This is a genomic window from Gottfriedia acidiceleris, assembly GCF_036421055.1.
Lineage (GTDB): Bacteria > Bacillota > Bacilli > Bacillales > Bacillaceae_G > Gottfriedia > Gottfriedia acidiceleris_C.
Window position 1 is genome coordinate 461,371 of record NZ_JAZGQS010000001.1, and the last position, 57,671, is coordinate 519,041.

Annotated in this window: 62 protein-coding genes and 2 pseudogenes (2 of these 64 only partly in view); 56 read left to right on the forward strand and 8 right to left on the reverse strand. The window is 32.3% G+C overall.

Going from position 1 to position 57,671, the window contains the following annotated elements; all coding sequences use genetic code 11:
* Together ileS and RAH41_RS02180 are read left to right on the forward strand one after the other, a co-directional pair.
* On the forward strand, positions 1-1,934 hold the 3' portion of the coding sequence (gene ileS / locus RAH41_RS02175; RefSeq protein ID WP_419471554.1) for an isoleucine--tRNA ligase. It extends 1,147 nt beyond the left edge of the window; the window shows 1,934 of its 3,081 coding nt (coding positions 1,148-3,081); its start codon lies beyond the left edge, outside the window; the stop codon is at positions 1,932-1,934.
* Between the two features lie 285 nt (positions 1,935-2,219).
* Positions 2,220-2,405 carry a hypothetical protein gene (locus RAH41_RS02180; protein WP_331220282.1) on the forward strand — a complete coding sequence of 62 codons (186 nt, stop codon included), beginning with the start codon at positions 2,220-2,222 and terminating at the stop codon, positions 2,403-2,405.
* An 84-nt stretch (positions 2,406-2,489) separates the two neighbouring features.
* Here the strand turns inward: RAH41_RS02180 and RAH41_RS02185 are convergent, their stop codons facing one another.
* The gene (locus tag RAH41_RS02185; protein ID WP_331220283.1) at positions 2,490-3,092 is read right to left on the reverse strand and encodes a LysE/ArgO family amino acid transporter; all 603 of its coding nucleotides are present in this window, start codon (positions 3,090-3,092) and stop codon (positions 2,490-2,492) included.
* A gap of 98 nt (positions 3,093-3,190) precedes the next feature.
* Between RAH41_RS02185 and RAH41_RS02190 the strand changes: the two genes are divergently transcribed.
* On the forward strand, positions 3,191-4,612 hold the full coding sequence (locus RAH41_RS02190) for a PLP-dependent aminotransferase family protein (RefSeq protein WP_331220284.1): 1,422 nt from the start codon (positions 3,191-3,193) through the stop codon (positions 4,610-4,612).
* Positions 4,613-4,827: 215 nt separating this feature from the next.
* On the opposite strand, the gene RAH41_RS02195 is transcribed toward RAH41_RS02190, so the two are convergent.
* Positions 4,828-6,033 carry a cytochrome P450 gene (locus tag RAH41_RS02195; RefSeq protein WP_331220285.1) on the reverse strand — a complete coding sequence of 402 codons (1,206 nt, stop codon included), beginning with the start codon at positions 6,031-6,033 and terminating at the stop codon, positions 4,828-4,830.
* Positions 6,034-6,293: 260 nt separating this feature from the next.
* On the opposite strand from RAH41_RS02195, the gene RAH41_RS02200 reads away from it, so the two are divergent.
* Together RAH41_RS02200 and RAH41_RS02205 are read left to right on the forward strand one after the other, a co-directional pair.
* Positions 6,294-6,836, forward strand: coding sequence for a GNAT family protein (locus tag RAH41_RS02200; protein ID WP_331220286.1), 543 nt, complete (start codon positions 6,294-6,296; stop codon positions 6,834-6,836).
* Positions 6,837-6,900: 64 nt separating this feature from the next.
* Complete coding sequence (locus tag RAH41_RS02205; protein WP_331220287.1) at positions 6,901-7,557, forward strand: HAD-IA family hydrolase; 657 nt, start codon at positions 6,901-6,903, stop codon at positions 7,555-7,557.
* A 51-nt stretch (positions 7,558-7,608) separates the two neighbouring features.
* Here RAH41_RS02205 and RAH41_RS02210 read toward each other — a convergent pair whose 3' ends face one another.
* Complete coding sequence (locus RAH41_RS02210; protein ID WP_331220288.1) at positions 7,609-9,123, reverse strand: MDR family MFS transporter; 1,515 nt, start codon at positions 9,121-9,123, stop codon at positions 7,609-7,611.
* Between the two features lie 636 nt (positions 9,124-9,759).
* On the opposite strand from RAH41_RS02210, the gene RAH41_RS02215 reads away from it, so the two are divergent.
* The 7 genes from RAH41_RS02215 to RAH41_RS02245 all read left to right on the forward strand — a co-directional run bounded on the left by RAH41_RS02215 (position 9,760) and on the right by RAH41_RS02245 (position 14,007).
* Positions 9,760-10,062, forward strand: a complete 303-nt coding sequence (locus tag RAH41_RS02215) for a hypothetical protein (RefSeq protein ID WP_331220289.1) — start codon at positions 9,760-9,762, stop codon at positions 10,060-10,062.
* Positions 10,063-10,226: 164 nt separating this feature from the next.
* Positions 10,227-10,592: a hypothetical protein gene (locus RAH41_RS02220; RefSeq protein WP_331220290.1), complete on the forward strand. Its 366-nt coding sequence runs from the start codon at positions 10,227-10,229 to the stop codon at positions 10,590-10,592.
* A 243-nt stretch (positions 10,593-10,835) separates the two neighbouring features.
* Positions 10,836-11,294, forward strand: coding sequence for a GNAT family N-acetyltransferase (locus RAH41_RS02225; RefSeq protein WP_331220291.1), 459 nt, complete (start codon positions 10,836-10,838; stop codon positions 11,292-11,294).
* Positions 11,295-11,483: 189 nt separating this feature from the next.
* Positions 11,484-11,948 (forward strand): hypothetical protein, encoded by a 465-nt coding sequence (locus RAH41_RS02230; protein WP_331220293.1) that lies wholly within the window; start codon positions 11,484-11,486, stop codon positions 11,946-11,948.
* Between the two features lie 20 nt (positions 11,949-11,968).
* Positions 11,969-12,280 carry a hypothetical protein gene (locus tag RAH41_RS02235; RefSeq protein ID WP_331220295.1) on the forward strand — a complete coding sequence of 104 codons (312 nt, stop codon included), beginning with the start codon at positions 11,969-11,971 and terminating at the stop codon, positions 12,278-12,280.
* 537 nt (positions 12,281-12,817) lie between these two features.
* A complete protein-coding gene (locus tag RAH41_RS02240; RefSeq protein WP_331220296.1) occupies positions 12,818-13,276 on the forward strand; it encodes a DUF523 domain-containing protein in 459 nt (152 codons plus the stop codon).
* 305 nt (positions 13,277-13,581) lie between these two features.
* The gene (locus tag RAH41_RS02245) at positions 13,582-14,007 is read left to right on the forward strand and encodes a GNAT family N-acetyltransferase (protein WP_331220429.1); all 426 of its coding nucleotides are present in this window, start codon (positions 13,582-13,584) and stop codon (positions 14,005-14,007) included.
* 370 nt (positions 14,008-14,377) lie between these two features.
* Here the strand turns inward: RAH41_RS02245 and RAH41_RS22565 are convergent, their stop codons facing one another.
* Both RAH41_RS22565 and RAH41_RS22570 read right to left on the reverse strand, forming a co-directional pair.
* Entirely contained in the window at positions 14,378-14,590 is a 213-nt protein-coding gene (locus RAH41_RS22565) for a hypothetical protein (RefSeq protein WP_419471555.1), read from the reverse strand.
* A 45-nt stretch (positions 14,591-14,635) separates the two neighbouring features.
* A pseudogene (locus tag RAH41_RS22570) lies at positions 14,636-14,767 on the reverse strand (MerR family DNA-binding transcriptional regulator); the annotation flags it as partial.
* 108 nt (positions 14,768-14,875) lie between these two features.
* Between RAH41_RS22570 and RAH41_RS02255 the strand changes: the two are divergent.
* The 9 genes and pseudogenes from RAH41_RS02255 to RAH41_RS02295 all read left to right on the forward strand — a co-directional run bounded on the left by RAH41_RS02255 (position 14,876) and on the right by RAH41_RS02295 (position 20,858).
* The gene (locus RAH41_RS02255) at positions 14,876-15,250 is read left to right on the forward strand and encodes a carboxymuconolactone decarboxylase family protein (RefSeq protein WP_331220300.1); all 375 of its coding nucleotides are present in this window, start codon (positions 14,876-14,878) and stop codon (positions 15,248-15,250) included.
* Between the two features lie 56 nt (positions 15,251-15,306).
* Positions 15,307-15,531: pseudogene (locus tag RAH41_RS02260) on the forward strand (IS1634 family transposase); the annotation flags it as partial.
* Positions 15,532-15,915: 384 nt separating this feature from the next.
* The gene (gene blaOXA / locus RAH41_RS02265) at positions 15,916-16,731 is read left to right on the forward strand and encodes a class D beta-lactamase (RefSeq protein WP_331220303.1); all 816 of its coding nucleotides are present in this window, start codon (positions 15,916-15,918) and stop codon (positions 16,729-16,731) included.
* 465 nt (positions 16,732-17,196) lie between these two features.
* Positions 17,197-17,805, forward strand: a complete 609-nt coding sequence (locus tag RAH41_RS02270) for a transglutaminase family protein (protein ID WP_331220304.1) — start codon at positions 17,197-17,199, stop codon at positions 17,803-17,805.
* Between the two features lie 205 nt (positions 17,806-18,010).
* Entirely contained in the window at positions 18,011-18,361 is a 351-nt protein-coding gene (locus RAH41_RS02275) for a DoxX family protein (protein WP_331220305.1), read from the forward strand.
* A gap of 367 nt (positions 18,362-18,728) precedes the next feature.
* Positions 18,729-19,274, forward strand: coding sequence for a dihydrofolate reductase family protein (locus RAH41_RS02280; RefSeq protein WP_331220307.1), 546 nt, complete (start codon positions 18,729-18,731; stop codon positions 19,272-19,274).
* Between the two features lie 305 nt (positions 19,275-19,579).
* Entirely contained in the window at positions 19,580-19,810 is a 231-nt protein-coding gene (locus RAH41_RS02285; RefSeq protein WP_331220308.1) for a hypothetical protein, read from the forward strand.
* 504 nt (positions 19,811-20,314) lie between these two features.
* Complete coding sequence (locus tag RAH41_RS02290; RefSeq protein ID WP_331220309.1) at positions 20,315-20,491, forward strand: hypothetical protein; 177 nt, start codon at positions 20,315-20,317, stop codon at positions 20,489-20,491.
* A gap of 166 nt (positions 20,492-20,657) precedes the next feature.
* Positions 20,658-20,858, forward strand: coding sequence for a cold-shock protein (locus RAH41_RS02295; RefSeq protein ID WP_069032402.1), 201 nt, complete (start codon positions 20,658-20,660; stop codon positions 20,856-20,858).
* Between the two features lie 177 nt (positions 20,859-21,035).
* Here RAH41_RS02295 and RAH41_RS02300 read toward each other — a convergent pair whose 3' ends face one another.
* On the reverse strand, positions 21,036-21,200 hold the full coding sequence (locus RAH41_RS02300) for a DUF3934 domain-containing protein (RefSeq protein ID WP_331220312.1): 165 nt from the start codon (positions 21,198-21,200) through the stop codon (positions 21,036-21,038).
* Between the two features lie 300 nt (positions 21,201-21,500).
* On the opposite strand from RAH41_RS02300, the gene RAH41_RS02305 reads away from it, so the two are divergent.
* Both RAH41_RS02305 and RAH41_RS02310 read left to right on the forward strand, forming a co-directional pair.
* The gene (locus tag RAH41_RS02305) at positions 21,501-22,031 is read left to right on the forward strand and encodes a hypothetical protein (protein ID WP_331220313.1); all 531 of its coding nucleotides are present in this window, start codon (positions 21,501-21,503) and stop codon (positions 22,029-22,031) included.
* Between the two features lie 103 nt (positions 22,032-22,134).
* Positions 22,135-22,491 carry a DUF2500 domain-containing protein gene (locus RAH41_RS02310; protein WP_331220314.1) on the forward strand — a complete coding sequence of 119 codons (357 nt, stop codon included), beginning with the start codon at positions 22,135-22,137 and terminating at the stop codon, positions 22,489-22,491.
* 222 nt (positions 22,492-22,713) lie between these two features.
* Here the strand turns inward: RAH41_RS02310 and RAH41_RS02315 are convergent, their stop codons facing one another.
* Positions 22,714-23,637, reverse strand: coding sequence for a DMT family transporter (locus RAH41_RS02315; protein WP_331220316.1), 924 nt, complete (start codon positions 23,635-23,637; stop codon positions 22,714-22,716).
* A 227-nt stretch (positions 23,638-23,864) separates the two neighbouring features.
* Here RAH41_RS02315 and RAH41_RS02320 point away from each other — a divergent pair, with 227 nt between their 5' ends.
* The 21 genes from RAH41_RS02320 to RAH41_RS02420 all read left to right on the forward strand — a co-directional run bounded on the left by RAH41_RS02320 (position 23,865) and on the right by RAH41_RS02420 (position 43,112).
* The gene (locus tag RAH41_RS02320) at positions 23,865-24,350 is read left to right on the forward strand and encodes an Lrp/AsnC family transcriptional regulator (RefSeq protein WP_331220318.1); all 486 of its coding nucleotides are present in this window, start codon (positions 23,865-23,867) and stop codon (positions 24,348-24,350) included.
* Positions 24,351-24,385: 35 nt separating this feature from the next.
* The gene (locus tag RAH41_RS02325) at positions 24,386-24,517 is read left to right on the forward strand and encodes a hypothetical protein (RefSeq protein ID WP_331220320.1); all 132 of its coding nucleotides are present in this window, start codon (positions 24,386-24,388) and stop codon (positions 24,515-24,517) included.
* Between the two features lie 437 nt (positions 24,518-24,954).
* Positions 24,955-26,151 carry a serine protease gene (locus RAH41_RS02330; protein ID WP_331220322.1) on the forward strand — a complete coding sequence of 399 codons (1,197 nt, stop codon included), beginning with the start codon at positions 24,955-24,957 and terminating at the stop codon, positions 26,149-26,151.
* A gap of 522 nt (positions 26,152-26,673) precedes the next feature.
* A complete protein-coding gene (locus RAH41_RS02335) occupies positions 26,674-27,447 on the forward strand; it encodes an SDR family oxidoreductase (protein ID WP_331220323.1) in 774 nt (257 codons plus the stop codon).
* 34 nt (positions 27,448-27,481) lie between these two features.
* Positions 27,482-28,228, forward strand: coding sequence for a 2-phosphosulfolactate phosphatase (locus tag RAH41_RS02340; protein WP_331220324.1), 747 nt, complete (start codon positions 27,482-27,484; stop codon positions 28,226-28,228).
* 60 nt (positions 28,229-28,288) lie between these two features.
* Positions 28,289-29,527, forward strand: a complete 1,239-nt coding sequence (locus tag RAH41_RS02345) for an acyl-CoA dehydrogenase (protein ID WP_331220325.1) — start codon at positions 28,289-28,291, stop codon at positions 29,525-29,527.
* A 33-nt stretch (positions 29,528-29,560) separates the two neighbouring features.
* The gene (locus RAH41_RS02350; RefSeq protein WP_331220327.1) at positions 29,561-30,313 is read left to right on the forward strand and encodes a glucose 1-dehydrogenase; all 753 of its coding nucleotides are present in this window, start codon (positions 29,561-29,563) and stop codon (positions 30,311-30,313) included.
* Between the two features lie 60 nt (positions 30,314-30,373).
* The gene (locus RAH41_RS02355; RefSeq protein WP_331220329.1) at positions 30,374-31,996 is read left to right on the forward strand and encodes a long-chain fatty acid--CoA ligase; all 1,623 of its coding nucleotides are present in this window, start codon (positions 30,374-30,376) and stop codon (positions 31,994-31,996) included.
* 225 nt (positions 31,997-32,221) lie between these two features.
* On the forward strand, positions 32,222-32,791 hold the full coding sequence (locus RAH41_RS02360) for a TetR/AcrR family transcriptional regulator (RefSeq protein WP_331220330.1): 570 nt from the start codon (positions 32,222-32,224) through the stop codon (positions 32,789-32,791).
* A gap of 79 nt (positions 32,792-32,870) precedes the next feature.
* Entirely contained in the window at positions 32,871-33,272 is a 402-nt protein-coding gene (locus tag RAH41_RS02365; RefSeq protein WP_331220331.1) for a thioesterase family protein, read from the forward strand.
* Positions 33,273-33,303: 31 nt separating this feature from the next.
* A complete protein-coding gene (locus tag RAH41_RS02370) occupies positions 33,304-34,371 on the forward strand; it encodes a phosphotransferase family protein (RefSeq protein WP_331220333.1) in 1,068 nt (355 codons plus the stop codon).
* 24 nt (positions 34,372-34,395) lie between these two features.
* Positions 34,396-35,175, forward strand: coding sequence for an enoyl-CoA hydratase (locus RAH41_RS02375; RefSeq protein ID WP_331220334.1), 780 nt, complete (start codon positions 34,396-34,398; stop codon positions 35,173-35,175).
* Positions 35,176-35,196: 21 nt separating this feature from the next.
* The gene (locus tag RAH41_RS02380; protein WP_331220335.1) at positions 35,197-36,177 is read left to right on the forward strand and encodes an NADPH:quinone oxidoreductase family protein; all 981 of its coding nucleotides are present in this window, start codon (positions 35,197-35,199) and stop codon (positions 36,175-36,177) included.
* A 50-nt stretch (positions 36,178-36,227) separates the two neighbouring features.
* Positions 36,228-37,406, forward strand: coding sequence for an acyl-CoA dehydrogenase family protein (locus tag RAH41_RS02385; protein WP_331220336.1), 1,179 nt, complete (start codon positions 36,228-36,230; stop codon positions 37,404-37,406).
* An 18-nt stretch (positions 37,407-37,424) separates the two neighbouring features.
* Positions 37,425-38,183, forward strand: a complete 759-nt coding sequence (gene fabG, locus RAH41_RS02390; protein ID WP_331220337.1) for a 3-oxoacyl-ACP reductase FabG — start codon at positions 37,425-37,427, stop codon at positions 38,181-38,183.
* An 18-nt stretch (positions 38,184-38,201) separates the two neighbouring features.
* Positions 38,202-38,651: a MaoC family dehydratase N-terminal domain-containing protein gene (locus RAH41_RS02395; RefSeq protein WP_331220338.1), complete on the forward strand. Its 450-nt coding sequence runs from the start codon at positions 38,202-38,204 to the stop codon at positions 38,649-38,651.
* Positions 38,648-39,052 carry a MaoC/PaaZ C-terminal domain-containing protein gene (locus RAH41_RS02400; protein ID WP_331220340.1) on the forward strand — a complete coding sequence of 135 codons (405 nt, stop codon included), beginning with the start codon at positions 38,648-38,650 and terminating at the stop codon, positions 39,050-39,052. The genes RAH41_RS02395 and RAH41_RS02400 overlap by 4 nt, the downstream gene beginning before the upstream one ends.
* A 142-nt stretch (positions 39,053-39,194) precedes the next feature.
* The gene (locus RAH41_RS02405; RefSeq protein WP_331220341.1) at positions 39,195-40,157 is read left to right on the forward strand and encodes a hypothetical protein; all 963 of its coding nucleotides are present in this window, start codon (positions 39,195-39,197) and stop codon (positions 40,155-40,157) included.
* 400 nt (positions 40,158-40,557) lie between these two features.
* Positions 40,558-41,622: an undecaprenyldiphospho-muramoylpentapeptide beta-N-acetylglucosaminyltransferase gene (locus RAH41_RS02410; RefSeq protein ID WP_331220342.1), complete on the forward strand. Its 1,065-nt coding sequence runs from the start codon at positions 40,558-40,560 to the stop codon at positions 41,620-41,622.
* A 101-nt stretch (positions 41,623-41,723) separates the two neighbouring features.
* Positions 41,724-42,545 carry a GNAT family N-acetyltransferase gene (locus RAH41_RS02415; protein ID WP_331220343.1) on the forward strand — a complete coding sequence of 274 codons (822 nt, stop codon included), beginning with the start codon at positions 41,724-41,726 and terminating at the stop codon, positions 42,543-42,545.
* A gap of 117 nt (positions 42,546-42,662) precedes the next feature.
* Positions 42,663-43,112, forward strand: coding sequence for a dCTP deaminase domain-containing protein (locus tag RAH41_RS02420; RefSeq protein WP_069032426.1), 450 nt, complete (start codon positions 42,663-42,665; stop codon positions 43,110-43,112).
* A 52-nt stretch (positions 43,113-43,164) separates the two neighbouring features.
* Here RAH41_RS02420 and RAH41_RS02425 read toward each other — a convergent pair whose 3' ends face one another.
* Complete coding sequence (locus RAH41_RS02425; RefSeq protein WP_331220344.1) at positions 43,165-44,565, reverse strand: peptide MFS transporter; 1,401 nt, start codon at positions 44,563-44,565, stop codon at positions 43,165-43,167.
* Between the two features lie 687 nt (positions 44,566-45,252).
* Between RAH41_RS02425 and rsgA the strand changes: the two genes are divergently transcribed.
* The 12 genes from rsgA to RAH41_RS02485 all read left to right on the forward strand — a co-directional run.
* Complete coding sequence (gene rsgA, locus RAH41_RS02430; protein WP_331220345.1) at positions 45,253-46,299, forward strand: ribosome small subunit-dependent GTPase A; 1,047 nt, start codon at positions 45,253-45,255, stop codon at positions 46,297-46,299.
* Between the two features lie 321 nt (positions 46,300-46,620).
* On the forward strand, positions 46,621-47,358 hold the full coding sequence (gene liaF / locus RAH41_RS02435) for a cell wall-active antibiotics response protein LiaF (protein ID WP_331220346.1): 738 nt from the start codon (positions 46,621-46,623) through the stop codon (positions 47,356-47,358).
* The gene (locus RAH41_RS02440; protein WP_331220348.1) at positions 47,355-48,371 is read left to right on the forward strand and encodes a sensor histidine kinase; all 1,017 of its coding nucleotides are present in this window, start codon (positions 47,355-47,357) and stop codon (positions 48,369-48,371) included. Before liaF ends, RAH41_RS02440 begins: the two co-directional genes overlap by 4 nt.
* An 11-nt stretch (positions 48,372-48,382) precedes the next feature.
* Entirely contained in the window at positions 48,383-49,021 is a 639-nt protein-coding gene (locus tag RAH41_RS02445; protein ID WP_331220349.1) for a response regulator transcription factor, read from the forward strand.
* 139 nt (positions 49,022-49,160) lie between these two features.
* On the forward strand, positions 49,161-52,358 hold the full coding sequence (locus tag RAH41_RS02450) for an SNF2 helicase associated domain-containing protein (protein ID WP_331220350.1): 3,198 nt from the start codon (positions 49,161-49,163) through the stop codon (positions 52,356-52,358).
* A 169-nt stretch (positions 52,359-52,527) separates the two neighbouring features.
* Positions 52,528-53,892 (forward strand): 4-aminobutyrate--2-oxoglutarate transaminase, encoded by a 1,365-nt coding sequence (gene gabT / locus RAH41_RS02455; protein ID WP_331220351.1) that lies wholly within the window; start codon positions 52,528-52,530, stop codon positions 53,890-53,892.
* A gap of 1 nt (position 53,893) precedes the next feature.
* Positions 53,894-55,318, forward strand: a complete 1,425-nt coding sequence (locus RAH41_RS02460; protein ID WP_331220353.1) for an aldehyde dehydrogenase family protein — start codon at positions 53,894-53,896, stop codon at positions 55,316-55,318.
* Positions 55,319-55,528: 210 nt separating this feature from the next.
* Entirely contained in the window at positions 55,529-55,840 is a 312-nt protein-coding gene (locus tag RAH41_RS02465) for a hypothetical protein (protein ID WP_331220354.1), read from the forward strand.
* Positions 55,841-56,102: 262 nt separating this feature from the next.
* Positions 56,103-56,312 (forward strand): hypothetical protein, encoded by a 210-nt coding sequence (locus RAH41_RS02470; RefSeq protein ID WP_331220356.1) that lies wholly within the window; start codon positions 56,103-56,105, stop codon positions 56,310-56,312.
* Between the two features lie 92 nt (positions 56,313-56,404).
* Positions 56,405-56,686, forward strand: a complete 282-nt coding sequence (locus RAH41_RS02475; protein WP_331220357.1) for a hypothetical protein — start codon at positions 56,405-56,407, stop codon at positions 56,684-56,686.
* Between the two features lie 482 nt (positions 56,687-57,168).
* The gene (locus RAH41_RS02480; RefSeq protein ID WP_331220358.1) at positions 57,169-57,414 is read left to right on the forward strand and encodes a cytoplasmic protein; all 246 of its coding nucleotides are present in this window, start codon (positions 57,169-57,171) and stop codon (positions 57,412-57,414) included.
* A 243-nt stretch (positions 57,415-57,657) separates the two neighbouring features.
* On the forward strand, positions 57,658-57,671 hold the start of the coding sequence (locus RAH41_RS02485) for a DUF4304 domain-containing protein (RefSeq protein ID WP_331220359.1). 724 nt of this gene lie beyond the right edge of the window; 14 of the gene's 738 nt are visible here — the first part of the coding sequence; it begins with the start codon at positions 57,658-57,660; its stop codon lies off the right edge, out of view.

A 57,671-nucleotide genomic window follows, 5' to 3' on the forward strand; every position in this document is an offset into this window, starting at 1 on the left:
GGCGTTGTGATTCACCTTTACTCTATTATGCAAATGAAAGTTGGTTTATTAAAACGACCGCATTAAAGGATGAGTTTATTAAAAATAATGAAGAAGTAACATGGCATCCTGATCATATAAAATATGGTCGATTCGGTAATTTTTTAGAACAAATGGTGGATTGGAATATTAGCCGAAAAAGATATTGGGGCACTCCATTAAATGTTTGGGAATGCGATTCATGTAATCATCAATTAGCACCAAAAAGTATAACTGAATTATGTAATCATTCAGTTGGAGAAATAGACAAATCAATTGAATTGCACAAACCTTTTGTTGATGAAGTTACTCTTAACTGTCCGAATTGTAAAGGGAAGATGAAAAGAACACCTGAAGTAATTGATGTTTGGTTCGATAGCGGTTCGATGCCATTTGCCCAGTATCACTATCCTTTTGAAAATAAAGAGAAATTTACAAAACAATTTCCAGCTGATGTTGTCATTGAAGGGATTGATCAAACAAGAGGCTGGTTCTATAGTTTACTTGCCGTATCTACTTTATTTACCGGGAAAGTACCATATAAACGAGTATTATCTCTTGGCCATGTATTAGATGAAAATGGACAAAAAATGTCTAAAAGTAAAGGTAATGCACTTGATCCAGTAGAATTAATTCAAAAATATGGTGCTGATTCATTACGATGGGCTTTATTAGTAGACAGTGCGCCTTGGAACCCGAAGCGTTTTTCTGAAAGAGTCGTTCAAGAGGCCAAATCAAAACTCATCGATACACTGGACAATGTGTATAGTTTTTACAGTTTATATGCAAATTTAGATGGATTTAATGCAACAAAACAATATGAGTATCAATCAAGTACGTTGGATAAATGGATCATTTCTCGTTTGCATAGTACAGTCAAAAATGTAACTAAGAATTTGGAAGAATATCAATTTACAAATGCTGCAAGAGACATCGCTAAATTAGTAGATGAAGTAAGCAACTGGTATGTAAGGAGATCAAGAGAACGATTCTGGTCAAATGGAATGAATAAAGAGAAGGCAGCGGCTTACTATACACTGTTTGAAGTATTAACAAAAGTAAGTCAATTATTAGCACCATTTACACCATTTTTAGCGGAAGATGTTTATTTTAATTTAACAAAACAAAGCGTCCATTTATCTGATTTTCCAGTTTGCGATGAAACATTTATCGACGTTCAGCTTGAAAGGGAAATGGATGCAGTTCTAAAAGTTGTGGAACTTGGAAGAAGTATTCGAAATGCAAATTCATTAAAAATTAAACAGCCACTAGCTAGTTTAACTTTAGTTAGTAATAATGAAGAGATTAATTGGGATTCATATAAAGAAATTGTTTTAGATGAGTTAAACGTAAAAAATTTCCAACAAGTAAACAACGAAAATGAGTTTTCAATCTTAAAAATGAAATTAGATTTTAAAAATTCAGGAGCAAAATTTGGAAAACTGTCAAATTTAGTTAATAAATCACTTCAAACATTAACAAATGAAGAAGCAAAAAGAGTGATAGAGAGAGGGTTTGTTAATGTGGTAATTGAAACAGGAGAAACTGTTAAAGTCGACACACAAGATATTTTAGTTGAAAAAAGCGCAAGAGAAGGTTTTGCCTCAGCGACGAATGGCGAATATACAGTAACCCTCGACACATTACTAACAGAAGAACTTATCCAAGAAGGTACTGTAAGAGAATTAATTAGGTCTATTCAAGAATACCGAAAAGAATTGGATCTACCAATTAATATGCGCGTAGACATATGTATAACGGCTAATTCAGAGTTTATTGAAATCATTGAAAAGTTTAAAGGAATGCTTGAGGAAAACTTATTAATGAGAAATCTAGTTGTGAAAAATCAAGTGAATGGAAAAGAAATTAAAGTTGGTGATTATCAGTCAGAAATTGAATTAGTTACTTCTAATTAATTAAATAGTGAAAGTGAAAAGACAGACTAATAACAATATTTTGGTCTGTCTTTTTTTTTTGCAATAATACAAATGAATTTTAGTTAGTTTATCAGAGTTTTATTGATTATTAAAAGAAGGATATGTAGAAACAAACAACAAACTAATATTATAACACTCATTAAATGCTAGAATAGGTTGCAATATGTACATCTTACTTTTACTTACTTGTATTAATTTTTTGAAAGAAGGTTTATTAGAATAGCTGTTGAATTAATTACTATAGAATGATTTAAGGGGGATTAAATGATTTCTAAAAAGAGCATTTACGTCTATTTAATCTATGCATTATCTTTTGCGATATCGTATTTTTTAGTTAGAGTATTATTCTTTCATGGCGAAATTAACTCAGCATTTGCAGGTTCGATTGGCGGTGGATTTATCGGGTTTTTACTTTCTATTATTTTTGCTAAACCGATTGAAAAAAGATAAATTTAAAAACTGTTCTTCAATTACTCTGCTTATATTGAACTATTAATAAAGGATGATCATTATTTAATCATCCTCTAGTATACATTAAATTAATCCAATTAAAAGATAAATGGCAGTTCCCCAAATAAACAAGGCGGAGAATTTGTTGAATATTTTCATTATACCGCCTGTACTGTCTACCTTCTTCATGATTGAGCCCGCGAACGTTAATCCTAAAAACCAAATCCAAGATACTGCAATACATGCGATCGTAAAGAAAATTTGTTCCTTTCCGACATATTTTAATGCACTTGTTCCAATTACACCTACTGTATCTAAGATTGCATGGGGGTTTAATAAGGATACTGATAAAGCAAAAATGATTTGCTGTCTGCTAGGTAATGCACTATTGGATTCATTTGCCGCAGGTTTAGATTTCCAAATGACATACCCCATGTAAACTAAAAATAAAATACCAACAATCATTAGGCTAATTCTGAGCCATTCAAATTGGAGAACAATTGTGGAAAGTCCAAAAACAGCTAAAAGAATTAAAAAAGTATCACACACTGCAGCAGTAAAAGTTGCTGGAAGCGCTCGAATTAGTTTTGGCTGTGTAGCACCTTGTGAAAAAACAAATACATTCTGTACCCCTAAAGGTAAAATAAGTCCGAATGCTAAGACTAGACCATGAATAATAGCCTCCATCTAATCAACTCCCTTTCAATTACTATTGTACTATGATAAAACTAAAAGAAAACAACCAATTGGATGGTTTTATATCCACCCAATTTAGGGGGAGTTAGATGAAATGGAAACCAAATCGTGATTCTCATTTGACTTTACAAGAGCAAATTGTAGATTGGATCAAATCTCGTATTGAACGAGGTGACTGGTCTGTTGGCACAAAGATTCCAACTCAACGGCAACTAGCAACGCAATTTCATGTGAATCGCAGTACTGTACAACTTGCACTTGATGAATTAAGGGCAGATGGTTTAATCGATTCAAAAACCGGTTCAGGTGTATTTGTGGCTAACAATTCTTGGAACGTACTTTTGAGCAAAAATCAACCAAATTGGCAGAGACATATTGATTCAAGTATTCATAAACCAAATTACCATACGATTCAACTCATAAATGAATATGAGCAAATGGATCATATCATACGTCTTGGAACTGGTGAATTATCACCTGACTTACTACCAACTAAACAAATAGAAAATTCGATAAGAAAAATTTCACTTGATTCCAAAGCGATTGGCTATTCATCTCCTCAAGGAAGTGAAAAACTACGAGGAATTTTATGTAATTATTTAAAAAAACGTGGTATTGAGTCAGCACCAGCGAACATTTTAATTGTTTCGGGTGCACTTCAAGCACTTCAATTAATTGCAGTTGGATTATTGGAGGAAGGATCCAGTATATTTCAAGAACAATTTTCGTATTTAAATTCAGTACATCCCTTTCAATCGAATGGTATGCGAATGATTTCAGTTTCAAAAGAACATCAATTAAAAGATAATTTGCGGGCACATAAAGGGAAGAGGCAATCTTTATTCTACTGTGTACCAACACTAAACAATCCAACGGGCTATAATTGGTCTTTGGAAGAAAAGCAAAATCTATATAATATATGCAAAGAGCTAAAAATTCCAATTATTGAAGATGATGTGTATCACGAATTGCTTTTTGAATCGTCTTCACCAGCTATAAAATCATTTGATAATTCAGGACAAGTGCTATATATAGGAAGCGTATCCAAAACACTTAGTCCTGGGTTAAGAATTGGTTGGGTTGTTGCACCTTCACCTGTAATTGAACGATTAGCTGATATTAAAATGCAAACGGATTATGGTTCGAGTGCCTTTTCGCAAGAAATTGTATCACACTGGATCTCAAGCGGTTTATACGAAAAACATCTTGTTAACCTTCGTGAACAATTGCAAAGAAGAGCTAATTACGTAGAAGAAATTTTAAAAAAGGAATTTAAAAAAATAGCTTCATGGAAAAAGTCTGAAGGTGGTTTCTATATATGGCTTAGGTTTCATAATCCAATCGTAAATAAGACTTTATTTTTAAAATTACTTAAAGAAAATATATTGATCAATCCAGGTTATATTTACGAACCAAGAGATTTACACCATATCCGTCTTTCTTATGCCTATGCTTCATTTGAAGATTTAAAAAAGGGATTAAATATTTTACTACAAATGAGCCAACTGTGATTTTATTTTGAACTTTATTTCATTGCTATCTTTTAATAATGGATCATACTAATGGAAAGTAGTGTCGTATTAAGAAACGAATTTTGAACAGTAAAAAAGAGCACCGAAATCTCGATGCTCTTTTTTATGTTATCTATTGTATTAAGTTCATTACTTCAACCTAGTAAATTAACATTTAATTTCTATCAAGAAAAGTACCCAATTTGCTAGAAACTTCACTGTATACTTGCCTGTATCTTTAAGCTTTCAAACCCTCGAAATGCAACATTTTTACGGCGAGTTGGTTCCTCAATTAGAACTGGATTAACTAAATGTCTAATCAGTTTTTCAATTGCAATTTGACCTTCTAATCTAGCTAGAGGGGCACCTAAGCAGAAGTGGGGGCCAGATGAAAAGGATAAATGTTTAATATTTTTTCGAGTAATATCAAAAGTTTCAGGATTAATGGTGACTGTTGGATCGTAATTGGCTCCCCCTAATGAAACCATAAAATGATCGCCTTTTTTAATCGAATTTCCAGCAAACTCAAAGTCTTCTCTAGCCCATCTAGATGTAAAAATAACAGGTGATTCATATCTTAATATTTCTTCAATAGCAGAAGGAATTAACTTTAAATTATTTTTTAAAAGCTCAAATGCTTTAGGATGTTTTAATAATAAATAATATCCATTTGTGATTAAATTAACAGTCGTTTCATGACCAGCTATTAATAAAAGAAGACAGCTTGCAATCATTTCATCTTCACTTAATTTATCGCCAGATTCCTCTGCTAAAATTAAATGACTGATTAAATCCTCCTTAGGTTCTATTCTTCTTAAAGATATAAGGTTTTTGAAATAAGTAGAAGCATCAAGAATATCCTTTGATACTAATTCTAAATCCTCCATAGTCGTATTAAAATCAATAAATTTAATAAATGCATCAGACCAATTGTGAAATAAATCCCGATCTTCTTTAGGAACACCTAATAGGTCAGTTATAACAAAGACAGGTAGTAAATATGAAAAATCACGTATTAGTTCGTGCGTAAATTTTCCCTTCATATTTGCTATTAAATAATCAGCAATTTCATTTACTGAAGTTCGTAAATTTTCAACCATTCTTGGAGAAAATGCTTTGTTCACAAGATTTCTTAATCTTGTATGATCTGGGGCATCTCGAAATAACATCATTTTGCGATTTATTGCAATTGCAGGCATAACACTTTCAGGTATTTGTTCTGGTGGTGTGACTTTAGTTGCTTCTTTTATAAAACGGGGATCTTTTAGCATTATTTCTGCTTCTCTATAGCCTGTTACTAGCCATCCAGTTCTCTGAAACAGCTCTGTATAAAGAATAGGACTTATTTTTCTTGCGTTATTAAAATACGAATATGGGTCTTTGTAAAAATGCTCTGGATTCACACTTAATTGATTGTTCATGTAACTGTTCTCCCTTATGAATGAACTTTAGTCTATTTATTTCTATTTCTGTGAAAATGGATTATTACCAAATTTTGGATACAGTTAAAAAAGGATACTTTTTTACAGAATGATTTTCATGAGAAATAGGGTATAAATGAATAAGAATTAAATCAAATAAATTTTAAGAAAATTAAATCATCATTTATGGTAAAATAAGGTACTTCAAATAAAAAACTGAGTTTTATGCGATTAATCAACGTCAAGAAAGGGGTAACATAATGGATTTTCCAATTTTAGAAACAGAAAGATTATCTTTAGTACAAATTACACAAAAAAATGTTGATGAAATTTTTTCTATCTTTTCAAATTTAGAGGTAATTAAATACTATGGAATGGATCCCTTTACTGAAAAAGAACAAGCAGTTAAAATGATAGATTCCTTTCAAACTAGATTTGAAAACGAACAAGGAATGCGTTTTGGAATCGTTGAAAAAGAATCAAAAAAATTAATCGGGACAATTGGCTTAAATAATTTAGTCTTACACGCTAGAAGAACTGAAATTGGATATGACCTATTACCTGAATATTGGAGAAAAGGATATATGTCAGAAGCAATTGGAGAAATTACAGCATATTGCTTTAATAAACTAGGACTATATCGAATTGGAGCTATTATTTTTCCAGATAATATAGCCTCATCTACTTTAGTTGAGAAGCTAGGTTTTCAAAAAGAAGGATTACTGAGAGGTTATTTAGTTCAAGGGAATGAGTCTCATGATTTAAATTTATTTTCTCTCATTAAACCTGATTGGGAAAAATAAAAATATGAAACTGACATTACCATAATATAGTAAAATTGTTTAATTTAGGAAAAGGAGAAATGGAATGATTCAAGCTGTAATATTTGATTTTGATGGTCTAATTGTCGATACGGAGTCTGTCTGGTTCGAAGCATATAAGGAAGTACTACAACGGTATGAAGTAGAGTTAACTCTTCAAAAGTTTTCAGAAGTGGTAGGAACAAGTGATGAAATTTTATTTGATTTTATCAATTCAAATTTAAAAGAACCAATTGATAAGGAACTAATTGAACAAATGGCTAAAGTTTTAGTTGATGAGAAACTACTTGAGCCGGCATTAAGAGAAAGCGTAGAAGACTATTTAATTTCAGCAAAAAATGCGGGATTACAAATAGCTTTAGCTTCAAGTTCATCAAGAGAATGGGTAGAAAGCTTCTTAAAAAAATTAAATATTTATGAATACTTTTCTGTCATTAAGACGAAAGATGATGTAAAGAAAGTTAAGCCAGATCCGGAGCTATATATAAAAGCAATTGAGGAAATTGGGGTTCAAGCATCAGAAGCGATTGCATTTGAAGATTCATTGAATGGATTAATCGCTGCAACAAAAGCGGGATTACATTGTGTAATTGTTCCGAATCAAGTTACCTCACATTTAGAGTTTGAGAATCATAGTTTAAGATTATCATCTATGTCAGAAAAATCTTTAGAAGATGTCATTAAACATATAACAAACAAGTAATATCGATTAAAAAAAGTAAAACCATTCCAAAAAATTGGAATGGTTTTTTAATTAAATAGAATTTACTTCTTTTACTTCACTTGCTTCATCTTTCTTTATTAAAATTTCCTTTTTCAGACCCCAACAAATGAAAAATGTTAAAATGGCAAGTACGAAAGATACCCAATATAAATCCTGGAATGCGTGAGTAAAGACTGTTTTTACTTTTTCAAGTAAATTAGGATCAAGATTAGATGGAATCATTCCATTTTGTATATTTTTTAATTGTAGTAATTGATCCACAGTAAGACTTCCAGCTAGTGATTTCATCCCCAATGTAATTTTAGAGGCTAATAGAGAACCAAATAAACTAAATCCTATCGTCATACCAATGGATTGAAATAACATGACGGCAGATTGAGCAATCCCTACATTTTCCTTTTCAACTGATTCTTGAACAATTAATGCATTGTTAAATAGAGCACCGAATCCAAGTCCTAGAACAATGAAATAAATAACGAATGTAAAAATTGAAGTGTGAGCCGTAATACCTGTCAGTAAATAGAATCCGATCATAGGAATAATAAATGAAACGCCGTAAATATTTCGATAAGAGAATTTATTCATTACTCGACCAGCAACTACACTTGCACCCATTGCACCAACCATAATTGGTAAATTTAAATAGCCAGATTCAGTAGGTGTTAAACCGAGTACATTTTGCGAGAAGAAAGGGAAAGATGAAAGTGAGCCCATTATCGCAAGAACAAATACAAATACAAGAGCCGAAATGACAACAAAGTTTCTATTTTTAAATAAGTGTAAGGGGATAATTGGTTCCTTAACTTTTGACTCTACAAAAATAAATAATCCAAGTAAAAAAGTTCCTAAAATTAGTAAACCGATTATTTTAGGGTCACTCCATGCATATCCTTCTGTTTGATGTAGCACAGGAGTAAGCAGATAACTGATTAACGTGGTAACTAGTAAAATCCCACCAAACCAGTCGATATTGATTTTTTTGTCTACTTTCGTTTCGTTTAATCCTATCGCTAATAAAATTGCAGCTAAAACGCCAACTGGAATATTTACTAAGAAGATCCAGTGCCATGAAATATGCTGTACAAAATATCCTCCAATGAGCGGTCCAAGTAGTTGGGGTATAAACATGACAGCTCCGAAAATACCTTGTAGCTTAGCACGCTGTTCAACTGGGAAACTGTCTCCGAAAATGACCATCGCAAGTGGCATTAACCCACCGGCACCAATCCCTTGAATTCCACGACCAATTAAAAGGACTTCCATAGAATGAGCTGTACCACTAATAATTGAGCCAGCCATAAATAATCCCATACTAAATAAATATATTTTTTTTCGACCATATAAATCCGCAAGTTTACCGAGTATTGCCATAAAGGAAGTCATCGAAAGCATGTAAACCCCACCAACCCAACCGTAAAGCGCTAAACCGCCTAAATCTCTAATAATTGTTGGCATAGCTGTAGCAACAACAGTTTCATCTAGCTCTGAAAAGATGACTCCAATCATTAGTCCTATTAATATAAGAGTCTTGTTATTTTCTTTCATCCTTTACCTCCCTATGACCTTTCAATATTATTCAATTGATTCATTGAATACATTAAAAAGAAGAACATTTAATTTTTAAAAGCTAATTAAAGATGAAATTCAAATTTCAAGTAAAAAACTCATTCTTTCATTATTATTCTTTACTTCGTATAAAATTCCTTTAGGTAGTAATTGTAATTCTTATCTTTTGGATTGATTGAATTATATAAATATTGTGAAGGCTCCGTTCTTATCCATCATATGGTAGATTAATTGAATAAATAATCTTTACTAACTGAGATTAATTACTTTAAGATGTGATGAACTTCACAAAGAATAACCCGATTGACGTGTGTTTCGAAGCAAAAGATAATTAACTCATTAGTATTGAACTAGGAGATAATGGGGGACAAAGTGTATGGATTTAGTCGTAACAATTTGCTTGATAATGATAGTAATTTTATTAAGGCAAATTTTAAATGAGTTGAGAAAATGAAGAAATTATTATAGTTTAACCCACGCATTTTTTAGGGTTACACAATCTGAGCTAGTTCTTAATCAAATCCTTTTTAGCAATTAAAGAGAAAGTTTAAAAAATTTTCATTATGAAACGATCGCATGGATTCGTTAAAAAACAAGATTCCGAGGAGATGCAAAATGAAAGTATTGCTTGAATTAATAAGAATTGTATTTATATTCCTATTGTTAGGAGTCATATTAAGCACATTGTTACGAAACTTATACTTATTGATGGGTGTAAATTTAGAAAAATTTGGATGGATGGGTACAGTTGCGATTTTTTCTCTGTTATTTGTTATCTATAGAAATAAACTTCAATTTAGTGGTTGGTACACTGGAAAAACGAGAGTTAAGCTTTCTAAAAAGGTAACTACTTTCCTTTTATCTGTTTCGTTATTATTTATCATTTCACTACCAATCCTAAGTTACTTATTCAACTAAAGCATTACGGTAGGTGAGGATCCTGAGTCGCTAAATGTGGCTCATTTTTTATTCAACCTAATGTGGCAGTTTAGTTAAACAAGAATACAACATTAGTGCCTAGAGAAGGAAATATCATTTAATGCGAGAATTAACATATTATGGTAATGAAGGAGAGGTTTACTTTGAGAAAAATTTACTTTTTGATGTTGGTTGCCATGTTAATATTGGTTGGTTGCTCAAATCATACTCTTCATTTTAAAGGTGAAAGCGATCATTGGAAAGGCAATTACACAACAAATGTAGATGCTACTAGAGAAGATGGTCAGTTTGAATTTGTATTCAAAGATGGTAAACAAATGAAAAAAAATTTAGAAATCACTGTCAATGGAAGTACTGGTGTTAGTAAACGAACAGACGGTGAAAGTGATGAAACCGTCATTAAAATGAATACCTCTTGTTCGGGCTGTGCAGTTACAAAAGATTCAGATGTTTTTAAAGTAACCATTAAATGGAATGGAAATGAAGAATCTTTTGAGTTAAAAAAATAAAACTACATAATGCAATAGTTCAAGATTACGAGTCACAAAAAGGGCTCGTTTTTTTATTGAAATAATGGTAGTTTTCATAAAAAATACATATTAAAACTTTCAGTATCACTAGATAAGATTAGCATATAAAAAAATCCAACTAAAAAAATAATTTACCAAACACTAGTTTTTGAACGTTTTGTTTATGATAAAATATAAAAATATTTTATATTTTTAATAAATTGTATTTTTGGAGGCAAAAAAATGATATATCCATATGAAGATAAGTATTTACCGGGAGTTTTGGAAGTGTTTAAATTAAATGTACCTGATAGTTTTGACCCGTCAGAAATTAAAGACCTTAAAGAATATCTAATAAATAATGGTTCTACTTACTTTGTCTATATTGAAAATGAAAGTATACTCGGAGCTTGTGGTTATCATTTTCCAGAGATCAACTTAGGTGGAATTTCTTGGATTTTCACAGACCCTAAATATAAAGGTAAAAAAATTGGATCGAAGCTTGTTAATCATTGTATAGATGAAATTCAAAAGAATAGTAGTATAACAAAAATAGAGGTACGCACATCACAATTTGCAAATGTATTCTTTGAAAAAATGGGATTTACGACACAGTTAGTAAAACAAGATTATTGGGCAAAAGGATATGATTTATATGCCATGACTATGCCTGTTTTAATAAATAACATAACACTTGAATAGAGTTGCCAAAATTAGACTTATTTAATTTATAAATGATACTTCAACTAAAGCAAGGGTAGCTTTAGTTCAATAAGAAATATACAACAACAAAAAAGCATTGTTCAAACACAATGTTTTTTTATTTTCTAATACTAATTAGCATTGCAGTTATTAATTTAACGGGATGTAGTATCACAAATATATTTACAAATGGCAAAGAAGAAAAGCGACGTCGAATCTTCATTTAACAAAAATGTATTAAAGAAAAAAGGATACCCAGATGGCTATCATTTGGTACTATCTCGTGAGAAAAAAGAAGTTGCTCTTACAATTAGACCCTATTCGAAGAAAAATTATAATTATTTAAAAGGCGACTTACAAAAGAATATGGAAATGACATTAAAAAAGAAGCATGCTAGCGATTATCATGCAAAAGTTCTTGCATATTGGAAACCTTCCAATCTTACAGAAGAACAAAACAAAGCTGAATTAATTTTAGATCAAGTATCTAAGGAAATGGAAGGATTATATAGTGTAGGTGTTTCAACTGGCTATTCAGTTTCTGCCACTGTGGACGGATCCTTGATTACAGATTATCCTTTTTTAATCGAAACAATGAAGAAATCACAAATCCAATCGAAATTAATAAATATCAAAAAGAGTTTGTTCAACTAGCACATAAAAAAGGGTTTGACATGAAAAAAAGTATCCCAATTTATTTTTCAAGCCATTTAACTGGGAATTGGGTTAAAAAAGTCATTCCATCAATCGATTTAGGTTTGAAAGAAATGAAGGAATTACACGTCAAATCTACAACAATTTATGATGCTAAACAAGCAATTATTGTTAATATTTCATTAAATAGTTCAGATAAAAAGGCGAAAGAAATTGCTAGGCAGATTGAAACGTTAATAAACGAGTTTTTTCAAAATAAACAAATAAAAAAAGCATTCTCTGGCCCGCATAACGTAATTGTACAAAGCAGTGATAATAAAAAAATAAATTAAATAACATTCAATGCTATTTGAATTATTAAAGAAAAGGATTGCTGTAAAAACGTCAGTCCCTTTCTTTATGCATTTATCAGAAGTTAATTAAACTGGGCATATTATAGTAAATTAGCCAAGAACAATTGATATAATTTAATTTATAAGCAACTTCATTACGGAGGAATCTAATTGGAAATCTTAATTACTGTAATTTTCCTAGTTTTACTTTTTTCATTTTTAAATGAAAGAAATCTGTACTTTATTTTTTAGTCCGTTTAATTGGGAATTATTTACACAAAAATGTCCACTTTTCTATACCTCTTGTCGAGCGAATGCCTGAAGTGTTTAAAGTTTGGTTTGGGGGATTATTATTTTTTAATTTGTGTTGTGGTTATTCAATTAAGGGGTGGAGAGAATTTACTAAACAAAAAAATAAATGAAATAAAATAATATCCACAATCTTCAACTAACGCAATGAATTAGTTCAAACCAATCAATTGCGTAGTTAAAGAGGAATTTAATAAACCGTTTTTTATTCTCAAGGAGGGATTGTAAATGATTTTGGTGAGTTCTTGTTTAGCAGGGTTAGAGGTAAGATATAACGGCACGCATTGTTTAAATAATAAAATAAGTAAACTAGTAGAAGAAAATAAAGCTATTACAATATGTCCAGAATTACTAGGAGGATTTTCAACACCCAGAGAGCCTGCTGAAATAATAGGTGGAAACGGAGAAGATGTACTGGATGGAAAGGCGAAAGTAGTTGATAAATCAGGCAAAGATGTTACCCTACTTTACATAAGGGGAGCATATGCTACACTCGAAAAAGCTAAAGAAATGAAAGCGACTGTAGTAGTACTTAAGGAGAATAGCCCATCCTGCGGAAGTTCAAAGATTTACAATGGCGATTTTATTGGTAAAAAAATTGATGGGATGGGAGTTACTTCTGCTTTACTTACAAAAAATGGATTCAAGGTAATATCAGAAGAAAAATTCGCTGAAACCTTCCTATAATTCTTCTACAAATTAATTCATTTCTCTACTAATATTAGAATTTTTTAGAGGGTTAAGCAATGATTCAGTTACTGAGTAAGGAACTCAGAGCCGAATCTAATAAGTGGCTACCATGCTTTTTTTATATAAAACTTATTTAAACTAATGCATTGTTTAGTTTAACAACAAGATCGGCTGTTTAGTCGATTTTTTTATTCAACATAATGGCAGGTTAGTGCAAGAAGAAGGATTGTCAGTTATACAATTTTATCGCATAAATATGTTTTATTTTGTATATTTATTTCATCAGGGAGGGATTAATTTTGGTGATTAAATTTGCAGAAATATCGGACGCACCAAAAATTCATGATTTATTGTTCAAGGCATTTATGGAATATAAAGATGAAGTGCCACCATCAAGTGTATTAGAGGAGACCGTTGAATCAATAACATCTGCTTTAATAGAAGATGAAAAAAGTTTAATTGCTTTTGTTGATAATGAGTCAGTGGGTATGGTTCGTTTTAGATTGAAAGAAGAAGGACTTTATTTTTATAGACTTTCAGTTATTCCAGAAAGACAAGGTCAAGGAATTGCAAAAAAATTATTGGCATCGTTAGAAGAATATGCACATAAAAATGAAATTTCTACTATTCTTTGTAAGGTGCGAATGACTGTGCCTAAAAATATACAACTATATAGTTCGATAGGATATAGAATTTATGATGAGGAATACATAAGCCAAACGGTATAAATATTCAAGTAGTTTCTATGCAGAAGAAGTTATAGTTCTTAAACTAATGCAGTGCGATTCTTCAATAACGAAGGATCGTTTTTCTTTTTCAAGTAAATGGTTGGGATTGCTGATGCGCTTTAGATTTATAATCAAATATCTCCTTCAATTTATGAATGTGAAAAAGTGGATATTATTTGGTCTGAAGATTCAATGAAGTCAATATTTATTGTTGATGGCGAATGTTGGGGTATGTTTGATCTAAAATCTAAGAGAAAGCTTAATGCCCCCATGCATGGCATAAACCAATCCTTTTCTATTTGATTTCGGCATCAAAATTGTACCAAGGATTTCTGGTTTATGCTTTTTTATCTCTATAAATATGATCGTATCAAGTGTTCAAAGAGATTTTTGTACTTACTTGGTCATTAATATTTTCATCTAACATCTGATGATAAATCTTAATCTTATTCTCAACAAATTGAATATGTTCACTAATCTCGCGTTCCTTTTGCTGAAGCTCTTCAAGCTGATCAGCCAACAGAAGCAATCTCTGTGAAGCGGTTGAGTTGCCTTGATACCTTAATTTTGTATACTCGCGCATATTCTTGATAGACATCCCCGTATTCTTTAAACGATGAATAAAATCTATCCAAGAAAAATCTTCCTCGGAATAGACTCGGCGGTTTGCAGAATCTCTGTTGGGGAAAATTAATTTTTCTTTTTCATAATAACGCAACGTATCAATGGACAGACCTGATAAATTTAGAAAACTGACCAATCGAAAATATTTCCACAGAATCTCCTACTTTCCTATTGACCTTGAGTATACTCTAGGATGTATCTTTTTTTCAAGGCAAAGCTGCCAACTAAGAAAAGAGGTCAGAAAATGGAAAAGAAATTAATTTTAAACACAGAAAATAAAAATCAGAAAGTTATTCTTGGTAAAAAAGGTTTTGAAGAGATTTTAGCTTTTGGTGGTATTTATGAAGATATAAAAGAGTATCTCCTAGCAGTTCCAGGTAGTATCTATGATAGACCTGGATTAGAGCTAAAATATAAAGAAATGGTTTCTATTGCAAGCTTATTGACCCAAGGTGCTTCTGATGAGTTACTGAAATCTCACATCCAAGGAGGTTTAAACGCTGGCTTAACAACAAAAGAAATCGTTGAAATATTTATCCAATGCATTCCATATATTGGATTTCCACGGGTCATAACAGCGACTCGCGCATCTTTGAGCGTTCTAAAAAATGAAGAATAGTGCTAAATAAAATCAAAGGTACAAGAATATCGTACAATAGATAATTTATTGTTCTAAGGATTGGACTTGAACGCATTGTCATTGTCGCGGACAAAGCAATGAACAGTAAGAAGAATATTTCTGAAACGCTAGAAAATGGTGATGGATGGTTGCTTTTTCAAAAACATCAAGGACGCAGAGGAGCACCGAAAGACATTCAGAACTTTCTTCTAGAGCCTAGTCACTGGGAATACAACGAAACGCTAACTTTCGCTAAGAAATCAATTCTTCGCTCAATAAAAAGAATTACGAGTACAAGATGAACATTTAGGACCTAACACTAAGTAAGTCGATATTAATGGAAACGATACTTCGTAGAATGGGGAAATAGTGGTCAATTGGATAATAATCATGTGAACTCATTACTGATGGTTTACTTTTTTGGAACAAAGGTGGAACGCATATAGAAATAGATAGTATGAGGTTAACGGAAGAAAAAATGTTAGAAATTGCAAGGTCAATGAAATAATCTTATATAACTAACGCATACGTTAGTTCAATATGAAATTTAAAACAGATAAAATTAAATTAAAAAGCTGTATCTGATGATGAAAAGTTTTTTTATTGAATTTTCTGAAATCTAATTATAAAATAAACCTGTTAAATAAATTAATGAGGTGTCTGAAATGAAAAAATTGATATACCTTTCCATTTTTTTATTATTTACAGGGATAATAGGTGTTACAGTTCAAGCTCAAACACCAAGTAAAGAATCTCCTTTAAAAGAAAAATTTAACTTAAAAAAATTAGATGTCGGTGAATTTTTCTCAAATCATAATGGAACGTTTATATTACGTGAAGTTAAAACTGGAAAAACCTTTGTCTATAATCAGGAAAGAGCTAACACTAGACAAACCCCAGAATCTACATTTAAGGTTCCAAATGCATTAATTGGTTTACAGGTCAACGCTGTTCGTGATGAGTATGATGTAAAACGATGGGACGGCGTCAAACGTGAATTTGATACATGGAACCGTGACCATACCCTTGGTTCGGCTATGCGCGAATCAGCTATTTGGTATTACCAGGCAATGGCTAGGGATATTGGCGAGCAACGCATGAATGAATGGGTACAAAAAATCTCGTATGGAAACGAAGATATTAGTGGAGGAATCGACCATTTCTGGTTAAGTAGCTCTTTGAAAATCAGTCCGCTTGAACAAGTTGATTTTATGGAAAAGTTGTATAAAGAAGAGCTTCCTTTTGATAGACCTATAATGAAAACTGTTAAACGAATGATGATCCAGCTGGAAGGGGACCACGAAATAGTTTACGGAAAAACAGGGACAAGATTGTCTGATTTAGGATTAGGATGGTTTGTTGGGTTTATAAAAGTGGACAATCATTCTTATGTTTTTGTAACTAACATTGATGGTACGGGTACAAAAGCTAAAAACATCACATTAGATATCTTAAAGAAGTACCAGTTAATTACTGAGTAAAAAGGTCATCAGGGATTGATATCAATATAAAAAAGCAAATTAAGCAATAAGTTTTCTGTTGTTCGGCAATCGGACGCAATTGGTAAAAAAGAAGCTAAATTAAGCCATAATATACAAGAATTCATTTATTCTAGTTTATTATGGCTTGTACTTTATCCGAAAAATAATTGGAATTATCTTGATATTCCCTATTTGAATAACTAATTTTCTTTATTAAAAACCCTGTAAGTTAACCTCTAATGCTTAACGTGTAGAGCTTTTTTCATAGTAGTACAATAAAAAAAGATGCAGTAGCAACCTGCTTGTTATTCAACTAACGCAGAGTCTTCAATAACGAAGGATGGTTTTTCTTATTCAAGTAAATTCAGGTTAACACAATAAGAAATCCTTTAATTCAACTAATGAAAAATGTATAATAATGTTTATATATACATATTTATGCAGTTTATAGAGGGGAGAAGATTTATGATTCTGTTTTGTGAGTCGGAAAAACTAGATGACTATTTAATCGAATTAACCGAAATAAATTATTCTAATCCAATTATAAAAAAGAAAGCAATTGAGCTTTTTAATCCATCTCAAACGGAAATTGAAAAAGCAAAAATAGCTTTTGAATTTGTTCGTGATGAAATTTCTCATTCTTGGGATATTCAATCGAAGCGAGTTACTTGTAATGCTTCGGAAGTATTAGACTTTAAAGAGGGAATTTGCTATGCAAAATCACACCTGTTAGCGTCTTTATTGCGTTCACAGGGAATACCAACAGGTTTTTGTTATCAAAGATTGATGTTATTTGATACTCCAGAAAAAGGGTATTGTATTCACGCTTTAAATGCCATATTCCTTAAATCACTTAATAAATGGATTAGGGTTGATGCTCGTGGAAATAAAGAGGGAATTGATGCCCAATTTTCAATTGAAGAAGAAAAATTAGCTTTTCCCATTAATGAAGAACTTGATGAAAAGGATTATCCAGTTATCTATGCTAAGCCTCATCCCAAAATTGTGGCTGTTTTAGAAGAAAATACAAACGGATTAGAAATGTATGAACATCACTTGTTAGAGAGTTTGTAGTTTTTTCACTAACGAGCATAAGAGTTGAAGAGTGAGCTGCTGCTTTGGTGGCTTTTTTCTTGTTCAACTAAAGGATGCAGGTTAGTAGAAATTTTAACTTCATAATGATTCTATTAATGATTGAACATTGTATGGAATATATATCCATATAATCGTTGGGATGAGAATACCTCTAAATAAGATCAATAAAAAGGAGTGAGGATAAATGATAACTATTGTCATGCAAGTAATTTTAGCGTTTTTTATTTTAGTAGGAGGATTCATAAAACTTTTACGTATGCCGTTTCAGGTTGAACATTGGAGGCATTATCAATATCCATTATGGTTCATGTCTGTAATTGGATTGATTGAAATTATTGGAGCAATAGGTATGATTAGTGGTATCTGGATTAGTTACTTAACTATTGGATCAAGTGTATTATTTGTACTTCTCATGTTAGGAGCCATACATTCTCATATTTTTCGAGCACATCAATCAATTGTAATGATTATTCCTGCGACGATCTGTTTAATACTATCTATTGTACTGATTATTAAGAACCTAACCTTTGCTTAAACTTGTTCGCAATTTTGGGGAAGTTTAATAAAAGAACTTACAGTTTAATTTCCTATTATAATATTACGTTAATTCCTCCTGTATAGTCAGAGGGGCTTTTGGTGCGGTGCTTCAAAAATGACAGTGTCGCTTTTTATTTTATCGAGAATTAGTAAAGATTGTGAGACTTTACACTTAAACTAACGTATGCGATAGTTTAATAAAACTTAGGAACAAATAATCAACACCTATTTAATTTGGCAATATGTTCTCTCCACTTGTCGAAACTTTTTGGAAGGTACACTTTAATATTTAAAGAAGTATTAATTGTTAGAATTTACCATTTTCTAACAATCATAGTATATCAATCCAAATAAAGGAGAACAAAATGAGAAAAGTAATCGTATCGATGTACCTGTCTTTGGATGGTGTCATGGAGGAACCATCTTGGACCATGCCATATTACAATGAAGAAGTGGCAAAGTTTCAAAGTGATTTATTATTTGCAAGCGAAATTCTTCTATTAGGGCGAGTGACTTATCAAGGATTTGCTGCAGCCTGGCCATCCATGACAGATAAAGATGGTTTTGCTGACAAAATGAACAGTATGCCAAAGGTCGTCGCTTCTACTACTTTGGAAGAAGCTGAATGGAACGCTAGCCTAATTAAAGATAATATTGCAGAAGAAGTATTAAAATTAAAGCAAGAACCTGGTCAGAACATCTTAATCTACGGTAGTGGTGAGCTTATTCAAACGTTGATGCAACAAGAACTTATCGATGAATATCACTTGATGGTGCATCCTGTGGTTCTGGGAAGCGGAAAGCGTCTCTTCAGTGAAGGAATCGATAAAAAGGGTTTTAAACTTGTAGAAACAAAGAATACCAGTTCGGGGGTCGTTATTCTTTCCTACCAACTCGAGGGAAAAGAATAGCTAACTAGATGAACAATAAAGTCCGTCAGAATTAGCTCTGATGGACTTTTTTAAAATTTAAACATGCAGGATTTGTCATACTTATTTATATATGTACTATAAGCATTAATTTTTTAGGTGATTGAAAAAGTTCAACTCTATCTATAGTATTGAAATATTCTTTATACAACTATCGCATTTCTTTAGTTGAACAACACAATCGACTGAAAAGTCAATTTTTTTATTCAAGTAAATGGCATGATAGTTGCATAAGAAAATGCGATGCTATAATTAATTTAAAAGGGGTAGAGGAAGGAGAATAATATATGACACAGAAATTAAAAGTAGCTTTAGTCGAAGAAATATTAAGTAAACACATAGAGTTGGAGGATATGAAACTTGGACTTTATGGTACAGAAATTAAGTATCAAGGTTCTTATACAATTGTTGACCGTATAGAAGGTTTAGAGGTTAGACTGTATGTCCAAGAAGAAGATGGCGGTATGTCAAACTATATTAAAATACCACTTCAAGACCTACTTCCATATTTAAGTTGATTTACCTAATAATAATTTCCGTAGTTCGTCAAAAATCAAAATAAACTCTAATTTGGTCATTTTAAGTAATCAATATTTTTATAAAACTAACGCATGAATAGATAAACTTGAAATGGAGTATCACTTACTTAGTTGCGACTCGTCACATTGTAAATCGTACGGAGGAAAAATTCGAATGCTTAAAATTTTAAGAGTGATATTTTTATTGATCGTATTAATACTATCTATTTTTGGGTTAATAACTCATAAGACCAGATCCTAGGAGCAAGATCATTAGTACTTGAACAAAAAGAGTCTAGCAATGCATAACGTATATCATTTTGGTTAGATTGTATTACTGAGAAAATGCAAGGATTTTGGGCAGATAAACAAACATAATAATAGGAATCAATAAAGATAAACGACACCTATTTTACTTCTGGAAGATTAATACATCATCGGCTTTTTTGTATTTATGTAGAAGGTAGTTTTAATCTAGAAAGAGTTTGATAAGGAGTGTGACAAATGGATAATTTTAGTTTACTCATTACGTTAGTACAATTGATCATTCTAATTGTAGTAGTATATATCATGATTATGATTATTAAAAAAGTAAGATTATTTGCAACAAAAAATTTGTTTATTTCAAATAAAAAAATTGAAGAATTAGAGAAAAGAATAAGTGATTTAGAGAAAAAATAGGGATACTCTCTTAAAACATTATAGCAATAGGAAGTTATACGACTTTTAATTAGCCATATTACTTAGTTATTTCATTTATTTTTTGACGGAAATTTGATAATACATAACTATATTGTTAAAATTGGGCTATTACAATGTGTGTAAGCCACACTGGGAGGTTACAAAAATGGAACATGGTAAAGTAAAATGGTTTAATGCAGAAAAAGGTTTTGGATTTATTGAGCGTGAAAATGGTGATGATGTATTCGTACATTTCTCAGCAATTCAAACCGATGGATTTAAATCATTAGATGAAGGTCAAGCTGTTACGTTTGAAGTAGAACAAGGTCAACGTGGACCACAAGCAACTAATGTTAAAAAGGCTTAGTTGAAAAAAGAGTCGGAATCTATAAAGTAGAAACCGACTTTTTTTATGTTTTTTAAATATAAAAACCCCTATACCAAAAAGAATAAGGGGACTATCTAACGTGGATCTTGGTAAAGAAAAAAATTTAAATGATTATAGTTCATTTAAACTGAAGAAACAATTAATTATCGAAAATAATTAGTCGTTTGAACGATTAGTTGTTTTGGAATTTCCCTTATTTTTAGTACCTTTGCTAACATATGGCTTCGCGTTCTTTGCTTTTTTTGCACTAGCTTGCCACCTATTCCAACCCTTCTTATCTGTTCCTCTACCTGTACCGCCCTTAGCTTTAGCTTTACTCATATAAACACCTCATAGTTATTATACACTAAGTTCTATACAGTTTTTCAGTAATTTCCAATTAACTTGTAAGTAAAAAAAGAATTGAGAAATAAATATATTCAAACAGAGTCAGTTTTATCTATCTTTATTTTAATTGAACGATAGGCTATAAAGTCGGTTTTTATAGAGATAAATGACATATTAGTTGGATAAGGATTATGTGAAATTCATTGTAAAAAAGGACCAAATTCCCCAAATACAAAAACTTATATAGTTGATACAATTAAAGGAACATTAAAAAATGGAGGAAAAGGTTTCAACATGAAAATTACGAAAAAAGTATTTGTCAGAAATTTAATAGTCATTTTTTCAATGATTATTATAATCGGATTGGGAATTTTTGTTTATGGTAAAACGTATTCATCATATCCAATAACTAAAACGAATGAAACTAAAGTAGAAAAAATAAATTCTTCTTTAATAATTGTAAGATCAGATTTAAATGAGCTAGAAAAAAAAGTAGGAAATGAAAATGAGAAAAATAAAGTAATTGAATTGGAACAAAAAACGATGGAAGATATCGAGAAACTAGATGAAGTATTAGAGAATTTTAAATTTAAAAAAACGCCTGATAAGGGGCTTTTATTATGGATTATTTGTGCAACTTCATCTAAAGATGCCTATTTAATGGATTTGATGAGTTATGGTAGCGGTGATACTAAAGGAAATGAATTTTCTAAAAGTACAATCGATCATCTAAATGATAGTCTTAAAGAAATGAAAAATAAACATAAAGAAGCTTATAGATACTTTAAGCGAAATCATTACATAGAAGGGTTTTACAATCAATAAGAAAATCATTTAAAAATATAAATATTTACAATTAAGATATTTTAACAACTAGTTCATAGCTAGTTCACAGCATAAAAATGGAAATGATTCTAGGAGGGGTAAAATGTTTGAAGGCGAAGATTTTATATTTACGTTCGGTCCAATATTCATTGGTATCACTTTTGTAATTGTTATATCCATTGTAGTATTCTCAATCATAAAAGGAGTTACACAATGGAATAAAAATAATAATTCACCTAAATTAAATGTAAAAGCCAAAGCGATAACGAAAAGAACAGCAGTACATGGTGGTGGGGAACATTCTTCTTATAGTAATTATTTTGTAACGTTTGAAGTAGAAAGTGGAGATCGGATAGAATTCCAGGTAAAAGATACTGAATACGGAATGATTGTTGAAGGTGATCTTGGAGAACTTACTTTTCAAGGCACAAGATTTCAAGGTTTTATTAGAAACAGATAACTTCAAAGTGCTTTATTAATTTTATCTGGCCTCGTTGGCAACTTATTATATAGTACCTACTGAACTAACACTACATTAATTGAACAAAAATAGCAGCCATAGGCTGCTATTTTATTAAATTAATAACTACGTCTATTTTAAATTACTTAACTAGTTGATTAACAAGATTTTTAAATCGTAATAAAAGGAGTACTTTGGGAATGATTTTAACTTAATCAGACTTTATGCTGGAGATTTCATTGCTTTCTTTACAATCCGTTTGTTTTTTGACATTCCATTAGTTTTAAAGTAAGTAAACAAGAAACTACCTAGTATAACGATTATGCTCCCAAGTCCTTGAACCCAAGTCATATTTTCATCTAATAAGAAAAACGCTAAAATGGCTGTGAAAATTGGATTGAAGTTTAGGAAAATACCTGCTGAAGTTGCGCCGATTTTTTGGACACCAATATTCCAAAAGAGCATACATAAGACAGTCGAAATAATACCAGTATATAAAATTGAGACAATAAATGAGCCATTTATTTTTTCAAGCGTAAAATTTGTGAGATTAAAAGGGATAATTACAACGAGTCCAATTATACCTGAGTAAAGTGTAGATAGCATTGGTGAAATAAGCCTTGTTGCCCATCTACTACAAACCGAATAGATTCCCCAAATGCATACAGCAATGACCATCCATAAATCACCTAAATTCAATTTCATTGAGAATAGTAGATTCATATCTCCTTTTGAAAGAACAAGAATAACTCCAAAGAACGAAATAACCATAGAAAATATTTGTAAAAAGTTCATTCTTTCTTTTAAAAAGAAAGATGAAAATACAGCAATGGAGATTGTATTAAGGGTTGAAATTAATCCAACGTTCGTTGCAGATGTCTTTTCCAATGCCATAAATTGAAAAAGATTAAATAGAACAACACCTGTTACTCCCATCATGAAAAGTGGAAGAATAGCTTTACGTGGAGGTAAAATCTTCTTTTCTTTCCACCATACTATCGGTAATAATACGATAATTGCAATTCCCCATCTGAGAGTCGTCAAGGTCATTGGAGAAGCATGACCAACAAGGGATTTTCCAACGACAAAATTTCCTCCCCATAAAAAACTTGTTAATAATAATAACAGTATATAAAAGATTGGCATATCTAACCCCCCAGTTCACTGTCCTTAAGGTTGAAAAAAGTTTACACAGTGATTTCTTACTATTTTTAAAATAGTTTAACATAATTGTTTATTTTACCGTAGATTATTTTGTATAATGTTATAAATACAAAATAATATTAATTAAATGCATTGTTATAAAGAATATAATTCATTTTATATGTTGGATCCAATGCATTTTCCGAATAATTGAAAGGGAGTAGATAATAGTGGAATACCAAGGAAATAAAGTGTTAGATGAAGTAGATCTTAAAATTTTAGATAAACTACAAAAGGAAAGTCAAATAAGTAATACGGAACTAGCGCGACACGTGAATTTGTCACCACCAGCTACACATGCAAGAGTTAAACGATTAGAAAATGAAGGATACATCGATCGGCAAGTTGCGATCTTAAATCAAGAAAAGCTAGGATTTGACTTACTTTGTTTTATTTTTATCAATACCAATATCCATCAAGCTGATAAATTAGAAGTGTTAGAGAAAGAATTAAAATCTATGCCTCAAGTTTTAGAGTGTCACTTACTAACTGGAGAGTACGACTATCTATTAAAAGTTGCGAACAGAGAACGAAAGGAATTAGAGAACTTTATTCGGAAGTTAAATCAACTAGGAATTACAAGAATTCAAACAAGTTTAGCTTTAAGAGAAATAAAAAATTCTACTGTATTGCCGTTATGTGAAAATGGAAAATAATATATTTTATAAACCTTAGACCATTAGGGGATGTATTGTATGAAGTAGAGGAAATTCAAAAACGAACAGGGTTAGATGATGTAGACGGTGGTTATTCAAGTGAACTTACTCATATAAAAATTAGATCTGAGTTTTACTATCCTAAATCAGCAATTGATAAATGTTAATAAAGGTAGATTTCATAACATCCATTAATTTTGTAAATATAATAGTTGAATTATCGTATCCTTACAAAGGAAGAAATTATTAATGATTAGCGAAGTAATTTTCAAAAATTAAATCTTTTTTTAATTTAATTACCATACAATAGTAGGAGGAGTATAAGCTGCATCAATGCGGCTTTTTCTATTTGCATTAAAGAGATAGAAAATAAAATCACTAATTCGTTTATTTATGGCGTGAATCCAATGGGAAAACATGATTTATTTCTTTAGTGCAAATATGAGTAAGGGTGTTATATCATTTTTTTGCTTGAAGTGTATTTACTTCCTATTGGGAGATGATCGTAAGCAAAACAAATGAAAGGATGTTTTGAATGAAAAAAAAAGCATTCGTCACCATTCCATTTTGTATTGTACTTTCGATCTTAATTGCTACATCGTTTGTGCTAACTTCAAAGAAACCACCTGTCCCTTACATCCTAAAACCTCAACAATTAGCTGAAACGACAAAGCCAGCGGTTGTTCGAATTGTTGATTATGCAATTGTGAAATGGACGATTACTTTAGATGATAAACGCGTAACGAGTGTCTTGAAGAAATGGGATTATAAAACTGAACTGGACGGTTTTGGTTCTGGCGCTATCATTAATTCGGACGGCTATATTGTAACAAATGCTCATGTTCTCATTTATTCTCATCAATTGTCCGATCATGATATTGTTTCTGATGCATTTACAATTCTTGTGGATGATGTTGCAACGGAAAATAATTGGACGCACAAATATACGGATGCGTATTTGAAACAGTATACTAGTTACGAAATCGTCCAAAAAGGCGTCGACGTCTACTTACCGACTGTAGATAATCCTATAAGTGCAGTCGTCAAAAGGTATCAACAACCTACCGATCATGGCAAAGATATAGCCCTTTTAAAAATCGGTGGCTCCAATTATCCTACGATTCCCCTTGGAAACAGTGATTCCATTCAAGATCAAGACAATATTTGGGTGATTGGTTACCCAGCTGCGGCAGATTCTGAATTGCTATCCATGCATAGTTATGTAATCCCCACGATGAATAAAGGGCAAATTTCAGCGATCTCAAAAACTACATTAGCAGGTAGCCCGGTCCTTCAAATCAATGCCGCATCGACTCATGGAAATAGTGGTGGACCCATCATCAACAACAAAGGACAATTGATTGGTTTACTCACCTTCCGAGGAGATACGGTGAATGATCAAGAAGTGCAAGGATTTCATTTTGCGGTACCTGTAAACACGTTGAAAAAAGTTGTCAATAAAGCAGATGTATTTGAAACAAAAAGCCAAACAGATAAATTGTTCAAAGAAGGGTTAACGTTCTACTGTGCTGGCTATTACAAAGATGCACTGTCAAAATTTGAAGCAGTCCAACAAATCTATCCGAATCATCCAGAAGTAAAACGGTACATTCATGAATCGAAACAAAAAATGAGCTCGAGCAAAACACTTTGGACTGATTACAAAACGAGTTTTTACATTCAAGATATTGTCGCAAGTATATTAATCCTCATCCTTCTTCTTTACACTTTTAGTAATAACAACAAACCAACATCAATTACCAAAACTAGTCCATCATCAAAAGATAATGGTACCGACTAAAAGTGCTCCAAAATTAGCGTTGTAAACATCATAAATAATGAATAGTTTATTTGAATAGTGCTTCATAATGAATAAAACGGCTCCATTTTGTTTATCGTAGGTTGCAATTGGAACTAATAAGAGGGATCTAAAATCCTACCCAAACCAATTGTAGAGCTACAAACAAAAGGAGCCGTATAAATGAAGAATGGACAATAACATATTAGTTTAAACATTTCAAAAGTTTTTTGTAATTGGATTTACCTTGAAATAGAGGATTTAAAAAATGTGAATTTCAATAAATGGATCGTAATCAAAACGAAAATAGTAAGCAAATAATCTAGTAAATATGAATATGGATAAAAAGTAACATAAAAAATTTAAATTAAACTTAATATTGAATATTCAGAAATTTTCTTGTATTATCAAATTAACAAACATACCGACTGGTTAGTATCTAAACGTTTGTTTAAAAATGAAGCGAAAGTTTTGAGCAAAGATTTGAGCTTTATAAAATAAATACTAATTTTAGGAGGATTTGAAATGCACGTAAAAGAGTTATTTGATTTAACTGGGAAAGTAGCAATCGTAACTGGTGGCGGACGAGGTCTAGGTGAACAAATTGCGAAAGGATTCGCTGAAGCAGGTGCAAATGTTGTACTTTGTTCTCGAAATGTGGAAGCGTGCCAGGAAATTAGTGAAGAATTGAAAAATTTAGGTGTAGAATCTTTTGCATTGAAGTGTGATGTAACAAACAAAGAGGATGTGCAAAGAATTGTTAACGAAACGAAAGAAAAATTTGGCCGAATTGATATTTTAGTAAACAATAGTGGCGCTTCTTGGGGAGCACCAGCTGAAGAAATGCCATTAGAGGCATGGAATAAAGTAATGAATGTTAATGTTACCGGCACGTTTTTAATGTCTCAAGCAGTAGGGAAAATCATGTTAGCACAAAAATCCGGAAAAATTATTAATATTGCTTCGATTGCTGGTTTAGTGGGAACGAATCCAAACGTAATGAATGCTGTTGGTTATAGTGCAAGTAAAGGTGCAGTAATCAGTTTTACAAAAGATTTAGCTGCGAAATGGGGTTCAAGTGGCATTTATGTAAATGCATTAGCTCCTGGATTTTTCCCGACAAAAATGTCAAAAGATGTTATTTCCCACGGAACAGATGAAATATTAGAATCTATACCACTTAAGAAATTTGGAAATGAAGACGAGTTAAAAGGTGCAGCTTTATTTTTAGCAGCGCCAGCTTCGAACTATGTAACTGGGTCAGTACTAGTTGTTGATGGTGGAACATCGATCGTTTAATGTTTAAACATCTAATCAAAAAGGAGTTTTGTAAATGGGCAAACTTCATCTTTTGATGAAAAAAGAAGAAATTGATGATCAAAAACTTAACGATGAAAAGATAGTAGTCGTTTTTGATGTATTGCTAGCTACTTCAACGATTACAGCGGCATTAGCCTTTGGTGCTAAAGAGGTTATACCTGTAATGAATGGACAAGAGGCAATTCTTTTCACAAATAAAAATTTGGACAAAGACTATCTATTAATAGGTGAATATGAAGGGAATACAATTGAAGGTTTTCTATCCCCTAACCCACTAACGTTAAAGAAAATTGTTTCTGATCAGTCAGTCGTTTTATCAACAACGAATGGAACAGTGGCTTTAAAAAATTCTCAAAAAGCAAAAAGAGTATACGCTGCATCGATTTTGAATGCAAATGCAGTTGCAAATCACTTAAAACAATCCTACAGAGATGAGTCTGTTCTATTAATCTGTTCGGGGTCGTCAGGACAATTTAATATGGAGGACTTTTATGGAGCAGGTTATTTTATTGATTGCTTAGTAGATCAATCATGTCCTTTCGATTTATCCGATGCAGCTAAGTCTGCCCATTATTTTTACTTAGGATTGAAAGAAAAATGTAATGAGATTTTAGCTGAATCGACTGTTGGTAAAATGTTAATTCGTTATGGCTTTGAAGAGGAATTAAAATTTGTTTCTAGTAAAAGTATTTTTAATGTTGTACCAATATTTGCAGATGGTAGCGTAATGAATGTTAATTGTTCAAAGGAAACTATTTGAATATTGCTCTATTAAACAATGGAACTTGTTTAACAAAAACTAGTTGAAAGGGATGATTGAATGGATTTTTTATATTCGCAAAAAAGTAAAGAGCTTCAATTAAAATTAACAAAATTTATGGAAACTTATGTTTATCCTAATGAGCGAATATATGAGCAACAGCTAAATGCACAAGATACTCGGTGGAGTGATGTACCTCCGATTATGGAAGAATTAAAACAAAAAGCAAAACAAGTAGGTTTATGGAATTTATTTTTACCTGAAAGTGACCTAGGAGCAGGATTAACGAATTTAGAATACGCTCCATTATGCGAAATTATGGGCCGATCTATGATTGGACCGGAAGTGTTTAATTGTAGTGCACCAGATACTGGGAATATGGAAGTTTTAGAAAGATATGGTACGAAAGAGCAGAAGGAAAATTGGTTGGTACCACTTTTAAATGGTGAAATTCGCTCATGCTTTTCAATGACAGAGCCTGAGGTCGCTTCCTCTGATGCAACAAATATTGAAGCGAGTATTAAAAGAGAAGGTGATTATTATATCATCAATGGTCGAAAATGGTGGTCATCAGGAGCGGGGGATCCTAGATGTAAAATTGCTATATTTATGGGAAAAACGAACCCCGATGCACCTAAGTATGAACAGCAATCTATGATTCTAGTCCCGCTAAATACACCTGGCGTAAAAATTGAAAGGGTATTACCAGTATTCGGTTATGATCATGCGCCGCATGGACATGCAGAAATTACGTTTACTAATGTAAAAGTTCCTGCAAGCAATATTTTATGGGGAGAAGGGAAAGGATTTGCGATTGCACAAGGTAGACTTGGTCCAGGACGAATTCACCATTGTATGAGATTAATTGGTGCTGCCGAACGGGCACTCGAAGAAATGTGTAAGCGTGTTCAAAATCGAGCTGCATTTGGTAAGCCGATTGCAAATCAAGGCGTGGTTCAAGAGTGGATTGCTAATTCAAGAATAGAAATAGAGCAAGCTAGATTACTAACCTTAAAGGCTGCATATATGATGGACACTGTTGGTAATAAAGAGGCGAAAGCAGAAATTGCAATGATAAAAGTTGTCGCGCCTTCAATGGCTTTACGAGTAATTGATCGAGCTATTCAAGCTTTTGGAGCTGCAGGTGTATCTGATGATTATACATTAGCTGCTCAATGGGCAAATGCCAGAACATTAAGATTAGCTGATGGTCCAGATGAAGTACATCGAGCGCAGTTAGCAAGATTAGAATTAAAAAAACATGCTTCAGAAAATAAATTCTCAACCATAAAAAGTTAATTCAAATTAATTACAGATTGAGAGTGGGTCGAAATGAGACTAAAAGATAAAGTCGCAGTTATTACAGGCGGAGGTAGTGGGATCGGGCGTGCAACTGCTATCCGCTTCGCAAAAGAGGGAGCAAAAATTGTCATTGCAGACATTAATGAAGATACTAGTGAAGAAACGCTAGGTTTCATAAAAGAACAAAATCTAGGAGCTATTTTCATTAAAACGAATGTCGCCGAAAGCAAGAGCATTCAAAATTTGATGAAGCGAGCTGTTGAACATTTTGGTAGAATTGATATTTTGTTTAATAATGCTGGAATAGGGAACTCCGAAGTAAGAAGTGTGGACTTAGCAGAGGAGGAGTGGGATCAGGTAATGGATATTAATCTAAAAAGTGTATTTTTAGGTATAAAATATGCAATTCCTGAGCTGAAAAAATCTGGCAATGGTGTGATTATAAATACAGCTAGTTTACTAGGATTAAAAGGAAGGAAATATGTAAGTGCTTACAATGCTTCTAAAGGTGGAGTAGTCTTATTAACTCAAAATGCAGCATTGGAGTACGGAAAATATAATATTCGAGTAAATGCAATTGCTCCAGGAATAATCGATACAAATATTATTAAGGAATGGAAAAATGATGAAAGAAAGTGGCCGATTTTATCCCGTTCAAATGCACTTGGTAGAATAGGGACCCCTGATGAAGTCGCATCTGCTGCACTATTTTTAGCATCTGATGAAGCATCGTTCGTGACTGGAGCAACGTTATCAGTTGATGGTGGAGGATTAATATTCTAATTTATTAGATTTGAAAAGTTGTTTAAAACAATATTCATAATCAGAAATGGAGAGTTATGTATGTCAACTAATAAAGTTTGGTTAGCTCACTATCCTGAATATATTGCAAAAGAACTATCAATTCCGACAAAATCAATACCAGAAATGTTTAACGAAACAGCAGAAAACTATCCTAATCATTCTTGTCTATCATTTTATGGTAAAAAAAATACTTATAAAGAAGTACAGTCGGCAGTAAAGAAATTTGCTTCTGCTTTACAAAAAAATGGCGTTCAAAAAGGTGACCGTGTAGCAATCATGCTTCCAAATTGTCCACAATATGTTATTTCGTATTATGGCATTCTAACTGTAGGTGGTATCGTAACCCAAATCAATCCAATGTCTGTTGAAAGGGAACTAAAGGAATTATTAAATGACTCAGGAACTGAAACAATCGTTGTATTAAACAGTTTGTACCCTACAGTAAAACCGTTAATTGAAGAAACAAATTTACGGAAAATTATAGTAGTAAATTTAACAGGTACAGAAGAAAGTTATGAAGAAGCTATATCATTTGGCTGCTTTTTGCAAAGTGGAAATCTAGATTTAAAGCCAGTTACCATTGATTCTCATGATGATGTTGCAATACTTCAATATACTGGTGGAACAACTGGCCGTTCAAAAGGAGTCATGCTAACCCACCGAAATTTATACGCAAATATTATGCAGCAAGGAGAATTTTTTAAAGGCGCATTCAATCCTGGTTATGAGCGGGTCTTATCGATCATACCGTTTTTCCATGTTTATGGAATGACCGTATGTATTAATTTAAGTGTTTTTATGGCAAACGAAATGATCATCCTTCCACGTTTTGACATTGAAGAAGTTTTAACTACGATAAAAAATGAACAACCTACGTTATTTCCAGGGGTTCCAACAATGTATATTGCTTTAATAAATCATCCTGATTCAAAAAAATATGGGATTGATGCAATTAAGCTTTGTAATAGTGGCAGTGCACCTATGCCAGTAGAACTCATGAAGCAATTCGAAAAAAAGACAGGTGCTACTATTTTAGAAGGCTATGGATTATCTGAAGCATCCCCAACTACACATAGTAATCCTGCATTTGCAGCAAGAAAGCCTGGTACTGTAGGAATTCCTTATCCATCTACTGATTCAAAAATCGTTGACTTAGCTAGCGGATTAGAGGAAGTTCCAGTAGGTGAAATTGGAGAATTAATAATAAAGGGACCTCAAGTGATGAAAGGTTATTGGAATTTGCCAGAAGAAACGGCAAATACAATTAGAGATGGATGGCTATATACTGGTGATATTGCGAGCGTCGATGAGGATGGATATGTCTCAATTTTAGATCGAAAAAAGGATATGATTATAGCAAGTGGTTTTAATGTCTATCCACGTGAAATCGAAGAAGTAATTTATGAGCATCCATCCGTAAAAGAGGCTGTTGTAATAGGTGTACCCGACTCTTATAGAGGCGAAACAGTTAAAGCAGTGATTGTACTTAAAGAAGATAATCATATTACCCTAGAAGAAATAAATGAATACTGCAAAAATCATTTAGCGACATATAAAGTTCCACGAATAATCGAATTCCGTAGTGAACTACCTAAAACGAATGTTGGCAAAATATTAAGAAGGGCAATTAGAGAAGAAGAAAGTGCTATCTATCAAGAGTAATGGAAAGAAAAATCTCCTGTGGGATATGTGGGAAGACTTCAGACCCCTAAAAGGAACGAACGAGATGAAGAGGCTCAGGGAATCTCGCCCCACAAAAAAGCGAGCATCCTGCAGTGGTCATCAACCACACATACTTATTTATAAACAGTAATAAATTAGAATGATAAAACCATCCTTGTACTATGATATAATTCAATTGAATTTTTAAGATTGCGAGGACATCTAATGAAACAAAAAATAAAGGAACACTCTATACAGCTATTTGATAAAAAAGGATTTACAAGTACATCCATCCAAGATATCGTCGAATCGATCGGAGTGACAAAAGGAACTTTTTACTACTATTATACAAGCAAAGAACAACTTCTTATGGAAATTCACCTTCAATTTATTGATGAAGTATTAAATGAGCAGGAAGAAGTTATTAATGATTCAAATAAAAGCTTTTCAGATAAGCTATTTGAAGTCATTTATTTAAGCTTAATGGACATTAAAAAACAAGGTCCAAGTGCAAAGGTATTTTATCGTGAAATGAGACATTTAAATCCTGAAAGTTTAACAGAAATTAAGGCAAAAAGGGATTTATACAGATTTAATATTGAAAAACTTCTTAATGAAGGAATTAAAAATGGTGATTTACGATCAGATTTAGACGTTCCAATCGTTTCATTCGGTATTTTAGGTGTTATGAACTGGAGTTATGAATGGTATAACGCAGAAGGACAAAAAAATGCATTTGAAATAGCGAAGACATTCCAAGAAATGATCTTAAAAGGGATTAAAGTAGGAGAGTAATTGATTGTCTCCTTCTTCTTTACATACCAACTAGTTAGTATTGGTAAATGCAAAATAATTAATAAAGGTAGGTTGTTTTATGGAAAAATTCACCGTTACCCCTAGATTTTGTGAAACCGATGCATTAGGTCATATAAACAACACTAGTTACTTTATTTATTTAGAAGAAGCGCGAATTAAATTCTTCCAATCGCTTGGCTATTCTATGAATCTAGATGATTGGAAGTTTATTCTAGCTTCTACAAAATGTGATTTTGTGAATCAAGGTCACTTTAATCAAAATTTATCAGTATCGACTTATATTTCAAAAATAGGAAATAAAAGCTTTCATCTCGAACATGACATTTGTTGTGAAGAGACAAATCGAATGATTGCTAAAGGTAATGCGATTATCGTATTTTTTAATTTTAAAGAACAGCATAGTGAAGTACTGCCTGAGTTATTTAGAGAACAGCTAGAAAGACATTTAGTTGTAAAATAAACTGAATTTTCAAAAGTTAAGGAGGGGGAATATGGCTGAAAAGGTAGAATTGGAAACGATTTTAGTTCGCAAAGGTGAAGAGTTAAATCCTCATGTTTTACATAAATTTTTAGCAAAAAATATTGATAATCTTCCAGATGGAGAATTAACGATTCGTCAGTTCTCAGCGGGTCATTCAAACTTAACCTATCTACTAAAAATTAAGGAATGGGAAGTTGTGTTAAGACGACCGCCACTTGGCCCAGTTGCTCCAAAAGCACACGATATGAAAAGAGAATTTCGTATTTTATCAGAAATACATCCACACTTTTCGGCTGCACCTAAGCCAATTTTATTTTCTGAAAATGAAGAAATTGTAGGTAGTCCATTTTTTATAATGGAAAGAAAAAATGGTGAAGTATTTGACTCATCATTTCCTCCACATTTAAACGTAACAATTGAAGATCGTAAAAGATTATCTACTGTAATGGTAAATAAGCTGGTTGAGTTACACTCCATTGATTATAAAAAAACAAACCTCCTAGAAATAACAAAACCGGAGAATTTTATGGAAAGACAGGTTAACGGCTGGATTGCACGTTATAACAGGGCAAAGACTAATGAAATTGCCGAGGTTGATTATCTAATGAGTTGGTTAATCAATAATGTACCAAAAAATCATCACTCATCTATCATTCATTATGATTTTAAATTGAATAATTCGATGTTTAGTCATGATTTAAAAGAAATGATTGGACTATTTGATTGGGAAATGGCAACAATTGGTGATCCATTAGCTGATTTAGGTGTCGCATTATGCTATTGGATTCAAAATAATGATCCAGATTTATTAAAATTTGGATTGGGTAAACCACCTGTTACGATTCAAGAAGGATTTATTACAAGAAATCAATTTATTGAGGCATATGCAAAGAAAAGTGGCAGAGATTTATCAAACATTCATTATTACATGGCTTTCGCCTATTTTAAATTAGCAGTAATTGTTCAACAAATCTTTTATCGATATAAAGCTGGACAAACAACTGATGAACGTTTTGCAAAGTTTGACCAATTTGCAGAAAATTTGATTAGGATTGCCAACGAAATAGCAGTTAAGTAGATTCATATAAAAGGGGTGTATTAAATGAGTAAACAGCATTTATTAGAAGAAGTTAATGAGCGAATTTTAACTTTAACGTTAAATAGGCCCGAAAGTCTAAATTCTTTTAGTTATGAAATGTTAAATGGTATAACTGAAGCGCTTAATCATGCAAAACTGGATCCGGAAATTAAAGCAATTGTACTAAACGGTGCAGGTCGTTCATTTTCAACAGGTGGAGATGTAAAAACAATGGGAAACGTCACTCCAAATGCAGTATATGAACATATAGGAATCTTAAATACAGTTATTAAAACGATTCGTGAAATCGAAAAGCCTGTAATTGCTTCAGTTCATGGATTTGCAGCTGGTGCTGGTTTTAACTTGGCTTTAGCATGCGATTTAATCATAGCAGCAGACAATAGTAAATTTGCATTAAGCTTCTCTCAAGTAGGATTAATCTCAGATGGAGGCGGTTCATATTTTCTACCAAGATTAATCGGTCCATATTTAGCAAAGCAGTTTTTCTTTACTGCAGAGCCAGTTTCTGCCGAAAGAATGTATCAGCTAGGTATGATTAACACACTCGTGCCACCTGAAAATTTAGCTGAAGAAACAGTAAAATTAGCAAATATTGTAGCGGCAGGACCTGGAAAAGCAAATGGAATGATGAAAAAATTAATTAATCAATCTTTTACATCAACATTAGATGAAATGCTAGAACTTGAAAGAATTACCCAACCATTAATGGTAGTAACTGAAGACCATCTGGAAGGTGTTGCTGCATTTAAAGAAAAAAGAAAAGCGATTTTTACTGGTAAATAAAAAACTGAAAGGAAGTTTACGATGCAATCAATTCAATTTAAACAATTTGGTGGTCCTGAGGTATTAGAAAAGGTCGAGCTTGAAAGACCCGTTCCAAAGGGGAAAGAAGTATTAATTGAAGTGCATGCAGCTGGTGTTAATTATGCTGATACAGCCCGAAGAGAAAATCAATATGTAGTCAAAACTACTTTGCCATATGTACCTGGTGCTGAGGTTGCTGGAGTGGTAGTGGAAATTGGAGATGAGGTTACTTCAGTAAAAATTGGTGATCGAGTTGTTTCAATGTTGGAATGTGGTGGATACTCTGATTTTGCCTTGACAGATGAGCGTTCGATTATTCCGTTACCGAGCGAAATGGATTTTAAAATAGCCGCTGCATTACCCGTCCAAGGATTAAGTGCTTACCATATTTTAAAAACAATGGGAATGTTAGAACCAGGAGAAACTGTCTTAGTTCATGCGGCAGCAGGTGGTCTAGGTACGTTAGCAGTGCAATTAGCGAAGCTTTTTGGAGCCGGTAAAGTAATTGCTACAGCAAGTACAGTCGAAAAATTACAGCTAGCAAAAGAGATGGGCGCAGACGTTTTAATCAATTATACAGAAGAAGGCTGGCATCAAAAAGTACTTGAAGCTACAAACGGAAAAGGTGTAGATGTTGCCTTAGAAATGGCAGGTGGCGATGTTTTTTATAAAACGTTAGATTGCTTAGCTTATTTTGGAAGATTAGTTATTTATGGTGTAGCAAGTGGCCAGCAAAGTAAGTTCTACCCATCTTCTTTAATGGCTAAAAATCAATCAGTAATTGGGTTTTTCTTACCTCCTCTTTTGAGAAAAAAGGCATTAATTAAACAAAGCTTAGAAGAGTTATTTACTTATTTAGCTGAAGGGAAATTAACGATCACGATTGGAGAAGTATTTCCATTAAGTGAAGCAGCAAACGTCCATACGATCTTGCAATCAAGAAAAACGGTTGGAAAAGTGATTTTAGAGCCAAGAAAATAATGAATTTTTGATAGGAATAACTTTGATCAGATGAAATGGGGGAAATTTAAATGCATTTACGCCTGACTGACGAACAAAAAATGATCCAAAAAACAATTCGAAAATTTGTTGAAAAAGAATTAATCCCTTTAGAAAATGAAGTACTTAGAAATGAGCGTGAAGGTAGACAAAGCTTAGATCCAGCACTTGAAAAGGAACTTCAATTAAAAGCAAAAAAAGCTGGTTTCTGGGGAATTAATACACCAACTGAATATGGTGGTGCTGATTTAGGCCAAATGATGTTAGCAATTATTTATATGGAAATTTCAAAAACATTCGTTCCTTTTAAATTTGGTGGTTATGCGGATAATATTTTATTTTATTGTAACGAAGAGCAAAAAAAGAAATACCTTATTCCTACAATTAATGGTGAGAAAAAATCATGTTTTGCCATGACAGAACCTAATGCTGGCTCTGATACTCAAAACATTAAAATGACTGCTAAAAAGGATGGGAATGAGTGGGTTTTAAACGGTGAGAAAACATTTATTACAGGTGGAAACGAAGCGGATTTTGTAATGGTTATTGCAATTACGGATAAAGAAAGACATCAAAAAACTGGTGGAAGGGATGGTGTAACTTGTTTTATCGTTGACCGGGATATGGGTTGGAAATCTGAATTTATTCATACGATGGGTGAATGGGGACCAGCTGGTTTAGTATTTGATAATGTCCGTGTGCCTGAAGAAAATATTTTAGGTGAATTAAATGGTGGATATAATTTAGGACTTGAATGGATCGGCTTTGCAAGATGGATTGTAGGGGCCACTGCAGTTGGAGCTGCTGAACGTTTATTACAAATGGCCATTGACTATTCCAAAGAAAGGGAAACATTCGGAAAACCAATCGCCGAACGACAGGCAATACAATGGCAAATAGCGGATTCTGCTGTTGAAATAGAAGCAGCCAAATGGCTTGTATTAAATGCAGCATATACACTCGATCAAGGTGAAGACAATAGACATCTAGCATCAATGGCGAAACTATATGGTTCGAATATGGGAAATCGAGTTGTTGATCGCGTACTTCAAATTCATGGTGGAATCGGATATACAAAAGAACTTCCTATTGAAAGATGGTACCGTGAAGCAAGATTATGGAGAATATACGACGGAACTGATGAAATCCAACGCTTAATCATTTCACGCAATTTACTAAAAGGACATGTTAAATTAGGACAATACGTTTAAAAGATGGGAGAGAGGAATATGGCTGGTAGATTTGAAGGTAGAGTAGCCTTTGTAACAGGTGGTAGTCGAGGAATCGGAAAAGGAATTGTCGAATTATTTGCAAAAGAAGGAGCAAAAGTAGCCATTATTGATGTAAATGAAGAAGCACTATCACAAATTGCTGCTGAATTTAAGCAATATGAAATCTACACTAAAATTGCAAACGTTACTAACTCCAATGAAGTTGAATCTGCTATGAAAGAGGTATATGATACATTTGGTTCAATAGATATTGTAGTCAATAATGCTGGTGTTATTCGCGATAATTTATTATTTAAAATGACAGATTCGGATTGGGATACTGTTATGGATGTGCACTTGAAAGGATCATTTAATGTTGTACGTGCTGCACAAGGCTATATGGTTAAACAAAAATATGGTAGAATTATTAATATTTCTTCAACATCTGCACTTGGGAACCGTGGCCAATCAAACTATGCAACTGCAAAGGCCGGTTTACAAGGTCTAACGAAAACACTTGCAATAGAACTTGGTAAATATGGAATCACATCTAACGCTGTGGCACCAGGGTTTATCGAAACTGAAATGACAAAGGAAACAGCAAATCGTATCGGTATTACTTTCGAACAACTTGTTGAGGCAAGTTTAAGCCAAATCCCAGCTGGAAGAACAGGTAAACCTGAGGATATTGCAAATGCAGTTGCATTCTTTGCTGATGAAAAGTCTTCTTATGTAAATGGGCAAGTTTTATATGTTGCAGGTGGACCAAAAGCTTAAAAAAATGAGGTGTATTAAATGTTTAAATCGTTTATTGGTAAACGCTCTAAACCAGTAAAAAATACTGTAGAACGTGGTGCTGTGAAAAAATTTGCTGAAGCAATTGGTGATTTGCATCCAATTTATGTTGACGAGGAGTACGGAAGACAAACTAGATATGGACAAAATATTGCTCCGACAACATTTCCAAGAGTCTTTGACTATGGGAAAATAGAGAATTTTAACCTACCTAATGTTGGCCTAATTCATGGTGAGCAAACATTTGACTATAAAAGGCCACTTTTAGTTGGTGAAACCATAAATTGTTTCACAGAAATTAAGGATTATTATGAAAAACGTGGTGGTCATGGGTTTATGGGGTTTCTAGTACTTTCAGATAACGGAGAAGATCAAGAAGGCAATATTATATTTACTGCAAAATCGGTTGTTATTATAACTGATGAGGTTAGGAAGGTGCTAACGGTATGACGTTATTATTAGATTTACAAATTGGCGATTCGTTGAAACCAGTCATACTTAAACCTGTATCTCGAATTGATTTAATAAAATACGCTGGAGCATCAGGTGATTACAATCCTATTCATACAATTGATGAAGAAGCAAAAAAAGCTGGTTTGCCCGGGATTATTGCACATGGCATGTGGACAATGGGGAATTTAGCAAAGCTTTTTTCAGATTATTTAGAAGTCGGATTTATTGAAAATTACTCCATAAGATTTAAGAATATGGTATTTCTAAATGATGTTATCACATTAAATTCTTCACTTGATAAGGCTGATGAAAACATACTACATTTTAAAGTGAATGCAAAAAATCAGAACGATGTAACGGTTATTACTGGTAAAATTTTATTTAAATTATATGAATAATACTAAATCTAATTGGGACTTCTAAAAGGAGTCCCTTTTGTATTTTACAAATTTCAACTTAGATTAATGTTAATTTTACATTAAATAGGATTTGGAAACAGAGGATTTACACATAATAGTAAAAAACGAAATAGGTGAGAAAATGGATCTTTCATTTGATAAATTATTAGAGCAATTTGATTTGAAAAAAAATGAACACCAAAAAAATTTGCATAAGGTTAACAAAAGAATAGATGAAATTGAGTCTCATATGGAAGAAATTAAAAAGCAATTACATAATTTTGACCATCAAATTATTAAGATAGAAAAAGAAATAAAAACTACACTATCAATGATTAGCAGTGAAAATGAATCAAGCTCACACCACGATCTAGATCATAATAAAAAACATCACGAGCATCATGAACAGAAAGAGCAGAACAGACATCAAAAGCACCACGAAGGTCATGAACGCCATCCTGACCACCATAATTGGGCTGAAAATCTAATACATAATGTAGAGGAATTTTCAGCAAGTATATTTGAGCCTAAACACGAAAGTCATCATGAACAGAAAAAACATCATGAGGTTGAACACCATCAAAAACAAGATCATCAAGAACATCATGAGGTTGAACACCATCAAAAACAAGATCATCAAGAACATCATGAGGTTGAACACCATCAAAAACAAGATCATCAAGACCATCATGAAGTTGAACACCATCAAAAACAAGATCATCAAGAACATGAACATTTCGAGGAAAAACAACATAACTCAAGAGTAGCTAATAGGAAAAAGTATAATAATAATATAGAAAATTTAAACCAGTATTCTGCAAGTACTTTGGATGAAAGTCAATCGAGCGGCATAATAACTGGATTAACGAGTTTTAATGAAAAAAATTATTCGGAATTATCATCTGATTTTATAAATCATAATGAAAATTATAATGAAAATCATCACCAACATAACGATTATGGTAAAGTCACAAATGAAAAGAAAACATCAGAACAATTATTAGAAACGGATTTTTCTGATTTATCAATTGATGATTGGGAGGACTCTACTACGAACTTATCAATGTCGGAATGGTTTGAAGTTGACCCTAATGATAAAAGATAAAATCAATTGATCTAATTAATTGATGTTGGTGCGAAGTCGCTATCCATTCAAATAAATGAGCCAGACTGAGTCTTGAGATGCAAGAACATATCTGAAAATCAAATTTTAGTACATTGTCTACACACTAAAATGCATTACTTCCAAAAAGAGAAGTAATGCATTTTTGCTTTTTAGAGGAAATACTCTCTGATTTGGTGAATTTATGAAGAGAATACTTTAGCTAGTTATGCATTTTTTAACTATGAAGCTTCATAAAGATATAAAATTGAGATTAAATAGTAGAGATAATATAGTGGGGGCGATAATGTTATTCCAGGAGGTTATTTTGGTCGTTGTATGGGCTTTGTAAAAAATTGTGATCAAGTTAATTAGTCAAAAAAGAAAATAGATAGGAGTTTATATGTCTAAGAAAACAATAGTATTTACCGGTGGTGGCTCTGCGGGGCATGTAACACCAAATATCGCTATTATAAATGAGTTAAATAAAAATGATTGGGATATCCATTATATTGGGTCTAAAAAAGGTATTGAAAAGGAACTAATAAATAAAATTGAATTACCTTATTACGGGATTTCAAGTGGAAAATTAAGACGATATATAGATTTTGAAAATATTATTGATCTGTTTCGCGTCATAAAAGGTTGTCTAGACGCAAGAAAAGTTTTAAAAAAAATAAAGCCGAGTTTAGTTTTTTCAAAGGGTGGCTTTGTTTCAGTACCAGTAATCATTGCAGCTAGCACATTAAAAATTCCAATTTTTATACATGAAAGTGATATGACACCAGGACTTGCAAATAAAATTTCCCAGCGATTTGCTACAAAAATTTTCACATCATTTGAAGAAGCAAAAAATTATTTTCCAAAAAATAAAACAACAGTAATTGGTTCACCTATAAGAAAAGAACTATTAAATGGCTCAAGGGAAAAAGGCTTAGAATTCCTTAATTTTAAAAACTATATTCCAATAATAACTATTATGGGTGGAAGTTTAGGAGCAAAGAAAATCAATGAAACTGTTAGAGGATCATTACAGGAACTGACGAAAAAGTATCAGATTGTCCACTTATGTGGTAAAGGGAATGTTGATGAAAGTTTAAAAAAGATTGATGGATATAAGCAATTTGAATATGTTCATGATGAGCTAGCAGACGTATTGGCCGCATCTCAAATGATAATCACAAGAGGTGGCTCGAATGCAATATTTGAATTTTTAGCGCTACATAAACCAATGTTAATCATCCCACTTACGAAAAATCAAAGTAGGGGAGACCAAATATTAAATGCAAATTCTTTTAAAGAAAAAGGTTTTGCACTAATGATGGAAGAAGAAGATTTAACGAATAAATCTCTTCAAGAATCAATAGAAGAACTTCAAATTAAAAGAGACTTATTCATTACAAAAATGAAATCATCAAATCAAAGTAAAGCACTTGATCTACTTCTTGATGAAATAAATAAAAATTGATTGGATTAAAGCATTCTTCTAAATAAAGGAAGAAATGCTTTTTTGTTGAATACCTCTAAAGGGACTAAGAGAATTAATGTAAGAAGAAGGTGGAAAATTTGATGACAGAAAAACAATTAAACGAAATTAACATTTTACAAGATACATGCGAAAAATTTGATGAAATAACATTAAAGTTAAACTGGGAAATGTTAAGGAATCGAAGAAAAGATGTAAAAGAAGATTTCTTTTACTATGAAGATAATCAATTAGTAGGATTTTTAGCAACATACTATTTTGGAGAAAAAGTTGAAATCTGCGGCATGGTTCATCCAGATTATCGAAGAAAAGGAATCTTTTCAAGTTTGTTAAATGAAGCTTTGAATTCAATAGCACAAACCAGTACCATTTTATTAAATGCTCCTGAAGCTTCAGCATCGGCGAAAGAATTTATTCGAAATCAAAAAAATTGTACCTATTCTTTTTCTGAATATCAAATGGTTTGGAAAAACCAAGAGGTAAATGAAATTACACCAATCGTTAAATTCACGAAAGCAAAGCAATTAGATTTCGCATTTATTTCGAATTTAGATGTTGTATGTTTTGGATTTGAAAATAGCGATGCAGAGAAGTACAATCAACGCATCTTAAATGAACCAGATCGTGATTTATATATAATAGAAGTAAATGATAAAAAAATAGGTAAAATGAGTTTACTTCGTGAAAATAATGAGAGTTGGATTTATGGATTTGCAATACTTCCAGAATACCAAGGTAGGGGATATGGAAAAAATGCATTACTTCAAACCATTCAAAAAGAAAACGAGATTGGAAACGAAATTCATTTAGAAGTTGCTCTTGAAAATAGTAACGCGAAAAAGTTATATATCGATTGTGGATTTAGGCAATATAACACTCAAGATTATTATAAAATCTACCAATAATTAGTAAGGGGCAGTCTGTTTTTTTAGATAGCCTCTTTTTTACGTATTAATAATTTTATCATTATGAAAATATCTATGTTACACTAGAAATGGATTAATTGGTAAAGGGTGAAAGTTTTGGAAAAAATAAGAGGTTTTGAAGTAGCAAAGGGATTTGAAAATTGTGGTGTGAATCTTCCGAAAAGAGCAACGACTCATGCAGCTGGTTATGATATTGAATGTATTGAAGAAACAATTATCAATCCAAACGAAATCAAACTTGTTGGTACAGGATTAAAAGCGTATATGCAAAAAGACGAATTTTTAGCATTATTTGTACGCTCGTCTACACCGTTAAAGAAAGGTTTAATGAAGGGAAATGGGGTAGGTGTTATTGATTCTGATTACTACAGCAACCCTTCAAACGATGGCCATATCATGATGCAATTAATAAATGTATCAAAGGAGCCAGTTATCATTCAAAAAGGTGAGAGAATTGGACAAGCTGTTTTTCAAAAGTTCTTATTAGCTGACGATGATTTCGCAGGAGAAGAACGAGTAAGTGGATTTGGAAGTACTGGCAAATAATATGCAGAAATTAAAAAGAACTCGAGCAAATCGAGTTCTTTTTGTTTTGTAATTAGTCTAACATTTTTGCAAGTTTTGGTGATAAAGCAAGTAGTACTAAACCTAAACCAACTGCTAATCCGCCGATGTAAAGGTAAATTTCAAGCATACCTAATGTTGCAGTCATTGCAGCTAATTTACCAGCAAGAAGGTTAGCAAAGAAACTTGATGATAACCATACACCCATTAATAATGATGCAAGTTTAACTGGTGCATAACGAGATACTGCAGATAATCCTACTGGTGATAATACTAATTCACCGATTGTATGGAAGAAATAAGTTAAGATCATAAACATCATATTAGCTTTTACAGTAATATGATTTGGATCAGAACCAGTTTTTAAAACTGCGATAATAGTAAATGTAAATCCGATACCTAGCAAGATAATACCCATTGCCATTTTTGCAGGTACACTAATGTTTTTATTTTTTTGAGCTAGTTTAATCCAAATTGTAGATAAAACTGGAGCAAAAAGGATAATAAATAATGGGTTTACAGATTGGAACCATGTTGATGGAACATTAAATGATCCAATTGATAAATCAATAAAACGATCTGTGTATAATGTTAATGAAGAACCAGCTTGTTCGAATCCAGCCCAGAAAAATACTACGAATGCTGCAAGAATAAAAATAACAGTCGTACGTTGTTTTTCTTTTTTAGTTAAAGGAATGCTTTTATCAACAGCGTTGTTAGATTCTTTTAATGCTTTCACATTAGGTTTAGTACCTAAATCACCTAAATATTTTTTAGCTAAAATATTGAAAATGATTTGACCAATAATCATACCAATTGCAGCTGCTAGGAAACCGAATCGGTAACCATATAAATCATCAGCTTTTCCAGCTCCATTAGCATTGAAAAATAATGATTGTGCAATATAACCAGTTACAAGTGGAGCAAATAAAGCACCTAAGTTAATACCCATATAGAAAATTGTAAAAGCACCATCACGACGTGGGTCATCTTTTTCGTATAATTCACCAACAAGTGTTGAGATATTTGGTTTGAAAAATCCATTACCAATAATTAATAAAATTAATCCAATATATAAACCAGTTGTTGAGTTTATTCCAAATAATGTAATATTACCAATTGCCATAATTATACCACCAAGGGTAATAGCAAATCGTTTCGCAATAAAGTTATCAGTTAACCAACCACCAATGATTGGAGTGAAATATACAAGTCCAGTAAACAATCCATAAAGTTGTAGTGCCCAAGCATCTTTAAATCCAAGTCCACCTTGAACTACTGAAGTTGTTAAATAAAGAACTAAAAGTGCACGCATTCCATAATAACTAAAGCGCTCCCAAGCCTCTGTTGCAAATAGTAAGTAAAGGCCAGGTGGGTGTTTCGTTTTTTGATTTTGCTCGTTTGATGAAACGTTTTGTTTTGCTGCTACGCTCATTCAAAATTCCTCCCTCATAAGTGCTATTCTGTGTAATATTCTGTATGAATATTTATTGTCGTCAATTCATATACTATTCTGTCAATTTACTGTAAAAAATAATTTCCGAATTCAACAAATTTCGACAATTTAGGTTAAAAAAAAATTCTAACTTTTTTCATCAGAACAATCTACTAAATTTATATCTAGATCCTCTAAAAATAACTTAGGACCAATTTACTATTTTAGTATAACACACAACAGCGTATTTCTGTAAAGTTTTTTATATTGTCAGACAAATCTTGAAACACTGATTTTATTTTTAAATTAGTATTTTAAGACTTAGTCGATTGACCTGTATTAGTACAGTCTAATCAAAAAGACCTATATCTAAATAATAATAAATTTTTGAAATATTTCAAGGGTTTTTATAATTTTTTACTTTAATATTAAAAAAGTTTAATAAAACAAAAGAATGAGAATTGTCAAAAAATGTCGAAATATAATATAGAATGTTTTGTCCTTTTTTAATATTCAATTAATTCATATGGACGATTTTCTAAAATTTGGATATACTAAAAGTACTATATATGAAACGGAGTGATGAATATGGGAAAGTTAATTAATTTAGTTCAGAAGAAGGTAAATAGTAGAGGACAAAAAATGGAGTAAATCTTCATTATTGTCCTTATATAATTGGAGGACAAAATGAATTTAAAACAATTAGGTTGGAACGAAGTGTTCGGAGAAAAAGATCAAAATACTGTAGTTGCAAGAGTCATATCTGAGCAAAGACAAATTTATAAATTGCATGATGGAGAAAATGAACTAACTGGTGAAGTTTCTGGGAAATTTCAATTCCAAGCAAAAGTAAAAAGTGATTATCCTTCAGTTGGAGATTGGGTTGTAATTGAACCGTTAAAAGGTGAAAACAAAGCAATTATTCAAAAGGTATTGCCTAGAATAAGTCAATTTTCAAGGCAATCTGCAGGAGAAAAAACTGAAGAACAAATAGTAGCTGCTAATATAGATTACGTGTTCTTAGTAATGGCATTAAATAACGATTTTAATATAAGAAGATTAGAACGATATTTACTTGTTGCCTACGATAGTGGAGCAAGTCCAATTATCATTTTAACAAAAAAGGATTTATGCACTGACCTTCCAGCAAAAATTGCAGCAGTTGAAGAAATTGCATTTGGTGTACCCATTTATTCTGTAAATAGTACAAATGGAGAAGGGATTGAAGAACTGAAACAGCTCATAACATCCGGGAAGACTGTTTCCTTACTTGGTTCTTCAGGTGTTGGTAAATCTACATTACTAAACGCGTTAATCGGTGAAATTATACAAATAACCGGGGACGTACGTGAAGGTGACGATCGCGGTAAACATACAACAACACACCGCGAATTATTTTTCTTACCATCTGGCGGAATGGTCATCGATACACCTGGTATGCGAGAGTTACAGCTTTGGGGTGGAGAAGAGCATATAAGCTCGACATTTACAGATGTCGAAGAATTAGCGAAATCATGTAAATTCTCTGACTGTACTCATGCAAACGAACCAGGTTGTGCGGTCAACCTGGCAATCGAAAACGGCGAACTAGATCAACAAAGACTCACAAGCTATCGTAAATTAATGAGAGAATTAGCGTATGCAGAACGTAAACAAGATGCATCACTAGCTAGACAAGAAAGAGATAAGTGGAAAAAAATTAGTAAAATGATGAATACTAAGTCTTATAAATAAAGGAGAAGAGTATTTATACTCTTCTTTTTCTTTTGAAAATTAGTGATGATTATAGGGTTCATGAGTAAGGAAATGAGCAATTTAGTTACTTATAAGGAGTTCATGTGTAAGTAATAAGAAAAAAATCATCAATTCACTTACTCATAACGAGTCCTAGGTACATAATTCTTTAAAAAATCTCAGTCTTAAGACTGAGATAAGACACTACTTAAGTTTGTATCAAAACAGACAAAAAATAGATAAACTACATAGTAGAATAGTTAATAACAAAAGCTTTCGATTGCTATTAACAAGCTAGTTTAGTGAATAGAGGAGAGCTATATGAAGCGATTTAGACGATTGTCTAGCAATGAATTAACTGGATTATTATTCATAATTGCAGGCATAGGATTATTATTTGATCTATTTTTAAATCCTTTTGCAATAATCGCAGCTGGGGTCGGTGTTTATTTATTCCAGTACGGGGCAAAAAAACGTAAAGTTTACCCTTCTACATCTGCGAATATCGCGTTTTTTGGAGGAATCATTTTATTTATCAGTAATGTATTTCAATTGAAATCAATCTTAGGGGTATTATCCTTTATCGTGATTTATGTTGGATATTTAATATTCGTTAATTCGAAATTGAATGCAAAAGTCATTATACCAAATATCGTTGAAACAACAAATACAGGTGTCTTTGAAACAAATTCTCTTATTTCAAATCGTTTTTTCACAAACATCCATCTTAAGAATGAATCATTTGAATTAGAGGATGTAGATTATTATTTTGGAATTGGAGATGTCATAATCGATCTTTCGGAGTCATTTATTCCTGAAGGGGAGACAGTGTTGGTATTAAATGGGATCATCGGTAATATTACTTTGTATGTGCCGTATGACTTAGAAGTTTCGATCCAGCATTCTACTTTATATGGCAAAATTAATATCCTTAAAAATAAATTGAACGGGTTTAACAAGAATTGTAAGTTCACTTCTAATGATTATAAAGAAGCTTCAAGAAAGTTAAAAATTGTCACTTCTTTAGCAATCGGAAATATTGAGGTGACAAATAAATGAAAATTGACAAAGGTATCTTTTTATCAATCTGTCTTGCTGCATTTACATCAAGTATTTTAATCTGTGGTGTTGTTTATTATTTCATTGACCATACTTTCCTTGATAAATTGTTTTTGTATAAAATTGGAAATTTTTCTTTACTATTAATATTATTTTTAGCAATTATAATTATTTCAATTGTTTATAGTACAGCTGTTTTGAGCACGATTCGTCATAATGAAAAAGCCTTGCTGGAAAGTATTGTAAAGGCAGAAAATGGAATCTATCATAAAGAATCAGAGCATTCAATTCGATCAATTGATAACGAAATCGAATTAAAACTTCAAAAAATATCTAAACAAATTGAAGATTCAAGGAAGACCGTTCAAAAATTAGTAGATGAAAAGAAATTAATTGAATCGCAGACAATTGAAGATGTCGTAACGAAAGAGCGACATAGACTAGCAAGGGAATTACATGACTCAGTTAGCCAACAATTATTTGCGATATCGATGATGATTTCTGCGATCAATGAGCTTGGTGAAACTACGTTTGAAGAACAATTACAATATATTGAAAAAATGGCCATTAATGCTCAATCCGAAATGCGTGCACTTTTATTACATTTAAGACCAGTTCAGTTAGAAGGTAAAAGCTTAAAAGAAGGTGTAGAAAAGCTTTTAACAGAATTAACAAATCGTCAAGCTCTTCAATTAAAATGGAAAATCGATGATATTACACTTTCAAAAGGTGTTGAGGATCATTTGTTTAGGATTATTCAAGAAGCATTATCGAATACTTTAAGGCATGCAAATGCAAAAACTTTTGAAATACGAATTAGAAAAATTGAAGATTTTGTATTGGTCCGAATGATGGATGATGGAATTGGTTTTGATGTCGAGAACCGAAAAACTGGTTCGTATGGTTTGCAATCGATAAGTGAACGTTCTTCTGAAATTGGTGGAACGGCAAAAATAGTAAGTATACCAAAAAGAGGAACCCAGATAGAAGTAAAAGTTCCAGTAATTGAATAGAGGTGGGAAATGTGATCAAAGTCGTGTTAGTTGATGATCATGAGATGGTGAGAATGGGTGTTTCTACATATTTAAGTACTCAATCTGATATTGAAGTGGTTGGTCAAGCAAGTAATGGAAAAGAAGGCGTAGAACTTGTTTTAGAAAAACGTCCTGATATTGTATTGATGGATTTAATTATGGAAGTTATGGATGGAATTGAAGCGACGAAACAAATTATTTCAAAATGGCCAGAAGCAAAAATCATCATTGTTACAAGTTTTATTGATGATGAAAATGTTTATCCAGCAATTGACGCAGGTGCAATTAGTTATATGTTGAAAACTTCAAGAGCGAGTGATATTGCTAATGCAATTCGAACGACACATCAAGGTGGCTCAGTTTTAGAGCCAGTTGTAACTGGGAAAATGATGAATAGAATGAGGAAATCTACCCAACGTGAATTGCATGATGATTTAACGGCTAGAGAACAAGAAGTGCTTCATTTAATGACTGAAGGTAAATCAAATCAAGAAATCGCCGATACTTTGTTTGTTTCATTAAAAACGGTAAAAACGCATGTTAGTAATATTTTAACGAAATTAGAAGTGGTCGATCGTACTCAGGCAGTAATTTATGCTTTTAGACATGGAATTGTAGAACAAAAATAAATTTATTTAGTAAAAGAAGTCAAAAATGGCTTCTTTTTTCTATTTTTATTAAGTAGATTTGAAGCAATATTTTAGATAAATAATTAATTAATGGTAAGATAGTTATATTCGTTTTATTTATTTAGGAGGGAGCAGATCATTGAAGATAAAATTGAATCATAAAATCATAAAAGAACGCTGCGGTACAGTCTCCTTCAAAAGGGGTGACTCTTTTTATCGCGCAAATAAAGTACAAATCGAAAAATATAATGAAGTTGATTGTACAGCTACTGTTATAGGGAATGAAGATTTTACCGTTCATATTCTAAGAGAAGGAAATGGTGATTTTTATTGTAAGTGCACTTGCCCTAAACTTGCTTCAATTAAAACGGATTGTCAACATATAGCAGCAGTTTTAATTTCGATTTTTGAACGTCAGAAAAAAGAGGATCATCCTTCAGAAATAGAGGTTTTTATAGAAAGCTCCAATTTAAATAGGTCGAACGGTATTTTAGAACTTTTTCACGATAAAACACATCGTAAAAGCGGGCAATTAAAACATTTTGACGATCGACAAATAATTGATTTTGAGTTTATTTGCGAAGTCGTTGAAATGAGTGAAGGCTATAAAATCCTTGGAATTACTATGGCTCTTGGAAAAAAGAAAGTAGAAAATCTCCGAAATTTTTTAATGGATTTAAAAGAAGGGAAACCATGTAAAATTTCAGCTGATTTCATTTTTGATTCTAATGTACATTGTGTCCAAAATGAGGTTAATCGTATTTGGGAACTTTTAATAAAGTTGTTAGATGATGAAAAAATGTTTAATGATCAACAAACTGAGAAAAATGAATACTTGTTCATTTCTCCGTTAGTCTGGAGCCAATTCATTCATTTATTAACTGTTTCAGAAAACGTCAAAATAATTGAAAACGGTATACCATTTAAAGGAATTTCATTTACAGAAGATAAATTACCATTGGAATTTAAAATTGAGCATGTAGATGGCCAATACTTTTTAACTGGAAAAGGAATTGAGCAATTAACGATATTGGAAGCTTATTCAACAGTCTTATATCGTGGAAGAATTTATGAGCTTAAAGTAGAAGAATTTAATCGACTTGTTGAGTTAAAACAAATATTTAAAAACACAGCAACTGAAAAAATAAAGATCCCAGCAGATCAAATTCATCTTTATGTTGAGAAGGTAGTCCCAGGACTATTAAAGCTTGGGAAGGTACAATTACCTACATTATTATCAAACCAATATTCAGAAATCCCGTTAAGAGCAAAACTATATTTAGATCGAATAAAAAATAAATTACTAGCAGGGCTTGAATTTCATTATGATCGCATCGTGATTAATCCGCTAGATAAAAGAGAAATTCAACTTAGTAAAACATTAATGAGAGATGAAGAGAAAGAATTAGAAATTTTACAATTAATGGAAGATAGTTCTTTTTCAAAAACAGAAGGCGGTTATTTCTTACAAAATGAAGAACTTGAATACGAGTTTTTAAGAAATATAGTACCGAAACTTGAAAAACTTACTGAAATTTATGCAACGACAGCGGTTCGAAATAGAATTTTTAAAGAAAATAAAAAACCGCAAATACGCGTCAATTTAAAAAGAGAACGGACTAATTGGTTGGAATTTAAATTTGAATTAGACATTCCTGAGAAACAAATCAAAGAAGTACTATTAGCACTGAAAGAGAAACGGAAATATTATCGGTTACATGATGGTACTTTATATTCACTTGAATCAAGAGAATTACAAGAAATCAGGCGATTTTTAAATGCAGTACCTGAGCAAGAATTTGATTATGAAAATGTATTAAATTTACCGATAAAAAATAGTCTATATTTATTAGATTCAACGGAAGAAACTAGTTTATTTAAAATGGAAGATCGTTTGCATCATTTTTATGAGAATCTAATCAATCCAAATGAAGTAGTAGAAGAAGTACCATTAACATTGAAAAATCTGTTAAGAGACTACCAAATTTTTGGATACAAATGGATGAAGAATTTAGCAAAATTCGGATTTGGAGGAATTTTAGCGGATGATATGGGATTAGGTAAAACAATTCAAAGCCTTGCTTATATTCAATCCGTTTTAAACGAAATCCGTTCATTTAATACACCAGTCCTAATTGTTTGTCCTACCGCATTAACGTATAACTGGTTAAGCGAAGTATTCAAATTTGTACCGGATATTCAAGCACTAGTTATTGATGGAAATAAAAATGAGAGGTTGAATATACAAAAAGAACTAGCAGGTATCGATGTATTAATTACCTCTTATTCGATGTTAAGAAATGATATAAAGTGGTACGAAAAGCAAAAGTTTCATACAGTTTTTTTTGATGAGGCGCAGAATTTTAAAAATCCTTTTACTCAAACAGCAAAAGTTGTAAAAAAGTTAAATGCCAATCAACGGTTTGCATTAACTGGTACACCAATTGAAAATTCACTCGAAGAACTTTGGGCAATTTATCATGTAGTTTTTCCTGAATTATTTGGAGGGCTAAAGGAATTTAGCAATCTGACTAGGAAAACAATCTCTAAAAGAGTTCGACCTTTCTTATTAAGAAGATTAAAAGAGAATGTACTAAAGGAACTTCCTGAGAAAATCGAATCGAAGGAATCTGTCGAATTGTTACCAGAACAAAAAAAATTATATGCAGCATATTTAGCAAAACTACGACACGACACACTAAAGCATTTAGCCGTGGATAAATTTACATTAGGCAAAAATCAGATTAAAATTTTAGCCGGTTTAACACGTTTAAGACAAATTTGTTGCCATCCGGCTTTGTTTATAGATGGTTATGAAGGCAGTTCAGCTAAGTTTGAACAGTTATTTCAACTAATTGAGGCATCAAAAATGGCCGGTAGAAGAGTATTGATATTCTCTCAATTTACGAAAATGTTAGCTTTAATCGGTAGAGAACTATCAATCATGGGAGAACAATTTTTTTATTTAGATGGACAAACTCCTTCAGAAGAACGTCTATCTATATGCAATCGATTTAATGCTGGTGAACATAACTTCTTTCTAATTTCATTAAAGGCTGGAGGAGTAGGACTCAATTTAACTGGAGCTGATACTGTTATTCTTTATGATAATTGGTGGAATCCTGCAGTTGAAAACCAGGCAACAGATCGAGCATACCGTTTCGGTCAAATGAATGATGTACAAGTGATCAAGCTAGTCGCTAAAGGAACGATTGAAGATAAAATGAATGAACTACAAGAAAAGAAAAAACAATTAATCGGAGAAATTATTGAAACGAATGGAAAACCTTCATTCAATTTAACTGAAGAAGACATTCGCGAATTATTAATGTTTTAAACTATTTGCCGCTCGCCTAGAGTGGCTTTTCCCTTTCCCTCGAAAAATGCCTTGGCTTAGTTTTATTTCATTCTTAAATGGTTGAAAGCGAGTATATTAATAATGAAGCTAATTATATAATAATTTTATAGATTGAAATGAAATTATTTTTATGAGAGGGAGAGTTAACATGAGTAATCATCGAAAATTTGTTAATGTCTCAGTAGGAGTTCCAGGACCAAAAGGAAAAGAACTCATTGAATTACGTAATGAGTTTGTTCCAAATGGAGTTGGAAATAATACACCTGTTTTTGTAGAAAGAGCAAACGGTACGATCGTTGAGGATGTTGATGGAAATAAATTATTAGATTTTGCTGGAGCGATTGGAACGTTAAATGTAGGACATACTCCAAAGAATGTTGTACAAGCGATTAAAAATCAATCAGAGCGATTAATCCATTCATGCTTTCATGTCGGTATGTATCAATCTTATATTGATTTAGCTAAAAAATTAACTGAAATAACGCCTGGGGATTTTTCCAAAAAAACAATTCTATTAAATAGCGGTGCTGAAGCCGTTGAAAATGCCGTTAAAATTGCGAGGAAATACACTGGTCGTTCAGGAATTATTTCGTTCACTCGAGGATTTCATGGGCGAACTTTATTAGGAATGTCTTTAACTAGTAAAGTAAAACCATATAAATATAAAATGGGACCATTTGCTCCAGCTACATATAAAGCTAAATTCCCTTATTTATCAAATAGACCAAAAGAGTTATCTGAAGAAGAATATATTAATTTTTGTATAGAACAATTTAAGGATTTTCTTTTAACAGACGTGTCCCCAGAAGAAGTGGCTGCTGTTATTATGGAGCCAGTACAAGGAGAAGGCGGATTTATTGTTCCTCCAAAGAAATTCGTAAAAGAAATATATCATATTTGTAAATCACATGGAATTTTGTTTATAGCGGATGAAATACAAACAGGATTTGGGCGAACGGGTGAATTATTTGCATCAACGATTTTTGAAATAGAACCAGATTTAATCACGATGTCAAAATCCATCGCAGCGGGTGTACCAATAAGTGCGGTGACAGGTCGTACTGAAATAATGGATGCAGCATCACCAGGTGAACTAGGTGGAACTTATGGCGGAAGTCCTTTAGGATGTGTAGCAGCGCTCGAGGTGATTCGAAAAATTGAAAATGAGAAATTATGGATCCGAGCTAGGACTATTGGTGAAAAAATTACATCATTTTTTGGTCAATTGAAAAATGATTTTTCAATTATTTATGATATTCGAGGACTAGGAGCAATGGTGGGGATCGAATTTATAGATCCCACTTCTGGTCAACCAGCAAAAGAGTTTGTTGCAGCATTAACAAAAAAATGTTGTGAAAATGGAGTCATTATTCTTAGCGCAGGTGTTCATAGTAATATTCTTCGTTTCTTAACGCCTTTAATTATATCTGATGAGGAATTGGATGAAGGACTGGATATTATAAAACAATCAATACATCAAGTTGCTAGCCAGCTTGTAACTGAGGTGAAATAGAATGAAAAAACAATTTTATATAGATGGAAGATGGGTTCAAGGGGTTAAACATGAGAATCTTATTGCCCCTCATTCTGGTGAAGTTTTAGCTGAAATACCAATCGCAACGATAGAGGATTTGGAAGAAGCGATCAGAGCGGCTAATAACGCGAAAACTCAAATGGAAAAGTTAAGCTCATATGAGAGAAGTGTCATTTTAGAGCAATTAGTTGACCAGTTTAAAGAAAACCGTTCAAAACTTGCTGAGATTTTAGCATTAGAGGCATCAAAACCTTTAAAGGCTGCTTTAGGTGAAATTGATCGAACGATTGCAACTTATAAAATAGCGGCTGAAGAAGCAAAAAGAATATACGGAGAAACAATCCCTCTTGATGCAGTAGCAGGTGGCGAAGGTCGAGTCACTTATACAGTCAGAGAGCCAGTTGGTGTAATAGGCGCAATTACACCGTTTAATTTCCCGTTTAATTTAGTAGCACATAAAGTAGGTCCAGCCATTGCTGCAGGAAATACGATTGTTTTAAAACCGGCTAGTCAGACGCCACTGTCTGCGATTGCATTAGCAGACATGATTGATAAAACGGATTTACCTAAAGGTGCGTTTAATCTGATTACTGGAAAGGGTTCCGAAATTGGCGATGCTTTGGTTAAACATCCTGAAGTAAAAGCAATTACATTTACCGGTAGTCCGGAAGTAGGCATCTCATTAAAAAGCAAAGCAGGATTAAAAAAGGTAACTTTAGAACTAGGTTCAAACTCAGCGTTGATCATCGATGAAGGAGTCAAGCTAACTGACGAATTAATCAATCGTTGTGTATGGGGAGCCTTTATTTACAACGGCCAAGTATGTATTTCATTACAGAGAATTTTTGTTCATCATACGCTTTATAATGAATTCCTTTTGAAGATGAAAAAAGCTACCGAATTATTAAATATAGGTTCTCCATTAGACATTCAAACGGATATTAGTGCGCTTATCTCTAAAAAAGATGTTACTAGAATAGATGAATGGGTTAAGCAATCGATAAAAGATGGAGCCGATCTAGTAACTGGTGGAGATAAAAAAGATGAACGTCTTTATAAACCAACTATTTTAACAGACGTAAAGAATAGTAGTGATGTATCTTGTAAGGAAATTTTTGGTCCAGTTGTCGTCATCAATTCATATGAACAGTTTGATGAAGCAATAAATGAAGTAAACAATAGTCGATTCGGATTACAAGCTGGTGTATATACAGACAACTTACAAAGAGCATTATATGCTACTAAAAAATTACATGTAGGTGGCGTACTAATAAACGATGTTCCTACATTTAGAGTTGATTTAATGCCTTATGGTGGCGTAAAAGAAAGCGGTTATGGAAGAGAAGGCATAAAGTATGCAATACAAGAGATGACTGAAATGAAATTAGTCTCTATTAAACTTTAATTTTTTTGCAAGGACTTATCATGTTTAAAGATGATAAGTCTTTTTTTTATGGATAAATAGGTATTTTGGAAGGTGCCCCTTGTTCAACCCATGGGTAGATTTGTTGAAATTTACAAAATCAATGTCTCTTGTTATTTATGGATTTTTATGTGGACAGTGATCAATTAGTATAAACAACCTTTCTCAGATTACTTAAAGCAAAAAGCTGTCTTGTTAGGCGATTCTAGTAATTTTTGGGCTACCGTTACAAAAAGTAATCAAGAGATAAAATTCGAGGAAGCTGCTACACTTATTACGGAACATTTTAGTCAGTTTGGAACTGAATTAGAAGCTTTCGTTAGGCAAGCTTTCAATGAAGGTTGGGTAGAATTTGAAAATCGTCCAAATAAATCCGCTATTCCATTTTGTGCTGGTTTTCCACTAACAGGTGAATCAAGAATATTTATGACATTTAGTGGTACTTTTTTAAATGTGTTAACTCTTGTTCATGAACTAGGACACCTTTCCATAATTATGCCATGAAGTCGGTTAATGGGTTGAATAAGTGTTACTCGCTAAGTATTGCTGAAACTGCTTCAACCTCTTCCGAAATGATTATTTTTGATTTCCTAAAAGAGGATTTGAGCTTACTTTTCATTTTTGGACCAGATTGTTGAACAAAACTTTAAAATAGCAAAAATTCTAGAAAGGAATGTGAATATTTTCACTTAAACTAAATGGCAGTTTAGTTCAATAAGAAATAGTGTTAAGCTAGGATAAAATATTTTAAAAAAAGGTGATAAATATGGCTATTATTTTTCCTGCTGTTTGGCTTGGTATTACTCTACCTATCCTTTTATCTATTGTTTTTGGAATACTCAAACCGATTGTTACGGCTGATAATACTGGAATAAGTATGATAATCATTGCATTACTAATTGCAGTATTGGACGGTTACATTGGAATAAAAATGTTTAACAAATTTCAAATGAGGTTTGAAAAACGAAAAAGATAGCGGAAGAATATTTTATGTATGCAACTAAAGCGTTGCGTTATTTCAATTCAATATAATATATAAAAAATAAAGGAAAAATGAAAGGTGAACATATGGTAATAAAGTGGCTAAAAGGCAGAAATTGTAAACATACCTCACTAAAAATCGAAGCAGACTTTTATACAGACCCTATCTGGTGTAATGATTGTGGCTTTAATTTAGACATTGATGATTTTTCTCTGACAAATGAACTAATAGATGAGTTATTTAATTGGATTAAAGAATATAAGAAGATACCGATGGATTTACATAATAAGCAAGGTAAGGAATTAACAGAGAAAGTAATAACTGAAATAGGGAAAGACTTTCCTGTTATTAGATTTATTGAACAATAAACTTTAATAGTACTAATGGGTATTCTCTAGTCCTTATTGAACTAACGCATGCAATAGTTGAAGAACACGAGTTGCTTGCAGCTCGTTTTTTTATTGAAGTAAATGGCAGTTTAGTTCAATAAGGAATGGTATAATTATGCTAGATTATTTACGTATTTAGGAGGCGGTAAAGATAAAGGTCACAGCTATTATAGTCATTAATATCGGGTTATTTGGGGTATTATTTTCATTATTCGCTCCTAAAGAAAAAATAGATTCATCTGTAACTGAAGGCGGGACTACACTTGTAGAAGGTATATTAAATTCTATTTTAGTAAAATCACCGACCATCTTAAAAAGAATCCTTCTACTGATATTTTCATTGTTTTTTATAACCCTTTCAATTTTGTTTTTTGTTGAAAATTAATAAACCTTATTAAGCTAAAGCATGCGTTAGTTGAGCAAGAATATAATATTTTTATATAAAATGAGGAGAAATTGGAATGGAGAATCAATATAAAGAAGCACATCGTTTTAGTAGTTACCATAGGACAGAGTTAGAGAAGGACAGTATCTGTGGTTGTTTTTACTGTTTAAAAATTTATAGCCCTACTGAAATTAATGAGTGGTGGGATAATGAAAAAACTGCAGTATGTCCTTATTGTGGAATAGATTCTGTTATTGGAGAGAGTTCTGGGTTTCCAATTACAGAGCAGTTTTTAATTGGAATGAATAAAAAAATGTTTTAATATTTAATCTCTTATTCAACTACTATGGGAGTGCGATATAAACTTCCATTCACTGTTGTGAATCTGAGGATTCATGGATGGCTAACGCATGCATAAGTTGAAGAAAACGAGTTGCTTGCAGCTCGTTTTTTTAATGAAGTAAATGGCAGTATAGTTTAATAAGGAATGATATAATTATTATAAAAATAGTTGAAATTATTACTTTTTTAGTTGTAACAATCTCGATTAGAAAGGTGAATTCAGTTGAAATTAACTGC

Excerpts from the sequence above, each read along its gene's own strand:
- RAH41_RS02355 (WP_331220329.1), top strand. The coding sequence starts at position 30,374 with ATGTCAACTAATAAAGTTTGGTTAGCTCACTATCCTGAATATATTGCA.
- RAH41_RS02185 (WP_331220283.1), bottom strand. The coding sequence starts at position 3,092 with ATGGAGGCTATTATTCATGGTCTAGTCTTAGCATTCGGACTTATTTTA.
- RAH41_RS02440 (WP_331220348.1), top strand. The coding sequence starts at position 47,355 with ATGAAAATTGACAAAGGTATCTTTTTATCAATCTGTCTTGCTGCATTT.
- RAH41_RS02365 (WP_331220331.1), top strand. The coding sequence starts at position 32,871 with ATGGAAAAATTCACCGTTACCCCTAGATTTTGTGAAACCGATGCATTA.
- RAH41_RS02270 (WP_331220304.1), top strand. The coding sequence starts at position 17,197 with ATGATTCTGTTTTGTGAGTCGGAAAAACTAGATGACTATTTAATCGAA.
- RAH41_RS02195 (WP_331220285.1), bottom strand. The coding sequence starts at position 6,033 with ATGAACAATCAATTAAGTGTGAATCCAGAGCATTTTTACAAAGACCCA.
- RAH41_RS02240 (WP_331220296.1), top strand. The coding sequence starts at position 12,818 with ATGATTTTGGTGAGTTCTTGTTTAGCAGGGTTAGAGGTAAGATATAAC.
- RAH41_RS02460 (WP_331220353.1), top strand. The coding sequence starts at position 53,894 with ATGAAAAAACAATTTTATATAGATGGAAGATGGGTTCAAGGGGTTAAA.
- rsgA (WP_331220345.1), top strand. The coding sequence starts at position 45,253 with ATGAATTTAAAACAATTAGGTTGGAACGAAGTGTTCGGAGAAAAAGAT.
- RAH41_RS02255 (WP_331220300.1), top strand. The coding sequence starts at position 14,876 with ATGGAAAAGAAATTAATTTTAAACACAGAAAATAAAAATCAGAAAGTT.
- RAH41_RS02280 (WP_331220307.1), top strand. The coding sequence starts at position 18,729 with ATGAGAAAAGTAATCGTATCGATGTACCTGTCTTTGGATGGTGTCATG.
- RAH41_RS02350 (WP_331220327.1), top strand. The coding sequence starts at position 29,561 with ATGAGACTAAAAGATAAAGTCGCAGTTATTACAGGCGGAGGTAGTGGG.
- RAH41_RS02205 (WP_331220287.1), top strand. The coding sequence starts at position 6,901 with ATGATTCAAGCTGTAATATTTGATTTTGATGGTCTAATTGTCGATACG.
- RAH41_RS02200 (WP_331220286.1), top strand. The coding sequence starts at position 6,294 with ATGGATTTTCCAATTTTAGAAACAGAAAGATTATCTTTAGTACAAATT.
- RAH41_RS02285 (WP_331220308.1), top strand. The coding sequence starts at position 19,580 with ATGACACAGAAATTAAAAGTAGCTTTAGTCGAAGAAATATTAAGTAAA.
- RAH41_RS02475 (WP_331220357.1), top strand. The coding sequence starts at position 56,405 with ATGGTAATAAAGTGGCTAAAAGGCAGAAATTGTAAACATACCTCACTA.
- liaF (WP_331220346.1), top strand. The coding sequence starts at position 46,621 with ATGAAGCGATTTAGACGATTGTCTAGCAATGAATTAACTGGATTATTA.
- RAH41_RS02380 (WP_331220335.1), top strand. The coding sequence starts at position 35,197 with ATGCAATCAATTCAATTTAAACAATTTGGTGGTCCTGAGGTATTAGAA.
- RAH41_RS02180 (WP_331220282.1), top strand. The coding sequence starts at position 2,220 with ATGATTTCTAAAAAGAGCATTTACGTCTATTTAATCTATGCATTATCT.
- RAH41_RS02315 (WP_331220316.1), bottom strand. The coding sequence starts at position 23,637 with ATGCCAATCTTTTATATACTGTTATTATTATTAACAAGTTTTTTATGG.
- RAH41_RS02410 (WP_331220342.1), top strand. The coding sequence starts at position 40,558 with ATGTCTAAGAAAACAATAGTATTTACCGGTGGTGGCTCTGCGGGGCAT.
- RAH41_RS02235 (WP_331220295.1), top strand. The coding sequence starts at position 11,969 with ATGAAAAAAAGTATCCCAATTTATTTTTCAAGCCATTTAACTGGGAAT.
- RAH41_RS02210 (WP_331220288.1), bottom strand. The coding sequence starts at position 9,123 with ATGAAAGAAAATAACAAGACTCTTATATTAATAGGACTAATGATTGGA.
- RAH41_RS02305 (WP_331220313.1), top strand. The coding sequence starts at position 21,501 with ATGAAAATTACGAAAAAAGTATTTGTCAGAAATTTAATAGTCATTTTT.
- RAH41_RS02215 (WP_331220289.1), top strand. The coding sequence starts at position 9,760 with ATGAAAGTATTGCTTGAATTAATAAGAATTGTATTTATATTCCTATTG.
- RAH41_RS02470 (WP_331220356.1), top strand. The coding sequence starts at position 56,103 with ATGGCTATTATTTTTCCTGCTGTTTGGCTTGGTATTACTCTACCTATC.
- RAH41_RS02360 (WP_331220330.1), top strand. The coding sequence starts at position 32,222 with ATGAAACAAAAAATAAAGGAACACTCTATACAGCTATTTGATAAAAAA.
- gabT (WP_331220351.1), top strand. The coding sequence starts at position 52,528 with ATGAGTAATCATCGAAAATTTGTTAATGTCTCAGTAGGAGTTCCAGGA.
- RAH41_RS02340 (WP_331220324.1), top strand. The coding sequence starts at position 27,482 with ATGGGCAAACTTCATCTTTTGATGAAAAAAGAAGAAATTGATGATCAA.
- RAH41_RS02405 (WP_331220341.1), top strand. The coding sequence starts at position 39,195 with ATGGATCTTTCATTTGATAAATTATTAGAGCAATTTGATTTGAAAAAA.
- RAH41_RS02345 (WP_331220325.1), top strand. The coding sequence starts at position 28,289 with ATGGATTTTTTATATTCGCAAAAAAGTAAAGAGCTTCAATTAAAATTA.
- RAH41_RS02335 (WP_331220323.1), top strand. The coding sequence starts at position 26,674 with ATGCACGTAAAAGAGTTATTTGATTTAACTGGGAAAGTAGCAATCGTA.
- RAH41_RS02275 (WP_331220305.1), top strand. The coding sequence starts at position 18,011 with ATGATAACTATTGTCATGCAAGTAATTTTAGCGTTTTTTATTTTAGTA.
- RAH41_RS02400 (WP_331220340.1), top strand. The coding sequence starts at position 38,648 with ATGACGTTATTATTAGATTTACAAATTGGCGATTCGTTGAAACCAGTC.
- RAH41_RS02190 (WP_331220284.1), top strand. The coding sequence starts at position 3,191 with ATGAAATGGAAACCAAATCGTGATTCTCATTTGACTTTACAAGAGCAA.
- RAH41_RS02370 (WP_331220333.1), top strand. The coding sequence starts at position 33,304 with ATGGCTGAAAAGGTAGAATTGGAAACGATTTTAGTTCGCAAAGGTGAA.
- RAH41_RS02295 (WP_069032402.1), top strand. The coding sequence starts at position 20,658 with ATGGAACATGGTAAAGTAAAATGGTTTAATGCAGAAAAAGGTTTTGGA.
- RAH41_RS22565 (WP_419471555.1), bottom strand. The coding sequence starts at position 14,590 with ATGCGCGAGTATACAAAATTAAGGTATCAAGGCAACTCAACCGCTTCA.
- RAH41_RS02310 (WP_331220314.1), top strand. The coding sequence starts at position 22,135 with ATGTTTGAAGGCGAAGATTTTATATTTACGTTCGGTCCAATATTCATT.
- RAH41_RS02385 (WP_331220336.1), top strand. The coding sequence starts at position 36,228 with ATGCATTTACGCCTGACTGACGAACAAAAAATGATCCAAAAAACAATT.
- RAH41_RS02375 (WP_331220334.1), top strand. The coding sequence starts at position 34,396 with ATGAGTAAACAGCATTTATTAGAAGAAGTTAATGAGCGAATTTTAACT.
- RAH41_RS02225 (WP_331220291.1), top strand. The coding sequence starts at position 10,836 with ATGATATATCCATATGAAGATAAGTATTTACCGGGAGTTTTGGAAGTG.
- fabG (WP_331220337.1), top strand. The coding sequence starts at position 37,425 with ATGGCTGGTAGATTTGAAGGTAGAGTAGCCTTTGTAACAGGTGGTAGT.
- RAH41_RS02425 (WP_331220344.1), bottom strand. The coding sequence starts at position 44,565 with ATGAGCGTAGCAGCAAAACAAAACGTTTCATCAAACGAGCAAAATCAA.
- RAH41_RS02395 (WP_331220338.1), top strand. The coding sequence starts at position 38,202 with ATGTTTAAATCGTTTATTGGTAAACGCTCTAAACCAGTAAAAAATACT.
- RAH41_RS02230 (WP_331220293.1), top strand. The coding sequence starts at position 11,484 with ATGGCAAAGAAGAAAAGCGACGTCGAATCTTCATTTAACAAAAATGTA.
- RAH41_RS02290 (WP_331220309.1), top strand. The coding sequence starts at position 20,315 with ATGGATAATTTTAGTTTACTCATTACGTTAGTACAATTGATCATTCTA.
- RAH41_RS02300 (WP_331220312.1), bottom strand. The coding sequence starts at position 21,200 with ATGAGTAAAGCTAAAGCTAAGGGCGGTACAGGTAGAGGAACAGATAAG.
- blaOXA (WP_331220303.1), top strand. The coding sequence starts at position 15,916 with ATGAAAAAATTGATATACCTTTCCATTTTTTTATTATTTACAGGGATA.
- RAH41_RS02480 (WP_331220358.1), top strand. The coding sequence starts at position 57,169 with ATGGAGAATCAATATAAAGAAGCACATCGTTTTAGTAGTTACCATAGG.
- RAH41_RS02415 (WP_331220343.1), top strand. The coding sequence starts at position 41,724 with ATGACAGAAAAACAATTAAACGAAATTAACATTTTACAAGATACATGC.